Annotated in this window: 54 protein-coding genes and 1 pseudogene (2 of these 55 only partly in view); 46 read left to right on the top strand and 9 right to left on the bottom strand. The window is 46.8% G+C overall.

What is annotated here, in order from left to right; translation table 11 throughout:
* The 18 genes from gdhA to C7U56_RS06285 form a co-directional block, all read left to right on the top strand.
* Positions 1-242, top strand: the final stretch of a protein-coding gene (gene gdhA / locus C7U56_RS06370) for an NADP-specific glutamate dehydrogenase (protein WP_107000640.1). 1,111 nt of this gene lie to the left of the window's left edge; the window shows 242 of its 1,353 coding nt (coding positions 1,112-1,353); its start codon lies beyond the left edge, outside the window; the stop codon is at positions 240-242.
* Between the two features lie 276 nt (positions 243-518).
* The gene (locus C7U56_RS06365; RefSeq protein ID WP_233430208.1) at positions 519-1,667 is read left to right on the top strand and encodes a TAXI family TRAP transporter solute-binding subunit; all 1,149 of its coding nucleotides are present in this window, start codon (positions 519-521) and stop codon (positions 1,665-1,667) included.
* Between the two features lie 41 nt (positions 1,668-1,708).
* Positions 1,709-3,706 (top strand): TRAP transporter permease, encoded by a 1,998-nt coding sequence (locus C7U56_RS06360; protein ID WP_181357190.1) that lies wholly within the window; start codon positions 1,709-1,711, stop codon positions 3,704-3,706.
* Positions 3,707-4,016: 310 nt separating this feature from the next.
* Positions 4,017-4,931, top strand: coding sequence for a S1 RNA-binding domain-containing protein (locus tag C7U56_RS06355; RefSeq protein ID WP_107000639.1), 915 nt, complete (start codon positions 4,017-4,019; stop codon positions 4,929-4,931).
* Between the two features lie 23 nt (positions 4,932-4,954).
* On the top strand, positions 4,955-5,734 hold the full coding sequence (locus C7U56_RS06350; RefSeq protein WP_107000638.1) for a GTP pyrophosphokinase: 780 nt from the start codon (positions 4,955-4,957) through the stop codon (positions 5,732-5,734).
* 12 nt (positions 5,735-5,746) lie between these two features.
* Entirely contained in the window at positions 5,747-7,564 is a 1,818-nt protein-coding gene (locus C7U56_RS06345) for a glycerophosphodiester phosphodiesterase family protein (protein ID WP_107000637.1), read from the top strand.
* A 38-nt stretch (positions 7,565-7,602) separates the two neighbouring features.
* Positions 7,603-8,061 carry a D-aminoacyl-tRNA deacylase gene (dtd, locus tag C7U56_RS06340; RefSeq protein ID WP_022359969.1) on the top strand — a complete coding sequence of 153 codons (459 nt, stop codon included), beginning with the start codon at positions 7,603-7,605 and terminating at the stop codon, positions 8,059-8,061.
* A gap of 20 nt (positions 8,062-8,081) precedes the next feature.
* Entirely contained in the window at positions 8,082-9,476 is a 1,395-nt protein-coding gene (locus tag C7U56_RS06335; protein WP_107000636.1) for an aminopeptidase, read from the top strand.
* A gap of 276 nt (positions 9,477-9,752) precedes the next feature.
* Entirely contained in the window at positions 9,753-10,889 is a 1,137-nt protein-coding gene (gene tig, locus C7U56_RS06330; RefSeq protein WP_107000635.1) for a trigger factor, read from the top strand.
* A gap of 38 nt (positions 10,890-10,927) precedes the next feature.
* Positions 10,928-11,515: a xanthine phosphoribosyltransferase gene (locus tag C7U56_RS06325; protein ID WP_022359972.1), complete on the top strand. Its 588-nt coding sequence runs from the start codon at positions 10,928-10,930 to the stop codon at positions 11,513-11,515.
* A complete protein-coding gene (locus C7U56_RS06320; RefSeq protein ID WP_233430207.1) occupies positions 11,502-12,296 on the top strand; it encodes an HAD-IIB family hydrolase in 795 nt (264 codons plus the stop codon). Before C7U56_RS06325 ends, C7U56_RS06320 begins: the two co-directional genes overlap by 14 nt.
* A 192-nt stretch (positions 12,297-12,488) precedes the next feature.
* A complete protein-coding gene (recQ, locus tag C7U56_RS06315) occupies positions 12,489-14,357 on the top strand; it encodes a DNA helicase RecQ (RefSeq protein WP_107000634.1) in 1,869 nt (622 codons plus the stop codon).
* Between the two features lie 181 nt (positions 14,358-14,538).
* Positions 14,539-14,949: an IS200/IS605 family transposase gene (gene tnpA / locus C7U56_RS06310; protein WP_370823980.1), complete on the top strand. Its 411-nt coding sequence runs from the start codon at positions 14,539-14,541 to the stop codon at positions 14,947-14,949.
* A 54-nt stretch (positions 14,950-15,003) separates the two neighbouring features.
* Complete coding sequence (locus tag C7U56_RS06305; protein ID WP_243022520.1) at positions 15,004-16,260, top strand: RNA-guided endonuclease InsQ/TnpB family protein; 1,257 nt, start codon at positions 15,004-15,006, stop codon at positions 16,258-16,260.
* A gap of 330 nt (positions 16,261-16,590) precedes the next feature.
* On the top strand, positions 16,591-17,232 hold the full coding sequence (locus tag C7U56_RS06300) for a type I phosphoribosyltransferase (RefSeq protein WP_022359975.1): 642 nt from the start codon (positions 16,591-16,593) through the stop codon (positions 17,230-17,232).
* Positions 17,233-17,561: 329 nt separating this feature from the next.
* Positions 17,562-18,452 carry a tetratricopeptide repeat protein gene (locus C7U56_RS06295; RefSeq protein WP_107000632.1) on the top strand — a complete coding sequence of 297 codons (891 nt, stop codon included), beginning with the start codon at positions 17,562-17,564 and terminating at the stop codon, positions 18,450-18,452.
* 218 nt (positions 18,453-18,670) lie between these two features.
* On the top strand, positions 18,671-19,651 hold the full coding sequence (locus tag C7U56_RS06290; RefSeq protein WP_107000631.1) for a DUF4037 domain-containing protein: 981 nt from the start codon (positions 18,671-18,673) through the stop codon (positions 19,649-19,651).
* Between the two features lie 108 nt (positions 19,652-19,759).
* Positions 19,760-20,374, top strand: coding sequence for a DUF4125 family protein (locus C7U56_RS06285; RefSeq protein WP_107000630.1), 615 nt, complete (start codon positions 19,760-19,762; stop codon positions 20,372-20,374).
* Positions 20,375-20,534: 160 nt separating this feature from the next.
* Here C7U56_RS06285 and C7U56_RS06280 read toward each other — a convergent pair.
* Positions 20,535-21,686, bottom strand: a pseudogene (locus C7U56_RS06280) (glycerate kinase family protein).
* Between the two features lie 202 nt (positions 21,687-21,888).
* Here C7U56_RS06280 and C7U56_RS06275 point away from each other — a divergent pair.
* Genes C7U56_RS06275 through C7U56_RS06265 form a run of 3 tightly spaced genes read left to right on the top strand, consistent with a single transcriptional unit; the run spans position 21,889 to position 24,568 of the window.
* Positions 21,889-22,692: an N-acyl homoserine lactonase family protein gene (locus C7U56_RS06275; protein ID WP_107000629.1), complete on the top strand. Its 804-nt coding sequence runs from the start codon at positions 21,889-21,891 to the stop codon at positions 22,690-22,692.
* 44 nt (positions 22,693-22,736) lie between these two features.
* The gene (locus C7U56_RS06270) at positions 22,737-23,981 is read left to right on the top strand and encodes a Tm-1-like ATP-binding domain-containing protein (protein ID WP_107000628.1); all 1,245 of its coding nucleotides are present in this window, start codon (positions 22,737-22,739) and stop codon (positions 23,979-23,981) included.
* Positions 23,978-24,568 (top strand): class II aldolase/adducin family protein, encoded by a 591-nt coding sequence (locus tag C7U56_RS06265; RefSeq protein WP_107000627.1) that lies wholly within the window; start codon positions 23,978-23,980, stop codon positions 24,566-24,568. The genes C7U56_RS06270 and C7U56_RS06265 overlap by 4 nt, the downstream gene beginning before the upstream one ends.
* 104 nt (positions 24,569-24,672) lie before the next feature.
* Here the strand turns inward: C7U56_RS06265 and C7U56_RS06260 are convergent, their stop codons facing one another.
* Positions 24,673-25,332, bottom strand: a complete 660-nt coding sequence (locus tag C7U56_RS06260; protein WP_107000626.1) for a GntR family transcriptional regulator — start codon at positions 25,330-25,332, stop codon at positions 24,673-24,675.
* A 288-nt stretch (positions 25,333-25,620) separates the two neighbouring features.
* Between C7U56_RS06260 and C7U56_RS06255 the strand changes: the two genes are divergently transcribed.
* The 17 genes from C7U56_RS06255 to C7U56_RS06175 all read left to right on the top strand — a co-directional run bounded on the left by C7U56_RS06255 (position 25,621) and on the right by C7U56_RS06175 (position 40,428).
* Positions 25,621-26,745, top strand: a complete 1,125-nt coding sequence (locus C7U56_RS06255) for a C4-dicarboxylate TRAP transporter substrate-binding protein (RefSeq protein ID WP_227589777.1) — start codon at positions 25,621-25,623, stop codon at positions 26,743-26,745.
* 140 nt (positions 26,746-26,885) lie between these two features.
* The gene (locus C7U56_RS06250) at positions 26,886-27,419 is read left to right on the top strand and encodes a TRAP transporter small permease (RefSeq protein WP_107000625.1); all 534 of its coding nucleotides are present in this window, start codon (positions 26,886-26,888) and stop codon (positions 27,417-27,419) included.
* Entirely contained in the window at positions 27,416-28,744 is a 1,329-nt protein-coding gene (locus C7U56_RS06245; protein WP_022359989.1) for a TRAP transporter large permease, read from the top strand. Before C7U56_RS06250 ends, C7U56_RS06245 begins: the two co-directional genes overlap by 4 nt.
* Positions 28,745-28,761: 17 nt before the next feature.
* Positions 28,762-29,406, top strand: coding sequence for a cysteine hydrolase family protein (locus C7U56_RS06240; RefSeq protein ID WP_022359990.1), 645 nt, complete (start codon positions 28,762-28,764; stop codon positions 29,404-29,406).
* Between the two features lie 478 nt (positions 29,407-29,884).
* Positions 29,885-30,838 (top strand): L-lactate dehydrogenase, encoded by a 954-nt coding sequence (locus C7U56_RS06235; protein WP_022359991.1) that lies wholly within the window; start codon positions 29,885-29,887, stop codon positions 30,836-30,838.
* Between the two features lie 87 nt (positions 30,839-30,925).
* The gene (gene sfsA / locus C7U56_RS06230; protein ID WP_107000624.1) at positions 30,926-31,600 is read left to right on the top strand and encodes a DNA/RNA nuclease SfsA; all 675 of its coding nucleotides are present in this window, start codon (positions 30,926-30,928) and stop codon (positions 31,598-31,600) included.
* 29 nt (positions 31,601-31,629) lie between these two features.
* On the top strand, positions 31,630-32,220 hold the full coding sequence (locus tag C7U56_RS06225) for a nitroreductase family protein (protein ID WP_107000623.1): 591 nt from the start codon (positions 31,630-31,632) through the stop codon (positions 32,218-32,220).
* Between the two features lie 55 nt (positions 32,221-32,275).
* Positions 32,276-32,707 (top strand): N-acetyltransferase, encoded by a 432-nt coding sequence (locus C7U56_RS06220; protein WP_107000622.1) that lies wholly within the window; start codon positions 32,276-32,278, stop codon positions 32,705-32,707.
* 138 nt (positions 32,708-32,845) lie between these two features.
* Positions 32,846-33,760, top strand: a complete 915-nt coding sequence (locus C7U56_RS06215) for a hypothetical protein (RefSeq protein ID WP_233430206.1) — start codon at positions 32,846-32,848, stop codon at positions 33,758-33,760.
* 67 nt (positions 33,761-33,827) lie between these two features.
* Positions 33,828-34,328: a flavodoxin family protein BilS gene (gene bilS / locus C7U56_RS06210; protein WP_107000621.1), complete on the top strand. Its 501-nt coding sequence runs from the start codon at positions 33,828-33,830 to the stop codon at positions 34,326-34,328.
* Between the two features lie 24 nt (positions 34,329-34,352).
* Entirely contained in the window at positions 34,353-35,123 is a 771-nt protein-coding gene (locus tag C7U56_RS06205) for a TraX family protein (RefSeq protein ID WP_233430205.1), read from the top strand.
* Positions 35,124-35,178: 55 nt separating this feature from the next.
* Entirely contained in the window at positions 35,179-35,661 is a 483-nt protein-coding gene (locus C7U56_RS06200; protein WP_333493403.1) for a hypothetical protein, read from the top strand.
* On the top strand, positions 35,600-35,932 hold the full coding sequence (locus C7U56_RS06195) for a hypothetical protein (protein WP_333493404.1): 333 nt from the start codon (positions 35,600-35,602) through the stop codon (positions 35,930-35,932). The genes C7U56_RS06200 and C7U56_RS06195 overlap by 62 nt, the downstream gene beginning before the upstream one ends.
* Positions 35,933-36,205: 273 nt before the next feature.
* Positions 36,206-36,916 carry a DUF5058 family protein gene (locus C7U56_RS06190; protein ID WP_181357189.1) on the top strand — a complete coding sequence of 237 codons (711 nt, stop codon included), beginning with the start codon at positions 36,206-36,208 and terminating at the stop codon, positions 36,914-36,916.
* A 21-nt stretch (positions 36,917-36,937) separates the two neighbouring features.
* Positions 36,938-37,591 carry a hypothetical protein gene (locus C7U56_RS06185; RefSeq protein WP_107000619.1) on the top strand — a complete coding sequence of 218 codons (654 nt, stop codon included), beginning with the start codon at positions 36,938-36,940 and terminating at the stop codon, positions 37,589-37,591.
* Between the two features lie 19 nt (positions 37,592-37,610).
* A complete protein-coding gene (locus tag C7U56_RS06180; protein WP_107000618.1) occupies positions 37,611-38,801 on the top strand; it encodes an amidohydrolase family protein in 1,191 nt (396 codons plus the stop codon).
* An 82-nt stretch (positions 38,802-38,883) separates the two neighbouring features.
* On the top strand, positions 38,884-40,428 hold the full coding sequence (locus C7U56_RS06175) for a PucR family transcriptional regulator (protein ID WP_107000617.1): 1,545 nt from the start codon (positions 38,884-38,886) through the stop codon (positions 40,426-40,428).
* Between the two features lie 87 nt (positions 40,429-40,515).
* Here the strand turns inward: C7U56_RS06175 and C7U56_RS06170 are convergent, their stop codons facing one another.
* From C7U56_RS06170 to C7U56_RS06150, 5 genes are all read right to left on the bottom strand, one after another.
* Entirely contained in the window at positions 40,516-41,856 is a 1,341-nt protein-coding gene (locus tag C7U56_RS06170; RefSeq protein ID WP_107000616.1) for an amidohydrolase, read from the bottom strand.
* A 47-nt stretch (positions 41,857-41,903) separates the two neighbouring features.
* A complete protein-coding gene (locus C7U56_RS06165) occupies positions 41,904-42,809 on the bottom strand; it encodes a MetQ/NlpA family ABC transporter substrate-binding protein (RefSeq protein WP_107000615.1) in 906 nt (301 codons plus the stop codon).
* 74 nt (positions 42,810-42,883) lie between these two features.
* Positions 42,884-43,552, bottom strand: a complete 669-nt coding sequence (locus C7U56_RS06160; RefSeq protein ID WP_107000614.1) for a methionine ABC transporter permease — start codon at positions 43,550-43,552, stop codon at positions 42,884-42,886.
* The gene (locus tag C7U56_RS06155; RefSeq protein WP_107000613.1) at positions 43,549-44,574 is read right to left on the bottom strand and encodes a methionine ABC transporter ATP-binding protein; all 1,026 of its coding nucleotides are present in this window, start codon (positions 44,572-44,574) and stop codon (positions 43,549-43,551) included. The genes C7U56_RS06160 and C7U56_RS06155 overlap by 4 nt, the downstream gene beginning before the upstream one ends.
* A 555-nt stretch (positions 44,575-45,129) precedes the next feature.
* The gene (locus tag C7U56_RS06150; RefSeq protein ID WP_107000612.1) at positions 45,130-46,452 is read right to left on the bottom strand and encodes a sodium-dependent transporter; all 1,323 of its coding nucleotides are present in this window, start codon (positions 46,450-46,452) and stop codon (positions 45,130-45,132) included.
* 314 nt (positions 46,453-46,766) lie between these two features.
* Here C7U56_RS06150 and C7U56_RS06145 point away from each other — a divergent pair, with 314 nt between their 5' ends.
* Complete coding sequence (locus C7U56_RS06145) at positions 46,767-47,051, top strand: helix-turn-helix domain-containing protein (protein WP_022360005.1); 285 nt, start codon at positions 46,767-46,769, stop codon at positions 47,049-47,051.
* Between the two features lie 83 nt (positions 47,052-47,134).
* Here C7U56_RS06145 and C7U56_RS06140 read toward each other — a convergent pair whose 3' ends face one another.
* Both C7U56_RS06140 and C7U56_RS06135 read right to left on the bottom strand, forming a co-directional pair.
* On the bottom strand, positions 47,135-48,058 hold the full coding sequence (locus C7U56_RS06140) for a LysR family transcriptional regulator (RefSeq protein ID WP_107000611.1): 924 nt from the start codon (positions 48,056-48,058) through the stop codon (positions 47,135-47,137).
* 58 nt (positions 48,059-48,116) lie between these two features.
* Positions 48,117-49,001: a LysR family transcriptional regulator gene (locus tag C7U56_RS06135; RefSeq protein ID WP_181357188.1), complete on the bottom strand. Its 885-nt coding sequence runs from the start codon at positions 48,999-49,001 to the stop codon at positions 48,117-48,119.
* A 651-nt stretch (positions 49,002-49,652) separates the two neighbouring features.
* On the opposite strand from C7U56_RS06135, the gene C7U56_RS06130 reads away from it, so the two are divergent.
* The 7 genes from C7U56_RS06130 to C7U56_RS06100 form a co-directional block, all read left to right on the top strand.
* Positions 49,653-51,158, top strand: coding sequence for an alanine/glycine:cation symporter family protein (locus C7U56_RS06130; protein ID WP_107000609.1), 1,506 nt, complete (start codon positions 49,653-49,655; stop codon positions 51,156-51,158).
* A gap of 392 nt (positions 51,159-51,550) precedes the next feature.
* Positions 51,551-53,236 (top strand): ABC transporter substrate-binding protein, encoded by a 1,686-nt coding sequence (locus C7U56_RS06125; protein WP_107000608.1) that lies wholly within the window; start codon positions 51,551-51,553, stop codon positions 53,234-53,236.
* Between the two features lie 97 nt (positions 53,237-53,333).
* The gene (locus C7U56_RS06120) at positions 53,334-54,350 is read left to right on the top strand and encodes an ABC transporter permease (protein ID WP_233430204.1); all 1,017 of its coding nucleotides are present in this window, start codon (positions 53,334-53,336) and stop codon (positions 54,348-54,350) included.
* Entirely contained in the window at positions 54,350-55,255 is a 906-nt protein-coding gene (locus C7U56_RS06115) for an ABC transporter permease (RefSeq protein ID WP_107000607.1), read from the top strand. Before C7U56_RS06120 ends, C7U56_RS06115 begins: the two co-directional genes overlap by 1 nt.
* Positions 55,256-55,257: 2 nt before the next feature.
* Complete coding sequence (locus tag C7U56_RS06110; protein WP_107000606.1) at positions 55,258-56,262, top strand: ABC transporter ATP-binding protein; 1,005 nt, start codon at positions 55,258-55,260, stop codon at positions 56,260-56,262.
* Positions 56,262-57,230 (top strand): ABC transporter ATP-binding protein, encoded by a 969-nt coding sequence (locus tag C7U56_RS06105; protein ID WP_107000605.1) that lies wholly within the window; start codon positions 56,262-56,264, stop codon positions 57,228-57,230. Before C7U56_RS06110 ends, C7U56_RS06105 begins: the two co-directional genes overlap by 1 nt.
* A gap of 80 nt (positions 57,231-57,310) precedes the next feature.
* Positions 57,311-57,671, top strand: the 5' end (the start) of a protein-coding gene (locus C7U56_RS06100; RefSeq protein WP_107000987.1) for a 2,5-dihydroxypyridine 5,6-dioxygenase NicX family protein. The gene runs 686 nt beyond the window's last position; 361 of the gene's 1,047 nt are visible here — the first part of the coding sequence; the start codon lies at positions 57,311-57,313; the stop codon falls past the right edge of the window.

Here is a 57,671-nt window from a genome sequence, read left to right as displayed (position 1 = left end):
AGGCTGTTAACGCAGGTGGCGTTCTTGTATCTGGTCTTGAGATGAGCCAGAACAGCGAGAGATACAGCTGGACAGCAGAGGAAGTTGATTCCAAACTTCATCAGATCATGACTGGTATCCATGATGGTTCCGCAGCAGCAGCTGAGAAATACGGCTTAGGCTACAACCTGGTAGCTGGTGCTAACATCGTTGGTTTCCAGAAAGTTGCTGACGCTATGATGGCTCAGGGTATCTGCTGGTAGTCAGTAGTTCCCCATACCATATGGAGTGAATGTATAAGTAATATAATTGCATAACGCAGTTACATAAAGAGACTGCTGATTCGGACAACCTGGCGACAGGAAGTCCGGCTCAGCGGTCTTTTTTGCGTAATAGGAAATTCCTTGGAATTCCCTATTACGCAAAAAGGCACTAACGTGTCAAGGAATAATTCTTCCCTCCCACACATAAAATAGTAATGGTAATTTTTGACAGTCTATCTAAGACGTAAATGTTCAAGCAGGGAGGAGAATGAGAGAATGAGAAGAACAAAAAAGACGAAAAAAACGAGAATGCAGGGACACATGGCAGTAGCAATTTCCATGGCGATGGCGGCAGGGCTGGCGCTGACGGGATGCGGCAGTACCGGAACGACAGGAGTATCGGCAGAGACATCTGCGGGAGGTAAAAATGAAGCCGGGAGGAATACTGCCGGTAACACAGCAGGCGGACAGGAAGAAAGTCAGAGTGGGGCTGGCGCTGCGCAGGTGACAGACACGAAAAAGGGCGGAAAGGATGGCGGAACCAGCCTCATTTTCACGACGGGAGGCGATCAGGGTACATATTATGGATTTGGCGGCGTGCTTGCAGGAAAGATAGGGGAATCGACCAGCACTTCGGTGACGGCGATCACATCGGGCGGTTCGCAGGCAAATATCGAGGCGCTGGATGCACATGATGCGGATTTGGGATTTGTGCAGTCGGATGTCATGGCATATGCCTACAATGGTACGAATCTCTTTGAAGAATATGGAAAAGTTGCTGATTTCTCGACCGTGGCGGCGCTCTATATGGAGCAGGTGCAGATTGTTACGCTGGATCCGTCGATTCAGTCGGTAGCCGATCTGGAAGGCAAAAATGTTTCGGTCGGCGCGGCGGGGTCAGGCGTCTATTATAATGCGGTGGATGTGCTGGGAGCATATGGATTGGATATCGAAAAAGATATAAATCCGACGTATCAATCCTTTGGGGACAGCGCAGAGGCGCTGCAGGATGGCAAGATTGATGCGGCATTTGTCGTAGCGGGTGCACCGACGACCGCAATCACCTCCCTGGCAGCGACGAAGGATGTGTATCTCGTCAGCCTGGACGATGAGCATATGGATCAGCTGATTAAAGAATCGCCATATTACAGCAAAAACACGATCCCAGCGTCCGCGTATGGAACGGATGAGGATATCAGGACGGTGGCTGTCGGTGCGGTAGTAGTGGCGCGCGATGACGTTCCGGCAGAGGATATCTATAACTTCTGCTATGGCGTCTTTGAAAATATGGATTCCATCAAGGCGGCGCATGCGAAGGGAGCGGAGCTGAACCTTGAATTTGCCACTTCGGTCACAGCGGTTCCGTATCATCCGGGAGCAGCGGATTATTTCGCAGAGAAAGGGATGGAGGTGCCGGTGAAATAAGGGGGAAACCCAGAAATGAAGTATGAAAGGGGGTTATACGAATGGGTGAATGGAAGGAAAAGAAAAACAGGGCACCAGATCTAAAATACCTGGAACGTGAAAGCCTGAAAAAGGGCGATTCGGACACAGGGACAGCTGCGGATGTTGAGTTAGTCATGAAAAAATATGACCGCGAGTCCAACACGCGCGTCTGGCAGGGGAAACCAGCATCGATCATCCGGTGGCTGTCGGTATTATTTTCCGTTTACAGCATTTATGTGACGCTTTTCAGTACCGCCTTGCCGGAAATCCGGTTGTCGATGTTTCTGGGAATGATTCTGATTCTCGGGTATCTGCATTATCCGATTCAGAAGGGAGACGGACGCATCAACCATATGCCGTGGTACGACTGGGTTCTGATGGCAGTGGGGGCGGTTCCATTTTTCTATTTTGCGGCGAACGCGCATGCGATCATTAAGCTGGCGACGCGGGTCACGAAGAATCCGGTTATGGTGCTGATGGCGATTCTGGCGGTGCTCTCGCTGATGGAACTTTGCAGGCGTTGTGTGGGAATCCCGATTCTCTGTGTGGTCGGTGCACTGCTTGTATATACATTTGCGACGGTGCGTTTTGGAAAGGTTATTTATGATTTATTTTACACGACGAGCGGAGTTATGAATACGCCGATCAATGTCTGTGCAAAATATATTGTGGTCTTTATCATTTTCGGGGCGTTTCTGGAACGGACGGGGATCTCGAATTTTTTTATCGACCTGGCGAACTGTCTCTGCGGTTCCTCGGCGGGCGGTCCGGCGAAGGTGGCGGTTATCTCCTCGGCGCTCTGCGGGATGGTATCGGGATCTTCGGTTGGAAATACTGTCACAACGGGTTCGGTCACGATCCCGATGATGAAAAAATGTGGTTACCGCCCGGAATTTGCCGGAGCAGTGGAGGCGGCTGCTTCGACCGGCGGGCAGATCATGCCGCCAATCATGGGCGCGGCAGCATTCCTGATGGCAGAATATATGGGCGTGCCGTATGCGACGGTGGCGCTGAAAGCGATTCTTCCGGCAGTGCTGTATTTTGCGGGTATTTATATCGCAGTGCATCTGGAGGCACAGAAACTGGGACTTCGTGGAATTCCGCGGGAGGAACTGCCGCAGATGCGGGTGCTGATGAAACAGATCTATCTGCTGGCACCGTTGATTGTGCTGGTGGTGCTGGTATCGACAAATACATTTACGATGCAGTTTTCTGCGTCGGTAGCGATCTTTGCCGCGATTGCGGTCGGTGCTCTGAACCGGAATAACCGGATCACGCTGAAAAAGATTGTGGATGCGCTGGAGGCAGGCGGACGCGGCACGATCACGGTGGCGGTTGCCTGTGCGATGGCGGGGCTGGTGGCTGGATGTATCACATCGACCGGTCTGGCATCGAAGCTGATCACGGCAATTGTGGCAGTTTCCCAGGGAAAACCGCTGATCGCGCTGTTCCTGACGATGTTATGCTGTATCGTGCTTGGCATGGGCGTTCCGACGACGGCAAATTACTGTATTATGGCGGCGACCTGTGCGCCGATTCTGATTGCACCGGAGATCGGGATCAATCTGGTCTGCGCGCATTTCTTTGTTTTCTATTTCGGAATCGTGGCGGATATCACACCGCCGGTGGCATTGGCAGCTTATGCGGGTTCCGCGATCGCGAAAGCGCCTCCGATGAAAACGGCGCTCAATGCGACGCGGCTGGCGGTTGCCGCTTTTATCGTGCCGTATATTCTGGCATTTAACCCGGCGATGGTATTCATCGACACGAATGCACTGCAGGTTGTGCAGATCTGCATCACCTCGCTGCTCGGTATCTTCGGGATTGCGGCGGCGCTTAACGGTTTTCTGTTTGGATGGCTGTCCGTTGTAGAGCGGCTGGTTTTGATCGTGGGCGGTCTGTGCATGATGGATCCGGGCGCATGGACGGATCTTCTGGGACTTGTGTTGTTTGGCGGTGTGACATTCTGGCAGAAGAACCATGGATTGGAGAAAGATGCGGAGACGGGTGTTGGATGAATGAATTTGCATTGCAGTTTACATAACGTGTAAACTGTGATGTGAAGTGTGTGTAAACGTAGACCGCACAGGCGCAGGCATGTGCGGTCTTTTGTGGCATAGGAAACTTCGGGCGGTTTCAGCAAGGTATGTTTTTTGTTTCCGGTGGGATGTTTGCAAACCAGAGGCTGTGAATCGGGCGGTAGCGAATCGATTTTAAGATAATTTTCACAAATTCACTCTGGAAATATCGGGTGGAATATGGTTAAATAGTCAATAGAGTTTTGCCACCCAAAAGAGTGTAGAAGGAACGGAAAGGAGAAATACCAGGATGGATGAGAATAAAGAGTTGGTAGAGACAATGGAGGACTATGCCGAGGAGCTGGAGGCGTCTTTCAAGCGTCTGCATGAGGGCGATATTGTGACTGGCACGGTTGTTGCAGTGACGGACGACCAGGTGCTGGTGGATTTGAAATATTTTGCTCAGGGCGTGATTGACCGTGAGAATCTGAGCAATGATCCGGATTTTAATATGAAAGAAGAGATTCAGCCGGGCGACCTGCTCACGGCAACGGTAATTCAGACCGACGACGGCGAGGGCAATGTCGTTTTATCCCGCAAGGAGGCGAATGACAGGATGACGTGGGAACATTTCCGTCAGCTGCTCGATGAGCGCACACCGCTTGAGGTTACTATTTCCGAGGTCGTAAACGGCGGTGCGGTTGCGATGGTGGAAGGCGTGCGCGGCTTTATACCGGCGTCGAGACTGGATGCAGCGTATGTCGAGGATCTGGACAGCTGGAATGGAAAGAAGATTCCGGTGCTGGTGATTGAGGCGGATGAGGAGAAGAAACGTCTCGTCCTGTCCGGCAGAGAGTTGGCGAGAGAAAAACAGGATGCGGAGAAGAAGAGCCGGATTGCGCGTTGTGAGACCGGCGCGATCATGGAAGGAACGGTCGAGACAATCAAGCCATACGGCGCGTTTGTTCTGCTGGAAAATGGCTTAAGCGGACTGGTACACGTTTCCCAGATGAGTAAAAAGCGCGTGGAGAATCCGGGTGCAGTCGTAAAGGTGGGACAGAAAGTGACGGTGAAAATCCTGTCTACCGCAAATGGCAAACTAAGCCTTAGCATGAAAGAGGTAGAGCCGGACGAAGCGCCGGAAGAGGAAGTATTTAATTATCATGAGTCAGGCGAGGCGACAACCGGGTTTGCTGAGCTGTTAAAGGGCTTTAAATTTGACTAAATAGCAGTAAAGGAGAGGGAAAATTGAATATCCCTGAGACGTATAATCAGCTTGACCAGTGGACGACAGTCATGTTTCTGTACAATTCTGCCCTGAAAGCGATTAACACGAAAATTGAAATTCTAAATAACGAGTTTATTCATTTATATAATTACAATCCGATTGAGCACATCAAATCGCGCCTGAAAACACCGGAGAGTATCGTCAAGAAGCTTAAACGCGGTGGACATGAGGTGACGATCCCGAACATGATTGAGCATCTGAGCGATATTGCGGGCATCCGTATTATCTGCTCGTTCAGCCCGGATATTTACCGAATCGCGGAGATGATCGCGCGTCAGTCGGATGTGACAGTGCTGGTGGTGAAGGATTATATCAAGAATCCGAAGCCGAACGGCTACAAGAGTTACCATATGGTTGTGACGATCCCGATTTATCTAAGCGATGGTCCGGTGGATACGAAGGTGGAGATCCAGATACGGACGATAGCGATGGATTTCTGGGCAAGTCTGGAACACAAGATTTATTATAAATTTGAAGGAAATGCGCCGGATTATCTGGAGCAGGAACTGAAAGCCTGCGCGGATATGGCGGATATGCTGGATAATAAGATGTTTTCCCTGAATCAGGCGATCACGAAGATTGCGGAGGAACAGGCGAAGGAGAAGGAAGCTGCGAAAGTGGCGGAGGAAATGAAGAAAGCAGAGCGGGAGGATGTGCCCGCGGGGAACGAGCAGGAGCCGAAAGACGGGAAACGGAGCGGGGAATCTGCGTCCGGGAACCGGAAAGAAGCCGGAGAGTAAGAGACGAAGAAAATGAAGATACGCAGGCGGATGGGTGAGACAAAGCAGATTGTTCAGGTAAATGGGGGGAATATTCTGCTGTTTGAGCTGGCTTTCCGTTTGCTCACGCTGCCGCTTCTTTTGCAGGCAGTGGCGGCGCTGTTCCGGCTGTCGGTGCGCGCGTCTGGCTACAGTTATGTGACGGTCAGCAATCTGGTTTCCTACCTGCTGCGGCCGGTTACGATCGCGATTCTGGTTTTGATGGCAGCGATCCTACTGGTGGGAGTTTCCATCGAGGCGGCGGGACTTCTGGCGGCATATCAGGCGGCGGCACTCTCGCGGAAAATGAGCGCTTTTTCGATGTTTGCGGCAGGCATCCGTCTGACGGTATCAGAGATCCGAAAGCGGAATCTGAGGTTGTTTCTGGTGCTGGCGGTTCACGGCCTGGTGCTTCATTCATTTTTGATTTACCGGATGTTATGTCATGTGAAGGCGGTCAAATTTATCCTTCCAGCGCTTCTGGCGGAGAACTGGGGGCGGCTTTTACTGGTTGGCGTGATTGTTGGCGCGGTTGTGATTTCACTTCCGACGATTTTTATCTGTTTTGGCTGTATGCTGGAGCAGCGGTCGTTTCGGGGCGGATTTCTGCGAAGCAGGGAGCTGCTGCGCGGTAATCGGGTACAGGTAGTTGGGACGCTTGTTTTGTGCAATCTGGCAGTTACGGCGGTAACGGTGGTGCTCTATCTGATTGCGGTTGTGATTGTGGCGGTGTTTGCTGTCTGGTTTGCGGACCGGCGTCTGGAATTGATTCTGGTTTTAGAGGCGCGCGACCGGATCGAGATGGTTTTGATGCCGCTCATGAGCATCGCGCTGATGTCGGTCAATTATGGCGCATTGACGGTGTTATATGTGCAGCTGGACCGGAAACGTCAGAACAAAGAGCGCTGGAAGTTTGAAGCTGGCGAACATGCGGGTCTTCCGTGGATGAGCCGCCGCAATCGGATGGCGGCGCTGGCACTTCTGACGGCATTGAGCGCCGGAGCAATGTACGACGCTTTTTACCGGGGCAATGTGCTGGCGGCGGATCAGCTGAGGGAAGTGCAGCTCACAGCGCATCGGGGCGCATCGACGAGCGCACCGGAGAACACGATGCCTGCGATGGAGGCAGCGGTCGATCAGATGGCGGATTTTGCAGAGCTGGATGTGCAGGAGACGCGGGATGGTGTGCTGGTATTGTTCCATGACAGCACTCTGGAGCGGATCGACGGGACGCGGCGGACGATCCGATCGCTTTCCTGGGATGAGCTGCAGCAGGTAGATGCCGGTGGCTGGTATTCGGAGCAGTACAGCGGGACGCGGATTCCGAAGCTGGAGGACGTTATCGAATATGTCAGGGGACGGATGATGCTGAACATCGAGATCAAATATGCCGGCGCGTCCAGCGATCTGCCGGAAAAGGTCGTGGACTGTATCCGGGAGAATGATTTCGTGGAACAGTGCGTCGTGACATCGACGAGTCTTTCTTATTTAAAGCGGGTGAAGGCGGCGGATTCGGATATTTATACGGGCTATATCCTGTCGGCAGCATATGGAAGCTATTACGAGGATGATGCGATCGATTTTATCAGCCTGATCTCCAGTTCAGCGAACCGGAAGCTGGTCGAGCGCGTCCATGCCTGTGGTAAGGAGGTTCATGTCTGGACGGTCAATAAAAAGAGTGAACTGGAGCGAATGAAGATGATCGGCGTCGATAACATCATCACCGACCGGCCGATCCTGGCGCGGGAGGTCATTCTGGGCGAGGAAAATGCGGAGAATCTGCTGGCGCGGCTGAGGGCGCTGCTGCGGTAAAGAAAGATTACAGGAAAAATAAAAATCAGGAGAAAAACATGAGATTTGTACTACAGAGAGTCAAACACGCGAGTGTAAAGGTAGACGGCGAGCTGATCGGCTCGATCGGCCGTGGATATATGGTGCTGATGGGCGTCAGCGACACCGACACGGAGGAAATCACCGACAAAATGGTGGATAAAATGTGCAAGCTGCGTATTTTTGAGGATGAGAACGGCAAGACAAACTGTTCGCTGGCGGATGTGGATGGCGAGATCCTGCTGATCAGCCAGTTTACTTTGTACGCGGACTGCAGCCACGGAAACCGCCCGGGCTTTACGGGTGCGGGAAATCCAGAACTGGCGAACCATCTCTACGAACACGCGCTGGCGCGCTGCGCCGGACAGGTGCGGAAGGTCGAGCACGGTATTTTCGGGGCAGATATGAAGGTCGAGCTTTTAAACGATGGACCATTTACGATTCTGCTGGATAGTGATACGATAGTGAAAAAGAAATGATTTGCAAAAGGAGGAAGGATATGTCAGTAGCGAAAGAACAGAGAGAAAAACTGATCTGGGAATTTCCTAATATTGGAAAGAAAGCCCCGGAGCAGGAGGAAAAGGCATTTGCATATTGCGAGGGATATAAGGAGTTTTTAAATGCGGCAAAGACCGAGCGCGAATTTGTGCGCGAGGCGGTGCTCCGCCTGAAAGAGGCTGGTTATGAGGAGTTCGAAGAAGGAAAAATCTATCAGCCGGGCGACAAGGTATACCAGATCAACCGCAAGAAAGCGCTTCTGATGAGTACGTTCGGAAAACGTCCGCTGGAGGACGGCGTCCGCATTAACGTGGCTCACATCGATTCCCCGCGCCTGGATCTGAAACCGAACCCGCTGTATGAGAAGGCAGAGGCGGCATATTTCAAGACCCATTATTACGGCGGCATCCGCAAATACCAGTGGGCGACGATCCCGCTGGCGATGCACGGCGTTGTGATTTTAAAGGACGGTACCTCGGTGGATATTTGCATCGGCGAAAAAGAGGGCGATCCAGTCTTCTGCGTGACCGATCTGCTTCCGCATCTTGCCGCACAGCAGAATGAGCGGAAACTGAAAGACGGCATCAAGGGCGAAGAATTAAATATCATTGTTGGATCCCTGCCGTACCCGTGCGAGGAAGAAGACTCGATCAAGGAGCCGGTCAAGCTGCTGGCGCTGTCGATCTTAAATGAGCGTTTCGGCATGACGGAGAAGGATTTCCTGCGTGCAGAGATCGAGTTTGTGCCGGCAGTAAAAGCAACGGATGTCGGTCTGGACCGCAGCCTGGTCGGCGCTTACGGACAGGATGACAAGGTGTGCGCGTACACGGCACTGACCGCAGAGATGAAAGCCAAGTCCCCGGAATATACGACGGTTACGATTCTGGCAGATAAAGAGGAGATCGGTTCCGTTGGAAATACTGGCTTAAATTCCGATTTTACCCTGCATTATATCGAGGGACTGTGCAAGGCAGGAAATGTGGATGTCCGCAAAGTGCTGAGGCATTCTCTGTGCCTGTCGGCGGATGTCAATGCGGCGTATGACCCGACGTTTGCGAGTGTATTTGAAGAAAAAAACTCCTGCTATCTGAATAAGGGTGTCGTTTTGACGAAATATACGGGTGCGCGTGGCAAATCCGGCAGCAACGACGCGAGCGCGGAGACGATGGCGAAAGTGATCCAGATCATGGATGAGGCAGGCGTATACTGGCAGATCGGCGAGCTGGGCGCAGTAGACGTCGGCGGCGGCGGCACGGTTGCCCTGTTTGTGGCTGGCATGGATGTAGACGTTGTGGATATGGGTGTTCCGATTTTATCCATGCATGCCCCATTTGAGCTGGCATCGAAACTGGATATCTATAACACATATCTGGCATTTGCAGCATTTTGCAGCTAAAAAATAGCCAGAAAATTCCGTCAGGAAAGACAAAACGTTTTTTTCTGGCGGAATTTTTTATCAAATAATTCATATCCGGTTTCCTTAAATTGGGAAAAGTGATGAACTATGAAAAAAGAGTTGCTGAAAATATAAAATATTGAAAAATCGCTTTTGCGACAGGCTGGTTTGTGGTATGATGATTGGTAAGACATACGTGCAGATATATCATATGTGCGTTTGAAAGCCAGGTGCCGGATGGCGCAGGCAGGAAATTGAGAGATAGAGGACGACTAAATGAAGAGATGGAAAATAGCAGGCATCTGTCTGGCGGTTGCGGTAGCAGCAGCGGCATCTGGATGCGGAAAAAAGACAGGGACTGAGACGACCGCAGCAGAGAGCACGGCAGCAGAGACAGAGGAGTATGTCGCAGAGAGCAGCGTGAAGCTGGGCGAGTACAAAGGCATCGCTGTGACCGTGACCGAGGCATCCGTGACGGACGAGGAAGTAGAAAACCAGATTCAGCAGGTGTTGAATTCAAAGGCCGAGTACCGCGAGGTAGACCGGGCAGCTCAGATGGGCGATCAGGTCAACATTGACTATAAGGGGCTTTTAGACGGCGAGGCATTTAAGGGTGGTACCGCTGAAGGATATGATTTGACGCTTGGATCCGGCAGCTTTATCGATGGATTCGAGGATGGGCTGGTCGGCGCTGTGAAGGGCGATCAGAAAGACTTAAACCTGACCTTCCCGGATTCGTATCCGAACAACCCGGATCTGGCAGGTAAGGAGGTTGTATTTGAGGTAACGGTCAATGCGGTCAAGGAGCGCTCCGTTCCGGAACTGACGGATGAGTTTGTTGCTTCCGTATCACCGGATGATGGAACCGTGGAGAAATACCGTGAATCCACCCGTGAGAACCTCTTAGAGCAGAAACAGCTCTCGATTGACAATCAGAGAGATACGGATATTCTGAATGCGGTTGTGGACAATTCAGAGGTTGTATGCTCGACTGCATCGATCGACGAGGCATATGATACACAGTTAAAGGCATACACCAACATGTTATCCTCCTACGGCGTCGATCTGGCGACCTATGCGGGCATGATTGGAAGCGATGAGGACAGCTTCAAGCAGGAGATCCGCCAGGAAGCCAAGGAAATGGCGAAACAGTCCCTCGTTTTAAATGAGATTGCGAAGCAGGAAAATATCACGATCGACGATTCGGACAAGGAAGCACTGGCGAAACGCTACGGCTACGAGAGCCTGAAGACGATGCTTCAGAATGACAACATCGATCAGAAGATGGTGGACGATACGGCACTGATGCAGAAGACACTTGATTTTCTGGTAGAAAATGCCAAGATCACCGTCAGCACTGAGGAGAACAATGCGGCGCTGAATACAGAAGCAGCCGAGGACGAGGCGGAGTAGAAAGCGTCTCATAAAAATACAGATAAGGGGATAGACATATGCAGATTTTATACGACAGAATCCGTAAAGATGGAATCGTAAGAGCAGGAAATGTATTGAAAGTGGATCGTTTCCTGAATCACCAGATGGATATTCATCTGTTCCAGGAGATCGGCAAGGAGTTTAAACGCCGTTTTGAGGGTGAGGAGATCAACAAGATCCTGACGATCGAGGCGTCGGGTATTGGTATTGCCTGTATCGTAGCCGAATATTTTGATGTTCCGGTTGTATTTGCCAAGAAAACAAAGACGAAAAATATTGCCGGAGAAGTGTATACAACGAAGGTTGAATCGTTTACCCATGGCACTGTATATGATATTATTGTGTCCAAGGAGTTCCTTGGAAAAGGCGATAAGGTTCTGGTTATCGATGATTTTCTGGCAAAGGGCAAGGCATTAGACGGTCTGACCACTTTGATTCAGGATTCGGGAGCAGAATTAGTTGGTGCGGGCATTGTCATTGAAAAAGGTTTTCAGGACGGCGGCAAACGCATCCGTGATAAGGGCATCCGCGTTGAGTCACTGGCGATCGTAGACAGCATGAATGCAGAGACCGGGGAGATCGTATTCAGAAATGAAGATAAATAAAAAAGCATTGTTTTTTGATATTGATGGAACATTGTTTAGTGAAAAATTAAGGCAGGTACCGCAAAGCGCGGTGCTTGCCTTAAAAAAAACAATGGAAAAGGGAAATTTGACATTTATTAATACGGGGCGGACCTGGTGCCAGACGTCCAAAATCCGGGAGGAAGCGCCGGTAAACGGGCTGCTCTGTGGCTGTGGTACCTATATTTCCGTGGATGGAAAGACACTCTATGACCAGAGAATTTCGCCGGAACGGGCGGAGAAACTGAAAGAGGATATTCTGCGGTTCCGGATGGATACAGTGATGGAGGGCGTGGACGCCTGCTTTTTCCGGCCAGATGGGGTGCAGACCGAAACGATGCGGGCGATCCGCTCGATTCTCGACCAGAGCGGCTCGGTTTCGGCGAAGAACTGGTCGGATCCGTCCTTTTCGATCAGTAAATTTTGCGTGGCAGTCGGAGCAGACAGTGATCCGGCGGGATTTTTTGAGACACTTCGGGATTTTGAGGTGATTGACCGGGGCGGCGGCTTCTATGAGTGTGTGCCGATGGGGCATTCTAAGGCGAGTGCGATCGAGTGGATTTTGAAGCAATATGGGATCGCGCTGGAGGACGCGTGGGTCTTTGGAGACAGCATGAACGATCTGTCGATGTTCCAGTATGTGCCGAATGCGGTTGTCATGGGAAAACACGATGCCGGGCTGGAGTCGTATGCGACGTTTACGGCGAAGACCGTGGAGGAAGATGGGATTTACCGGGCGATGGAAGAGCTGGGGCTTTTGTAAGGAAGCAATGGTTTGGTGTTTGATATATATGTATAAAGAGTGAAATTTGTGTGGATGTGTGGAGTTCAGAGAAACATCCTGTGGAGAGAAGTTTAAGGAAAGATTGACCTGGTGGATGTCTGAGACTTGAAATGCTCAAGATTGTGGATAGTTGAGACAGAACTAGAATGAAAGGGCGTTGGATAAAGATATATGAATTATGAGAAATCGGAAAAATATGAAGTTCTCAAGCGGTATTTCGGATATGACAGCTTCCGCGAAGGACAGGAAATACTGATTGACGGGATTCTTGATGGGCGTGATGTGCTGGGAATCATGCCGACGGGCAGCGGAAAATCACTGTGTTATCAGGTTCCGGCATTGATTCTTCCGGGAATCACGCTGGTGGTGTCACCGCTGATTTCTCTGATGAAGGATCAAGTCACGGCACTCAATCAGGCGGGCGTCCACGCGGCGTATCTGAACAGTTCGCTGACGACGGCACAGTATTATAAGGCGCTTGGGTATGCGCGCGAGGGGCGTTATCCAATCATTTACGTGGCGCCGGAGCGTCTGATGACGGAGACATTTCTTGATTTTGCGATGCACGTGGATATTGCGATGCTGGCGATCGATGAGGCGCACTGCATTTCCCAGTGGGGACAGGATTTCAGACCGAGTTATTTGAAGATTGTTGATTTTATCGAGAAGCTGCCGAGGCGTCCGGTGGTCAGTGCTTTTACGGCGACCGCGACCAAGGAGGTCCGGGACGATATCATCGACATTTTGCAGTTACAGAATCCGGTGATGCTGACGACGGGATTTGACCGGAAAAACTTGTATTTTGCAGTGGAGACGCCGAAGGACCGCTATGCGGCAATCCGGGCATATCTGGAGGCGCACCCGGGGCAGGGAGGGATTATTTACTGTCTGACCCGCAGAAATGTTGAGGAGATCTGTGAGAAGCTGATCCGGGATGGATTTTCAGTGACGCGTTACCATGCGGGACTTTCCGATGCAGAGCGGCAGAAGAATCAGGATGATTTTATCTATGACCGGGTTCCGGTGATGGTGGCGACCAATGCGTTCGGCATGGGAATCGACCGGTCGGATGTACGGTTTGTCCTGCACTGCGGGATGCCGAAGAACCTGGAAGCCTACTATCAGGAGGCAGGACGTGCCGGGCGTGACGGCGAACCGGCGGAGTGCATCCTGTATTATAGCGGGCGGGATGTGGTGACGAACCAGCTTTTTATTGAGCGGAACCAGGACAATCAGGAGCTTGACGACTATACGCGGCAGGTGGTGCTGGAACGTGACCGGGAACGCCTGAAAAAGATGACATTTTATTGTTTTACGAATGAGTGCCTGCGTGATTATATCCTGCGGTATTTCGGCGAATATGGAAGTAATTACTGCGGAAACTGTTCGAATTGTATGACGCAATTTGACACGATCGACATTCAGGCGGCGGCAGAGAGTCTCTTAGGCTGTGTGCAGTCGTGCGGACAGCGCTATGGAACAACGGTGATTCTCGACACGGTGCACGGGGCGAATACGGTTAAGATCCGCAATTACCGGATGGATGAGAATCCGCATTATGGGGAGCTGGCGAAGGAGAGCGTCGTGCATCTGCGCCAGATGTTTAACTTCCTCCAGGTGGAGGAGTATCTGTTTGTCACGACGGATGAGTATTCGATTGTCAAATTGACGGAAAAAGGTGCTGCTTTCCTGGAAGCACCGGAACCAATCGAGATGAAGATGGCGAAGGAGCGGGAGAAACAGACAGCTGGAAGCAGCAAAAAGAGCCGCCGGGGCGCGAAACTTCCAGCCGGGGCAGACGAATTTACGGAGAAGGAAGAGACGCTCTTCGAGGCACTCCGCGCGCTGCGCCGCGAGATCGCATCCGAGGAAAAAGTGCCGCCGTATATCGTATTTTCTGATAAGACGCTGACGCATATGTGTATTTTAAAACCGGTCACGAAAGCGGAGATGCTGGAGGTGTCCGGCGTGGGTGCGTATAAGTTTGAAAAATATGGAGAACGGTTTCTGGAATGTGTGCGGAAGTTCTTAGGACAATAAGCGGGAATCCTCGGCAATTCAATTACCGAGATGAAAGCGCAGTAGTGTGCATATCTGCACAATGCAAATAGTATAATAATTCTCATCCTTTGATAGTAATGCCGTAACCGGCATACAATAAAAACGAAAATACGTTCGAATAATGGTTGCGCATTACATTTCGATATGATATACTATATGTATGAAAGAAAATCTTATACATTATAGGACTTGTGTGTGTAATATTAACTACCATATGGTTTGGTCGGTGAAATACAGACGGAAGATATTAACCCCAGAAGTTGAGAAATACCTACAGGAACTCGTGCAGCAGATAGCTGACGATAAAGGTTTTACCGTTCATTTATTTGAATGTAGTGAAGGTGATCATGTTCACTGTTTTGTATCAGCTCCACCAAAGCTGTCAATAACAGCCATTATCAAGTATCTGAAGGGGATCACAGGCAGGAAATTATTCGAACGTTTTCCGGAAATAAGAAACCAGTTGTGGAAGGGAGAACTGTGGAACCATTCCTATTATGTGGAAACGATCGGATCCGTATCTGAGGAAAATATTCGCCGTTATATTGAACATCAGAGCAAGTCGTATTAATTCAATGTGAATTGTAAATATTCATATGCATGGCTGTCTGAAGGGGGGAGGAGAATGCTGTTGTCTCACAGAACATCGGTTAATATCCGGCCGGAATATTCTAATATTATAGGGCATATGTGTTACGCTGCTTCCAAGCTCTGGAATGTCTGCAACTATGAACGTCGTCGATATAAAGAATTGGGGCTGGAGAAGTATCCTGACTGGTATTATCAGAAGAAAGCGCATAAAGGAGATCTGTGGTATAGACAGCTTCCATCCCAGACAGCGCAGGAGACCTGCAAGCAGCTGGATAAAGCCTGGAAATCATTTTATGCCCTTAAAAAGACCGGTGGGATCAAAGATCCAAATCCGCCGCGATTTAAACAGGACAATATACCAATCACTTACATGCAGATGGGAATCCGGCACGAGAAAGGTTCCGACCAATTACGGCTGTCTCTGTCAAAGGATCTGAAAAGCTATATGGAAGAAACTTACGGGATTCATGAAAAATTTCTATATCTTGAAAATAAGATTTTCAGGAACATGGATCACATAAAACAGCTGCGGATCTATCCACCGGAAGATGGAAAATGTGACCTTATCGTTATTTATGAGATCAAAGAGCCAGAACCGCTTTCCCTGAATGGTCATTATTTATCAATTGATCTTGGAATTCATAATCTGATGACCTGTTATGATTCCGGAAATGGAAGGAGTTTTATTCTAGGAAGAAAATATCTTTCGCTGGAAAGATACTTTCACAAAGAAATCAGCAGGGTTCAATCAATATGGTATGCACAGCAGGTGGAAAACGGCATAAAATATCCCCGATCATCGAAACACATCAAAAGGATTTATCGGAAAAAACAGAACGCAGTAAAGGATTACCTTCATAAGGTGACCAGATGGCTTGCAGAATACTGTAAAAAAGAAAGGATAAGCTGTGTAATCATAGGAGATATCCGAAATATCCGTAAAGGAAAAGATATAGGGCACAAGACAAACCAGAAGTTTCACGGACTGCCGTATAATAAACTTTATATCATGTTGGAATATAAACTAAAACTGTATGGAATATCACTGACAAAACAGGAAGAAAGCTATACCAGCCAGTGCAGCCCGTTTTCACCAGAACTATCAAAAAGATATGCAGAAGCATCAAACAGAAAAGAGCGTGGCATGTATATAACGGATGGAGTAAGATATAATGCGGATGCAGTAGGAGCATTTAATATCCTGCGTAAATATCTTTCCGGATCCGGAAAACAGAAAGAACTGTCCGTAACCGGACTAAAGAATCCAGAAATAATAAAAGTAGCTGTATAGCCGAAAGGTAAGCAGTAGTGGTGTCATGGACGCACCCTGAAAAAAGGCGGTATCCCGCCAGATTTCAGATGCTCTGGTAACTTAGTTACCGAGTAGTTCACAGTCTTAGTATCGGGTGTGTGTTCTGTTTGTGAGAAAAAAATGCCTGGAGAAAAGACAGAAAAATAAAAAAATATACATATGATGACAGATTTTATCTTGTTAAACGCCACATTTTCTAGTATAATAAGGGTATCAATCCATGGATGGAAGTGACTGTGAACATGGAACTTTTAGAAGCAGTTTCAAACATTTATGAACACCTATTTAGATGGAGAAGGGGGCGTTTTTATGGAGAAAAGTTATACAAAGATCTACACAACTGGAGCGACAGTACCGTTAAAGATTCGGCCAGGACATTTCGCAACAAACCATGCACATATCAATTATTACATTGATGTGACGACCCTGAAAGCGAGAACGAAAGAGGCGGAGGAAGTTGCACAGGCGCTGGTTGGCATGTATCTGTATGACACCGTGATCGACACGATTGTCTGCATGGAGGGCACGGAAGTTATCGGTGCTTTTCTGGCGGAGGAGCTGGCAAAGGGCGGTTTTCTCTCGACGAACGCGCACAAATCTATCTATGTAATCAGCCCGGAGTTTAACAACAACAGCCAGATCATTTTCCGTGACAACCTGATTCCGATGATCCGCGATAAACATGTGATGATCCTGATGGCATCCGTGACGACGGGACGTACCTTAAATAAGGCAGTTGAGAGCATCCAGTATTACGGTGGTATCTTACAGGGCGCATCGGCGATTTTCAGTGCGATGGATTCGCTGGATGGTGTGCCGATCAAGTCAGTCTTTGGCAAGAAGGATTTACCGGATTATACGTATTCAGATTACCGTGACTGCCCGCTCTGCAAGGCAGGAAAGAAGATTGATGCGCTGGTAAATACGTTTGGATATTCGCCGATGGGGTGATGCGGCGATCGGAAGCTGCTTCGTTTGATGAATACAGGATTTGTAAAAGCCGGATCGTTGAAATGAAACGCGATCCGAATGCGGGTGCTGCATGGCGGCATAGAAAGCATTATTGAGAAAGAGATAGATTTTACAAGGTTTGAGAACAGATAGTGGATACCGCAAAACCACAGAATCCGTGCACTGACCTGTCAGAAATAAGAAGATGGGGAGCAGAGGGATGGGAAAAAGGTTTTGCGGTATCTCTTTTTGTGTCAAAGGTGCCAAGGCACATTAATGAAAAAAATAACAGAAACAAGAATAAAGAAGGGAAAGAAAGAGGGATAAAAATGGATACACAGCAGATGTTTCAGGAACTGGATCGCCTTTATGCGCAGGGAAAACTGGACGAAGCGGAAGAGAAAATGATGGGCTGGATGAAGGAAGGGCTGGATTCAGGGAACAAAAGCCTTTGCCTGATGATGTGCAATGAGATGGAAGGACTCTACCGGAATACCGGACGGGTTGCACAGGCAGTCGATATGGCGGATATGGCGCTGTCCCTGATTGCGGGGATGGGACTGGATGGTTCGATCCACCATGGAACGACACTTTTAAATGCGGCAACCGCGCGCCGGATGGCAGGAGATGTGGAGAAAGCGCTTTCCCAGTACCGGGAGGCGGAAGCGATTTTTAAGAATCTTGGAAAAACGGATGGCTATGAGATGGCGAGTCTCTACAACAATATCAGCCAGATTTATCAGGAACAGGAGGAACATGAAAAGGCGCTGGAATCGCTGGATAAGGCGCTGGAACTGATTAAAAAGATGGAGAACAGCGAGGCGGAGGTGGCAACGACCCATGTCAACCGGGCGCTATCCTTGATGGCGCTGGGACGGCTGGATGAGGCGGACGAAGAGTTAAAGGAAAGCCTGACCTTTTATGCGTCCCCGGAGGGCGTGCAGTCGGGACACTTTGGTTCGGCGCTGGCAGCAGCCGGGGAGCTGGCATGGAGGCGCGGTAATTATGATCAGGCGATCGGGCTGCTGGAAAAAGCGCTGATGGTAACGCAGTCCCGGTTTGGCGAGAGCGATGCGTGCGCGGTGATCCGCCAGAATCTGGAGATGATCAAAAAAGAAAAGGAAGAAAAAGGCATTACCGGTGACGAGGGCAGAACGGAAAGCACAGGCGGAAAACAGAGCCACTGTGCGAGCTGCCAGTTCAAGGATGCGAAATTCTGAGATGGAAATTTTCTGGTTACTGTTCATGGGTAGGCACTTTTGGAACCGAAAGTGCCGTAAGAAAACGTGGTGGCAGCAGGAATTTGCCGTATTTAAATGCGAAGCCACGGCAAATTCCGTTACTGGGCACGTATGCGTGAACAGTAACATTTTCTGAAATAGATTCAGAAAGCGGAGAAAGGACAAGAAAAAGCCATAAAATCAGGTAGGGGGATCAGATGCAGGGACTGGAACTGGCAAAACGATATTATGAAGAAGTTGGGCGTCCGATGCTGGAGCGGGAATTTCCAGAGCTTCTGCCGCGGCTGGCGGCGGGGCTGGTGGGCGAAGGTTCGGAATGCCTGGGATTTGACGATGCGATATCGCAGGATCACGATTTCGGGGCAGGTTTTGACCTCTGGCTTTCGGCGGAAGATTATAACCAGTACGGGAAGGCGCTTCAGGATGCTTACGACCGTTTGCCGGGGGAGTTTGCGGGCATTCCGGCACGGCTTACAAGTGCGCGGGGCGGCGGACGTGTCGGTGTGTTTGAGATAGAGGCATTTTACAGCCGTTTTATCGGGATGGAACAGCCGCCAAGGAGCTTGATGCGCTGGCTGCATCTGCCGGAGGATAAGCTGGCGGCAGTTACAGGCGGGGCAGTTTTTGAGGACGGACTGGGAGAATTTTCCGCGGTCCGCGAGGAGCTTCGGAAGTATTATCCAGAGGATGTCCGGATCAAGAAGATCGCGGCGCGGGCAGCGAAAATGGCGCAGTCGGGACAGTATAATTATGGCCGCTGTATGCGGCGGGGGGATACGGTTGCGGCGATGCTGGCGCTCGATGAATTTGTGCGGCAGGCGATTTCGATGGTCTATTTACTAAACCGGACGTATATGCCTTACTATAAGTGGATGTTCCGGGGAATGGAAAACTTTCAGATTCTGCCGGAGGTGGCGGAAAAAATCCGGGAGCTTTCGGTGATGGGAGATACGAGCGAGATGTGGAAGCCGCCGTTTCCCCCGGGATGGAATCCTTATGTAAACCAGTTAGATCCGCGTGTGGGCCGGATCGAGGAAATCTGTCAGGCGGTGGTTGGGGAACTGCGAAAACAGGGACTGACTGACAGCCGGGATGCATTTCTGGAAGCGCATACGTGGGAGATCATGAAACGGATTCAGGATCCGGAGCTGAAAAAATGTCATGTGATGGAAGGATAAGCCGCGGATAGACACATCAAAATGGGAACGCGCATGGACTGTAACTGAAAGAAAAGATGCAGGAAATTGATTTGGAAGGGATCTGGCAAGCGAAAGGGAGGACAGCGTATGACGAAACAGGAGAAAATAGAGAAACTGATTCAGATGGAGTGGGAAGATTTTCAGAAAGTCAATAACGAGGGCGGACGTGCTTCTTGTCAGGACGATCCGGAGACATTTTTTATCATGCGACGAAGCCATTTTGCACCGTGGACAGAGGAACTCATCGACTGCGTGCAGGCGGATATGGACCGCGCCCATGAGCAGGGGCGCAATCTGGTGATGGAGAAATATGCGTGGATGATGGCGAGCACCGTACCGGAGCAGTTTAAGAAACTGCATCATTTTCTGATTGATCCGACGCTGGCGGGCGAACAGTGGAGTGATGCGATCGTGAAACAGCAGCTTGCCTGGATGGAAGAGTACCAGGCGAAATATCCGGTGCTGGCGTCTGGAAACAGGCTTCTCTACAGTTCTGAAGATACGCCGTATGATACTTCCTTCCAGACGTACCTGCTTGGAGAACTGCGGACTTACTCGGACAGCACTCTGCATACGTACTGGCAGTTTATCAATGAACTGAAAAAGGAAGGAAAGAGTCTGGCACTTCTGACGATGGAGGAGGAAGTGAAGGCATATGGATATGAGGGGCTGGATGCGGCGGAGAAGGCGCTCTCTAAATAAAAATTAGAAGGATGTATATTCGAAAATTTATGGCAATGATTTCGAAAAAGTGAATGTATAATAGCTAATATACAAGGTAAGTTGAAAAAAATCGGAGAGAATGAATGATCAAAGTTCCTCTCCGATTTTCTTATATCAGCACATTCTTTGTTTCCAATTTTTACGAAAACCGCCGAACCACCCGCATCACCTGTTCCACCGTATCGCTCAGATTCTTCCGGGCGGATGCCGGTTCCATTGCTTCTTCCAGCGAGCAGATGGAGCGGAGAATTGGGAAAAAGGCGTCGATTCCGGCATCGTTACACTGGATGGCATCTGGGGTGACGCAGCCGGAGAAGGCGAAGACGGGCTTGCCCTATTTTTTAGCCAGTCTGGCGACGGCGATGGGGGCTTTTCCCATAGCAGTCTGTCCGTCGAGACGACCCTCACCGGTGATGACGATATCGCTGTCCTGGATGAACGATTCCAGAGAAGTTTCTTCCAGCACGATCGAGGCGCCCGGTTCCAGGACAGCGTTCATATAGCTTAAAAAGGCAAATCCGAGACCTCCGGCGGCACCCGTGCCGGGAACCGTTGGATCGGCGTGTGGAAATTGCCGGGCAGTAAGGACGGCGTATGCCTGCATCCAGCGATCCATATTTACGATATCTTCCCTGGAAGCGCCCTTTTGCGGACCATAGACGGCACTGCAGCCATTTGGACCGCAGAGCGGATTGGTGACATCGCAGGCGATCCGGAAGCTGCACGCGGACAGTTCGGGAAGAACGGAGCCGATACGGATGGAAGAAAGCTCTGACAGTCCGGCGGCACCCGGGGAGACGGGCGTTCCGTCTTCTTTGAGAAATTGATATCCCAGCGCGGAGAGCATGCCGAGTCCGCCATCGTTGGTGGCGCTGCCGCCGATGCCAATCAGGAAACGCCGGCAGCCTTGGCGGATGGCGTCAAGGATCAGTTCTCCGACACCGTAGGTGGTAGTGCGGAGTGGATTGCGTTCCGCAGCAGCCAGGAGCGGAAGTCCGGAGGCAGCAGCCATCTCGATCACCGCAAGCGGTTCGCCCTGTCCCGGTGAGGTGAGAATCCCGTAGTCGGCTTGAAGGGGGCGTCCGAGCGGATCGGAGACGGAGATGGTGCGGATCCTGCCGCCCAGTCCTTCCGTCAGGGCATCCACGGTTCCCTCGCCGCCATCTGCCAGAGGGCTCACGAAGACCTCTGCCTCGGGATAGACGCGGAGAATGCCGCCTTTGGCGGCGTTTCCGGCTTCCATCGAGGCCAGACTTCCTTTCAGGGAATCGATTGCAACCGTAATTTTCATATGAGGTTCCTCCTTTTTGGTGTTTTGGATCCGATTCATTGTTACTTTCAGATGGAAATTGAAACTTTTCTTGACAGCTATGCTTCTTTTTATTATAATACTATTGGACACTGGATACAATATTGGATGCTCCATTTTAAGAAACAAATTTGGCATTTATCTCATGTTTGAGATAGCCAGACGAGCGACAGGAGGTACCGATATGAGTAACTTAACAATCAGACCAATCAACACTGGTTTCGTGACGATGATTCCGAAACAGTATCTTTACCACCATTCTACGGTGGCATATTATCCCGATGCTTCCGATCGGGAGGAAGAATACCCAGTTTTTACGTATCTGGTAGAGGGCGGAGACAAACTGCTGCTTGTGGATACAGGCATGGCATACACAGAGCGCGCCGATAAATACCACCATCATGGATCATATCAGCCGGAGGGCATGGCGATCGCGGATCAGCTTGCAAAGATCGGATATAAACCGGAGGATATTGATATTGTAGTGTTTACCCATCTGCACTGGGATCATTGCTTCTATATGGATAAATTCACGAATGCGAAATTTTATGTAAACAAGAAGGAATACGAATTTGCGATGGATCCAATCCCGCTCTATTACAAATCATACGAGGCGCCGCAGCTTGGCATTACCCGCCCATTTGAGGGAATCAAGATGGAACTGCTAGAAGGCGAGGCAGAGGTCATGCCGGGAGTGCGCGTATTTGAGACGCCGGGACATTCCATCGGGCATCAGTCGGTTGAGATCGACACGGCAGCGGGCAGATATATTTGCTGCGGTGATGCAATTTTCATTATGGATAATACGAAACCGATCGAAGAGATTCATTATGATATTACGCCTCCGAACCGGTTTTCAGATATTGTCTCCGCCTGGAAGAGCATCGAGCTTATCAAAGCCCGGGCAGAGAGTCTGGATAAGATTCTGACCTGTCATGACCGCGAGATGTTAGATCGGGTTTCGAAAACACCGATCCTTGGTCTTTAAGACGAAAGGCAGGTGAAAGAAGAAGTTCGTGAGACTTCGAGAAAATGGCAGTGGTTGGGGTAATTGCAAGCTGTGACACGAAATATCATGAAGTACAGTTTGTACAGAAAAAAATAAAAATGAGCGGAAACAGTCCGCTGATACTCGATGTCAGCACGGGACCGCATATTCCGATGCGCGCAGATGTCAGCCGGGAGGAGATTCTGGCAATGGGTGGTTATACCTGGGAGCAGGTGCACGCGATGGACAAGAGCGGTGCGATCGCAGCGATGACGGAGAGTATTTCCAAGATGCTGTTAAAACTCGTCGGGGAGAAAAAGATTGACGGCGTGATGGGAATGGGCGGACTGCAGAATACGGTTATGTGTTCTGCGGCGCTGCGCCTGCTTCCGATCGGATTTCCGAAGATTATCTGTTCCACGATCGCCAGCGGATACCGGTATTTTGACACGGTTGTGGGCGACAAAGATATCATGGTGGTTCCGTCGATCGTTGATTTTGCCGGTATGAACCCCGTTAATGAGGCTGTGTTGGGAAATACAGTCAGCGCCCTGATTGGCATGGTGACATATGGGGGAAAACGGATCGATACACATGGGGAAAAATATATCGCGACAACGCTTATGGGGATTACGAATGATACCGTGATGCGGGCATCCGACGAGCTGACGGCGCTCGGCAGGAAGATGATCAGCTTCCATTCGACCGGAATCGGCGGCCGGGTGATGGAGTCGATGATCCGCGAGGGCGTTATTTCAGCCGTTATGGATCTCTCACTGCATGAGATGACAGCGGAATATTTGGGTGATTACGGATACAGCAAGGGTGCGGATAACCGCCTGTGTGCAGCAGCGGAGATGGGGATCCCGGCGCTGATCTGCCCGGGTGGCATTGATTTTGCGTGTCTGAGGAAAGAGGAACTTTTAAAAGATGAGGAAGATCGGGGGTACGTATGGCATAATCAGGATTTAACACATACGCGCCTGTATGAGAGCGAAATTCTGGATATTACACACACGATCGTGGAACGACTGAATCGTTCCAAGGGAAAAACGGAGGTCATTCTCCCGATGGGAGGACTGCGGACAATGAGTTATCCGGGTGAATTTTTCTATAAACCGGAGACAATTCAGAAGATGCGTCAGATTTTCGAGGCGGATCTGAAGCCGGAGATTGTGTTTAAAGCGTATGATCTGAATTTCTGTGATCCTGAATTTGCGGATATCTGCGCACAGGAGATGGAAGTGCTGCTGAATGAAGCAGAGGGCAGCAGAAAGGAGAGCGCATGAAATATCAGGAATACAAAGAGCTGAGCGATGCGATGGAACAGGCGGCGCACAAATTTTATCAGCTCCGCTATCAGATGAGCAACGGCGGAAATCTGAGTATGCGTGCGCCAGGGCATGACTGGATGCTTGTGAAGGCGACGGATGTGGCGTTTGACGAGGTGTGCGCGGACACAATTGTTGTGACGGATTTTGACGGAAACTTGATTGAGGGCAATCGGAAACCATCCAAAGAAGCTCTTTTGCACGGTGCGATCTACCGGGAGCTCCCGGAGGTGTGCGCGATCATGCACTGCCATTCCCCATATGCGACTGCATGGGCGGATAAGCATGAGACGCTTGATTTTTCGACGCGCCATTCGGAAATGAAGCTGGGCGGAAATGTGCCGGTGTTTGACACCCATTCGTATGCCGTTCCGAAGGAATATTTCCCGATGATTCTGGAAGAGTTCCGGAAAAATAAAGAGATGAATGCATTCCTTCTGCGCGGTCACGGTCAGGTGACGGTGGCTGGGACGATGCGCGAGGCAGCTTATCTGGCGGAACTTGTCGAGGAGACGGCGCAGATTTCGCTGTTGGCGGGTAGATAAGAAAAGCAGAAAAAAGTAATAGGCGGTGAACGCAGAGAGACAGGAACTGCGATCATCGCCTTTTGTAATTATACGGCTGTCGATGCTTGGTAGGTGTTTTGTCTTTAAGAAAAATTGGCTTGGCGTCCAACACATTCGACAACATCTTTCAGATGACCGTAGATCGCCTGTTTGGTGGCGTCGATATCGCGGTTTTTCAGTCCCTGGATGATCTTTGCATGCTCGGACAGAGTATCGTTGATGCGTCCCTCCAGAGAGTAGTAGATGGATTTGAAGGAATCACATTTATTCCAGAGTCCCTGCAGGATCTCAACGGTGTCGTCGCAGCCGGAGAGCTCACAGAACCGGGTGTGAAACTGGCGGTCCAGCTGCATAAATTCCTTCGAATTATTGGAAAAATCGAGCATTTTTAAACTAATCTCTTCCAATTGGCGGATATCGTCATCACTTGCCCTGATACAGGTTCTGGCGGCGCAGTACTGCTCCATCAGGATACGGATGTCGTAGATTTCCGTCAGACGTTCCTTGGAGAGCTGGAATACGACTGCCCCACAGTGCGGTTTCGTGATCAAAAGTCCCTCTGCTTCCAGACGTTTGATTGCGTCGCGGACCGGGGTGCGGCTGACTCCAAGTGTTTTGGTGAGGCGTTCCTGGGCGATATGTTCGCCTGGCTTAAACTCACCTTGAATAATTGCATTTTTGACCCAGAGATAGACTGAGTCGGAAACGGTTGTATATTGAATAATTGGTTGTGTCTGATCCATAAACCATGGCTCCTTTTAAATTTCTTTATGATTATTATAACCGAAAAGAAAAGGAATAGCAATAAAATTGGATAATGTATCCAATCTGAAACTAAAATATTGTTTAAACTGTACAGAATGATGTTTATATAAGAAAGTTTATTGACAAAACAGACAGGTGGTGTTAGAGTAATAGTATCAAATTGTATCCAATATCCGGTGTCCAACGGAGAGGCGAAACAAAAAAGAAACGCAGAACGTGAAAAAGAGAAAAAGAAAGGAAGAAGGAACATGAGGAGAAGACGATTTGTGGCATTAGGTTTAGCAGCGATAATGGCAATGACGGCAATGACGGGATGCGGTGGAAGTTCATCCGCGAAAACAGACAGTACAACAGGCGGCGATAAAAAACAGGCAGAAGCAACCAGCGGAAAAGAAAAGATTACACTTCGAATTGGATCCGGACATTCGGAATCCAACCCATGGATCACAGCGCTGGAAGATTATTTTGTGAAAAATGTATCGGAGAGAGTCAGTGAAGAGACAAATTATGAGATCGACTGGGTTAAATCCTACGGCGGTTCTGTTATCTCCCTGGGAAATGAGTTGCAGGGCGTGCAGGATGGTCTGGTCGATATCGGATGTACGATTCTTGTATTTGAGGCATCCAGACTTCCGTTACAGGATATGGTTTACAGTATGCCGTTCTCCTGCTCCGATCCGCTGATTGTGGCAGAGACGATCAAACAGATGTATGAGAAATATCCGGAATTCACTTCGATTTATGAAGACAGCTACAACCAGAAGTTCGTCGGAATCGGTGTATCGGATCCGTATGGATTCTTCAGCACGAAAGAAGTTAAGTCTCTGGAAGATGTAAACGGAATGAAGATCGGCGCGGCAGGCATCAACCTCTCCTGGATCGAGGGCTCTGGTGCAGTCGGCGTCCAGACTTCCTTAAATGATACCTATCAGAACTTACAGACGAATGTATGTCAGGCGACGATTCAGCCGACCCATTCCTGTGTCAACTTAAAGGTATATGAGGTAGCGCCGTATTATCTGGACGCAAACTTCAACGTAGTTCCGTTCAATGCAATTACTGTCAATATGGATACCTGGAATGACCTGCCGGAGGATGTACAGAACATCATTTCCGAGGTTGGCGAGGGCTATCTGGACTATGAGTCTGAGTATATCAATACGATTCACGAAGAAGATATCAAAGCACTGGAAGAGCAGGGCTGTACCGTTACAACTCTGAGCCGTGAAGAGCAGGAAAAATGGGCAGCAAGTCTTCCGGATGTTGTCAATGGTCTGGTAAAGAGCCTTGACGACGCTGGGTACAATGGTTCCGAGATCGTGGAAGATTATTATGAGATTCTGGAATCTCAGGGTGTAGAGAGAGTACGCGACTGGAAGATCAGCGAGTAAGAAAATTGAAGGGAGCGGCTTGTCGCAGAGGAGAGTGTGAGCCGTGTGAAAAGTGCATCGGGACATACAGCGAAGGTATGTCCCGATGTGTTCAGAAAGACAGAGAAAGAACAGACAGAAGAGAGAAAAGGTGGGATGATATGTCAGTCCTTAGAAAATTAGATCGGTGTCTGGAACGTTTTTTGAGTATTATGGATGGAATTGCAGCGATCTCAGTATTTGGAATCATGATTCTGATTACAGCGGACGTTCTAAGCCGATTGATATTAAATAAACCGTTCGCGGGAACGGCGGAAATTGTCAGCAGCATTATCATTATCGTATGTTTTCTGGAGATTCCGTATGTAGCAGTTAAGGGAGCCCATGTCCGGACAACTATGCTGTATGATAAGGTCGGTGTAAAGGGAAAACATGTGATCGATATTGTAGCAGCGCTGATTGGTGTTTTGGTGTATGCATTTATTATCCGGGCAAGCTGGGGAAATCTGTTAAATGCAATTTCGATTCATGAAGCGGAGATAGCCGGATCGGTCCGTATCACAACGGTTCCGGGGCGTTTTTCCATTATATTCGGTTCCGCGCTGATGATTCTGGAATTTATCAACCAGATTATAAAGTATACGTATGAATTAGTTACAGGAAAAAGCTTTGCAGAAGGGGGGAAGGCAGAATGAGTACAGGAGCAGTAGCAGCACTTTCACTGATTCTTTTGCTGGCGCTGATTTTCTTTGGTGTTCATCTGAGCACATCCCTGATGTTTACCAGTGTGCTCAGTGTATTCCTTTTCACGGGACGTTTTTCAACAGCGATGAACGTGCTAAGCCAGTCGGCGTGGGGCGCGGTCCGGCAGTATATGTTCGGCGTTATTCCGCTGTTTGTCTTGATGGGACTTCTGGCGAACTTATCCGGCGCCAGCCAGGATTTGTATGATTCAGCCAGCCTTTTATTAAAGAAAGTCCGGGGCGGCGTCGGAATCGCGACGGTTATCGCCAATGCGATTTTCGCAGCTATCACAGGTGTTACGGTTGCGTCAGCGGCTGTTTTTACGAAAATTGCACTTCCGCAGATGCTTCGTCTGAAATATAACCGTAAGATCGCGCTGGGAACGATCTCTGGCTCTGCGATCTTAGGTATGTTGATTCCTCCGAGTCTTCTGATGATTGTCTACGGCTCGCAGGCGGACGTATCGATCGGCAAGTTGTTTGTGGCGGCGGTTATGCCGGGTATTCTGATGACGATCGCATTTATCATCGTCATTTTGACGGTCGCACATATCAAACCGGATTATATTCCGGAGGTAGAGGAGCTGACTGAGTATGAAAAAGAAAATTTCTGGAAAATTGTGCTGCGTCCGTGGCCGATTGTTCTTCTGATTATCATCTCCCTCGGAGGTATCTGGTGTGGATTCTTCACTCCGACGGAAGCAGGCGGAGTCGGTGCGTTCGGCGCTTTCCTGATTGTGATTTTCCGGAAGCGATTCAACCGCAAGGAGTTCTGGGAGACACTTTTATCGGCAGGTTCAACCTCCGGCAGCGTCCTGATTCTTCTGGTATCGGCATCCACATATTCCAAGACGTTGTCCATGTGCGGTGTCATCAATGTACTCCGGGATCTGGTAGAAGGTTTCAGCATCCCGCCGATCGGAATCGTTTTATTATTTATCCTGATTCTGATGGTACTGGGATGTATCCTGGATTCTACTTCGATTCTGCTTTTAACGACGCCTCTGATGTGCCCGATTATGGCAGATTTAGGCTATGACTTAGTATGGTTCGGTCTGGTTATGATCATTGCGATTGAAACCGGTATGATTACGCCTCCGTTTGGCATGAACGTATTTACCGTTAAATCGTCCCTGTACGGAATGGATGGCATGGAGGGGATCACAGTCAACGAGATTTTCGCCGGTTCGATGTGGTTCTTGGCAGCGATCATTATTGTCGATTTGATTTGTATTTTCATTCCGCAGATTGTATTATTCCTGCCGAATGCGATGTAATAGGAAAGGAGAAGTGTATGGCACAGATTAAGATTCCGAAAGAGAAAGTTGCGATTGTTTTGATTGAACCGCAGAATGACTTCTTGTCCGAGGGCGGAACGATGTACGCCCACATCAAGGAGCAGCTCGCCGAGCGTCATGTCATCGCCAATCTTCAGGATTTACTGGAGAAGGCGCGAGGTCAGGTGGCAAAAATCTTTTATTGCCCGTTCCATCCGTTTGATCCGGGATTTCCAGAGCTGAAAAAGGGTGGTCCGGCGTGTGAGGGTCTGCGTGGAATCGAGATGGATATGGAAGCAGACTGGGGAACCGGCGCATGGCTGCGCGGCACACCGGGACCGGAGATTATCAAAGAATTGACTCCGCAGCCGGGTGATGTGGTGGTTGAAGGCAAGAAAACGCTAGACGCGTTCCATTCGACTGGTTTGGACTATTATCTGCGGGCAAATGAGATCGAGTATGTAGCATTTACTGGTTTCCATACCGACTGGTGTGTAGAGTCATCGGCGCGTTCGGCGTATGATAAGGGCTACCGTGTCATCGTCATCAACGACTGCACCGCGACCGATACGCAGGAAGAGCAGGATTTCTGTGAAAAATGGATTTTCCCGAAGATTGGAAAAGTCATGAACCATGAGGAATTTCTGGAGGCGCTGGAGTAGCCAGAATGTGAGCGTGGCAGAGCTTTGAAATAAAAAAACGAAAACATCCCACGGGATTGCCGGAAGTAGCAGTTTCGTGGGACTTTTTTGTCTATCGATGAAAATGTTGATTTTACATGTTTTTATTCAATTTTACATAAATAAGATAGTTACGAAGAACTCTGCCTGCTGTGATGCAAAGTGAAAATAGATTTCGGCAGAATCGAAGCAGCGGGACTGTACGGAAAAATACATGATGGAAACGCCTCTTTGTTGGTAGATCACATTGTCATCGGATGATCAGAAAGTGTTGTAGTTTCTATTTTCGTTGTTTAAACAACTGAAAAAATGTCCCAAAGCATGTATACTCCTTCTTGTAAGCGGCACAATACATATGAATGGCAGGAGAGACTAGAGGCATGCTTGTCCATATGCAGAGAGTGGATGCTAGAAATATGGACATGCAGTATAAGCCGGAGAAAAAAGGAGAAATGAGCGTATGAGCAGAGAGGTAAATCCAAGAAAAGCGGCAGTCATCGGGTGCGGATTTGTGGGTTCAGCAACGGCATTTACACTGATGCAGAGCCGGTTATTTTCCGAGCTGGTTCTGTTAGATGTGAATATGGAAAAGGCGGACGGCGAGGCGAAGGATATCGCGCACGGGATTCCGTTTGCAGGGCAGATGAAGATCTACGCGGGCACGTATGACGACGCGGCGGACGCGGCGATCATCATTATCACAGCGGGGGCGAACCAGAAGCCGGGGGAGACGCGGCTTGACCTGGTGCAGAAGAATACGGCAATTTATCAGAGTATCATCCCGGAGATTGTAAAACGCGATTTTGGCGGGATTCTGCTGATCGTATCGAATCCGGTAGATATTTTGACGTATGTGGCATTGAAACTGAGCGGGCTGCCGGAGAACCGGGTGCTCGGTTCAGGGACGGTGCTTGACACGGCACGGCTTAAATATGCGCTGGGCGAACACCTGGGCGTGGACAGCCGGAGTGTTCATTCATTTATTATCGGTGAGCACGGGGATAGCGAGATCGCGGCATGGAGCAGTACGAATGTATCGGGAATTCCTCTGAATGATTTCTGCGAGATGCGCGGACATTTTAACCACGATGCGGCGATGGACGCGATCGCGGAGAAGGTCAAAAACAGTGCGTACGAAATTATTTCGAAAAAACAGGCGACGTATTACGGAATTGCAATGTCGGTAAAACGCATCTGCGAGTGTATCGTCCGCAATGAGCGCTCGATTCTGCCAGTGTCCGCGATGATGCATGGGGAATATGGCATCGAGGATATCACGCTGAGTATGCCGGCGATCGTGGGAATCGGGGGTGTGGAGACGCATGTGCCGATTGCATTGAGTGAGGAAGAGGCGGAGAAGTTGGTGGAATCGGCTAAGAAACTGAAAGAGGTAGCGAAAGGGCTGATAGAATGATGCCAGATGGGCTGCCGTACATTGGCACGGCAGCCCATCTGAACCAATCGGTTTTACTATAAAATTTTTTTCTATAGGAAACGTCACATGAAATATGATAAGATAGTGAAAGCAATTTTCATAGAACGTCCCAATCGTTTTATTGCGCGGGTAAAGATTGATGGCTCGGAAGAGGTAGAATCGGTTCATGTAAAGAATACGGGACGTTGTCGTGAATTACTGCTGCGGGGGGCGGAAGTGATTTTGGAAGATTGCATAGAAAAGAATCCAAATCGAAAGACTCGCTATGATTTGATTGCAGTTAAGAAGAATATGATATGGGTTAACATTGATTCTCAGGCACCGAATAAAGTGGTAAAAGAATGGCTGATGACACAGGGGTATGATTGTATTAAACCAGAGTATACCTTTGGAAATAGCCGGATGGATTTCTATATGGAAAAAGGAAAGCAAAAATATCTAATGGAAGTCAAAGGCTGCACCCTTGAGATAGACGGAGTTGGATATTTTCCAGATGCCCCGACGGAAAGAGGAGTTAAGCATTTAAGGGAACTTGCAGCTGCGTGCGGACAAGGATATAAATGTTTGATAGCATTTGTGATTCAAATGGAAGGCATCAGTGAAGTCAGGCCGAATACGGAAACGCATCCCGAATTTGGCGCTGCACTTCACGAGGCAAAGGCAGCAGGTGTTGAGGTGCTTTTCCTGAAATGTCATGTTGGGATGGATAGGTTGGAAATCATAGGAGAAGATGAGTCTTGAGGGCAAGGTTCTAAAGGAGAGAGAAATCTATGATACGTGAAATTGAGAATAGAAGAAGTATAAGAAAATATAAGCCAGATGAGATCGAAAGGAAGTTAATTGACGAGATCATATACAGTGCTTCCCTTGCACCATCTGCTAAAAACAGGCAGCCTTGGAAATTTATTGTATATCAGGGGAAAGAAAAAGATAAACTGGTTGATGTCATGCGTCATGGTATAAATTCAGAAAAAATGACCCATGAACTTATGCCGGAATGGGCATTTGCCATACCGGATGCTGAGAATACCGTTAGAATCATGCAGGAGGCCCCATGCCTTATAGCAGTGCTTAATACCAACCAGCATACTCCATTTGCAAGCATTGAAAATGAAAAGCGAATTGTTGAAATATGTGATTCACTGTCCATAGGTGCGGCGATTGAAAATATGATTCTGACAGCAACGGGATATGGATTGGGCACCTTATGGATTGCCAATACTTGTTTTGCCTATAATGAGCTGATGGATTTTATCGGAACAGACAGCCAATTGACAGGAATTGTTGCGATTGGATTTGCCAATGAAGCTCCGGCTAAAAGACCAAGGAAACCTTTCGAAGAAATTGTTGAGTACAGATAGGTAAATCGTAATGAGTTAATCGTGTTATAATCAGGTTGGATGGAGAATAATCGTTATGATTAGAAAGTTGCAGAAGGTAGATATAAATAGAGTCGCTGATATATGGTTGAAAACTAATCTGAAAGCACATTTTTTTATTCCTGAACAATACTGGATAAGTAATTATGAATTCGTGAAGGAAATGCTGCCACAGGCGGAAGTTTATGTGTATGAAGATGATAAAATGATTCAAGGCTTTATAGGAATAAATGATGAATACATAGAAGGTATTTTTGTTTCTGACGAAATGCAGTCACGTGGCATCGGTAAAATGTTGTTGGATTACATCAAGGATAAAAAAGACAGATTACAGTTAAAGGTATATCAGAAGAATGTCAGGGCAATGTCTTTTTATCAACGAGAAGGATTTACTATTCAGAGTGAAGAGATGGACGAATTCACAGGAGAAAAAGAATATGTGATGAATTGGGAATCGTCTGGAATTTGAATACCCATGGCAGGAGGGGATGAACCGCCTGTTTGTTTACAAGATGGAAGATGATTCCCATCGGATGTAGTATTTTGCAGCAAGAATGCCGATGAGATTCTTTACCAGAATAAAAATATCTGAAGGGAGGCTTTTGGTATGAAAAATAGAAAATACAGTCCTGTTTTTATGATGTTTCTATGCATGATAATGGTAGTTTTATTGTTTCCGATGACAGTCAATGCCGATATGGGACCAAAGGCCTCTGTTCGGATTCAGTTTGAGCATATGGGGGATGAGCTCTGTTATGGAACTTTGCTGTCGAAGGAGAAATCTACTGGTCCGGCAAGTGCCTGGGATGGAAGAACGGAGAGTGCCCAGAAAGAGTACATGGATCCTGGTATCTGGAAGATCTTTGTGAATTACAAGGATCCGGATGGATACTATTTTCTGCAGCGGAGCTGGAAGGTAAGTGAAAGCAAAGAGCTTGCATGGACCTATTATCCGCCGGGTGATTTTAAGATTCTTCTGTATTATCCGGAAACGGAAACCTTTGTATCCAGTGGAATTTATGCTCGTTATGCATTTGATACGTATTATACAGTGGATATGGATGGTGTGGATATCGGTTCGGTGGAATACAATGATGATTTGAGTACCAATGAGCGGATTGAGGCCTACCGTTCGTATAATTACCGGCAGGAGATGCTGGCTCTTGGGGCAAGGATCGTCCTTACTATTTTAATCGAAATGCTGGTGGCGCTGCTGTTTGGTTTCAGACAGAAAAAACAGCTGTTGATTCTGGCTGTTGTCAACATTATTACGCAAATTATCTTAAATGTGCTGCTCAATGTGATTAATTATAATTCCGGCCCTCTTGCATTTACATTTTTCTATGTACTTTTTGAGCTGATTGTATTTGCTCTGGAGGCAGTGTTGTATTGCACAATTCTTAAGAGGCTATCAGAAAAGAAAAAGGAGGATGCATATTATATCCTGTATTCCTTTGTGGCCAATCTGATCTCATTTGGTGCTGGATTATTCCTGGCGGCGAAACTGCCGGGCATGTTTTGATATAAAGATAGGGTAAGGTAACTCCTTAACGTGGTGAAATAGAAATACATACGGCAGGAGACAAGATATGGAAAAAAGATATTCAATTATATTCAGCAGTTTAACTGGAAATACAAGAAAGCTGGCCGATCAGATTCACGAGGTGCTGCCAGCGGAAACATGTGATTATTTTGGAGAAGCGAAGGGGGAGGAACCATCTTCGGAGGTTCTTTATGTTGGCTTCTGGACCGATAAGGGAAATGCAGACGGAGATTCCCTTAAACTCCTTGCGTCCTTGAGAAATAAAAAGATTTTCCTGTTTGGAACTGCTGGTTTTGGTGTCGATGAGGCCTATTACCGGAGGATCCTTACAAATGTGAAACAGTCGATAGATTCCAGTAACACGGTAATTGGTGAATATATGTGCCAGGGTAAAATGCCGATGGCAGTGAGAGATCACTATGTAAAGCTGAAGGAACAGCCGGAGTATCCGGCGAATCTGGATGTTCTGATTGAAAATTTTGAACGGGCGCTTTCACATCCGGATAAGGATGACTTAGATAAGCTTAGAAATATCGTTTTATCATAAAAATAGACCCAAAGGAGTAAATTTGTGTTGACAAACAGAATCAATGAATCCACCTTGAAACGTTTTGATATCAGTGCGGCGGCACTGCATATCATCGCCATGACGCTTATGCTGATGGATCACCTTTGGGCGACGCTTCTTCCTGCTAGGGAGTGGCTTACCTGTGCCGGAAGAGTGGCATTTCCTATCTTCGCTTTTATGGCGGTGGAGGGGTACTTCCACACCAGAAGCTTTAAAAAGTACATCCTTCGGATGCTGCTGTTTGCAGTGCTTTCAGAAATTCCCTTTGATTTGATGTACGGCGGTACCTGGTTTTATCCGGTTCACCAGAATGTCCTCTGGACATTCCTGTTGGGCCTTTTAGGTGTCTGGCTTATGGAACAGGTACGGAAAAAAGGAAAAACCTGGATGTATCTGCTGGTGTGCGTTTTGGTTGTGCTGGCAGGTCTGGTACTGGGAACTCTTTGCATGGTGGATTACTACGGAGTCGGTGTTCTGACGGTATTTGTGTTCTATTTCCTCCATGGGCGGAAATGGTGGTGCTTCTTGGGACAGCTGGCTGCCCTATACTGGCTGAATGTGGAACTGCTGGGCGGTCTGATGTATCCGGTTCAGCTCTTTGGCATGGAATTTGAACTGTGCCAGCAGGGGCTTGCGCTTCTGGCATTGATCCCCATCTGGCTGTACCGCGGCAGACAGGGCTACCACAGTAAACCATTCCAGTATCTCTGTTATGCATTTTATCCAGTTCATATGCTGCTGCTTGTGGTGGTACTGAATTTCATCAACCGATGATAAAATTTTACAATCCCCGCCATTCATGGTATCATAACAGGTAGTAAAATTGCCTGTGAATACCTTGAATGGCGGTGATTTACGTCAGTCGGTTTACCGGGCTATCCGTCATGGCCTGATGCAGGCACATTCGATGCTTTTGGAGCCATTTTATGCATTTCATCTGACGATACCGGACAAGATGGTAGGACGTGCAATGACGGATCTGGAACGCCGGTTTGCGGTTTTTGAAGGACCGGTTCTGGAGGATGGACAGGCGATACTTACCGGCCGTGCACCGGCTTCATCCTTGGATGGATATCAGACAGAAGTAACGGTTTATACCAGCGGCTTAGGACAGCTTGTCTGTACCCTGGATGGATATGGACCCTGCCATAATGAGGAAGAGGTCATCGAAGCAGCCGGTTATGATCCGGATGCGGATTTGGCAAACCCAAGCGGCTCGGTCTTCTGTTTCCACGGAGCCGGTGTCTACGGTGAGACTGCCGCACACCGGAAGTCCGGAGGATGTAATATCCGCAGCTCTGATTATCGCTGATAAGACGGATGTACGAAGAAGCCGTGTTCGTGAAAAAGAGAGAGCCACTTTTGATATCCACGACCGTGTGAATTATGCGGTAACAGAGTCCAAACTTAAGATTGAAAAGGATCGTTCAGTTATTGCCCTGAATCTTCAGGTAGATGAAAAGATATGTTCCATGTATGATTATTTTGAGATTTTCCTGGGAAGAATGATGCTTTGCCGGAAGTCGGCGGAGATACTGGGAACGACCTTTAAGCTGACAGTAAATGGACGGAAGGTGCTGTAAAAATCAACGGTGAATGAATGGAAAAATGCTTAAGGTGTTTTTGAATATACAATTGTAAATGAGGCGAGAAGTGCAGTGACGAGAAGCACTTCTCGCCTTATTTTAGTCATATGATGCCGGAAAAGACTGAAAATCTTGTTAAAAACGACAAATACATTAAACATACAGACAAAAATGCGATTATAGATTTGTACACTGAGCACAATGAAAAATAAGACAAGGTTTTATAAAATAATTGCAACAAGAAAATATTTACAGCAAGGAGGAATGGGAATGGATTATCAGAAATTTGTAAACAATGCTAGTTTTACAATCTTTGTTGCCGTTGTTTTGGTTTTAGTTACCATTGTCTGTATCATTTTTTTGAAAAATGGTTGGAAAGAAGCAGAAAGGTTGGGAGTAAGCAAGGAAGAGCTAAAAAAAATTGTTATTAATTGCATTGGAATCAGTTTGGTTCCATCTATCCCGATTGTGCTTAGCGTAATCGTAATGGTTCCAGTTCTTGGTGTAGCATTGCCATGGCTTAGGACTTCTGTTATAGGCTCAGCAAATAATGAATTAATTTCAGCAACAATGGCAGCAGAAGCAATGGGAGTTGAGTTTACATCGACGACAATGACGATCGAGGCATGGATTAATGCTGCATGGTCGATGACATTAGGATGTTCAGTTGCATTGCCAATTGTCTTAGTGGTTTTAAAACCAGTTTGTAAAACCTATGATGTTTTCCGAAAAAAGGATAGCCGTTGGATTGGTATTTTCAGTCTTTGTGCATTAGTTACAGTAATTGCTGCGTTTGCAATTAATAGTGGAAAAAAAGGAATTGTTCCGAGTCTGGTTATTATTGGATGTTTTCTGTTTTCATATGTATGTAATTTGGCAGCGAAAAATCCAGCACTAAAATGGTTGAAAGATTATGCTTTTCCGTTAACAATTTTATTTGGATTAGTATTATCAATGATTATAACACCGCTCTTAGCATAATTAGGAAAGGAGTGAAGTCTAATGACTGATTTTGAAAAGAAAATGCATCATGATGGAAGATTATATGGATGGGCAATGTTGATTGCAATCTGCGCATTTCCGTTTTTTGCTTCAGTACGTTCTGGAATATGGCCGGATTTTAAAATAATATGGCCAGGAGTTTTAACAATGTGGATTTTGATGGCTTCGTATGTTTTAAGTGAAATGATTGCTTTTCCACCTATTTTAGGACCAGGAAGCCTTTATTTGACTTATATTACCGGAAATCTGCAGAATCAGAAAATTCCTTGTGCGTTGTCAGCAATGAGTATAGCTGGTATAGAAGCTGGAAGTGAAAAAGCAAATGCTGTATCAGTTGTGGCAGTGGCAGTATCCAGTATCACGACAACGGTAATTATTGCATTGGGAATCGTTTTGATGCAGCCATTGACCCCAGTGTTAAATTCTGCAGTTCTTGCTCCGGCATTTAGTAATGTCGTTCCTGCAATATTTGGTGCTTTAGCTGGACTGTGGCTTTTAAAAGAATTCAAGGTTTCAGTTGTTTCAGTTGTTCTTTGTTTATTAGGAATACTAGTATTAAAAATTGATCTTCAGTGGGTATTGTTAGGAGGAATAGCGCTTACAATTATTATTGCCAGATTCATGTATAAAACAGGTATTATAAAACAGGAATAAAAATGGAGGTGAAGGATTTATGAGCACTTTATTATTTAAACATGTGAATGTAGTTGATGTTCGAAATCAGCAGATACTTTCAGATGTGGATGTTTGGATCAAAAATGAAAGAATAGAGAAAATAGGAAGAGATATTAAGAGTTCTGCGGATCAGGTGGTAGACGGTGAAGGAAAATATTTATCACCAGGAATTATTGATATGCATGTACATAGTACATGGGACGGAAGCGCTATTTCAGAAGATATGGATGAAATGTACGGTCCATATCAAGCTTTTTTGAGAAGTGTACATAATGTTGAAAATTCTTTAAAAAAGGGAGTTACAACCATACGAGAAGTAGGAAGTCCTAAGGATTTATCAATTGAAACGGCGTTTGCAGTTGAAAAGGGATGGATTAAAGGTTCGAGAGTTATTCCATGCGGTTCTGCAATTCAGAGTATATATGGACATGTTCCATCAATTGGAACGATTGCAAATACGAAAGATGAACTTTTGTATGCAATACGGGAAAAAAAGACTTTGTTTGTAAAAAAAGGAATCCGTTGCCAGTGGATTAAAATTATGGATACTGGTGGTGCAGCTGGACTGGAAGATGTTGGACCAAGCATGTACGATTTAGATCAGCTTAAATTTATTGTTCATGAAGCACATCGTCTTCATATGAAGGTTGCTGTTCATGCAGTTTCGCAGGAAGGAATTATTGAATGTATCAAGGCAGGAATTGATACGATTGAACATGGACCGGACATTCCGGATGAGTATTTAGACATGATGAAAGAAAAAGGACTAACTTTGGTTCCAACATTGGCTATTTATAAAATATTATCGGAAAACAAGGGTGTGTTAAGTGATTTTATGGTGGAACGTTCTGCTCTTGTAACAAGACAGCAGAAAAGCACTTTTGCGAGAGCAATGGAAAAAGGGGTGAAGATTGCATTAGGAACGGATGCGGGTTCTCCGTGTTTTGGTTCACAGCCATCTGCATTTAAGGAAATGCTAGTTATGCAGGATTATGGAATGCCTCCAGAAAAGATTATTTCTTCTGCAACGTTAACATCGGCAGAAGTATTAGGGATGTCAGAAGAAATTGGGACGATTGAACCAGGTAAGATTGCTGATTTAGTGCTTTTGGGAGAAAATCCATATACTAATTTGAAAGCATATACGGATTGCTTGATTGGGGTATACAAATCTGGAGAAATGGTTTAATATAAAGACAATTAAAACTGGAACTAGAGAGGTGCTGCGCTTGTAGTGCCTCTTTGCTAATTGTAGAAGTAGGTGAGAAAATATGAAGCTTTCCGTTTTGACAGAGGCATTATCAGCTGAGAATATAGAAGAAATTCACATAAAAGATATGTCTCAGAACATTTGCCAAGTCTGTAATCTTTCATTGACGTCTGTAGCATTCACAAAAAATATTATTTATGTGGTAACAGCTCCGGTATTGTTAGAGGTAGGAGATGGCTGTCTGGAAGCCCCATCTATATTTATTCTTTTAGGAAATTTGAATGATTTTATTGATATGCAGAAACCAGAGAATTATATAATATATCAGAGTGATGCTCCGGGAGAAGTGTTTACAGCACTTTTATCGAAATTAAATTTGGAAAGTCGTATCTTGGAGGCAGAATTGGCGATCAGTCGTGCTTTGTTTGATTGTACGTCTATAAAGGATTTATTGGATGTTGCTGCTAGTATCCTTGGAAATCCTATTTTATTACAAGATTTTACAACAAGATTATTGGTACATTCGGCAAATGAAGTAATGGCTGCAGATGACGAGATATTAAATAGTGTATTTCGAATGGGATATGTGACAAGTGAACTATTTCAGAAATACGATTACGCTAACGTTCTGGAGCAAATAAAAAATACACCGCAGACGTTTCTTTTGAAATCACCCAAAAAAAGAGAACGTTTAATTTGCCGATTGATTGTAAATCGAAGATATTTTGGCTGGTTTTTAACGGTGGCTTATAATCATCCGTTCAAAGATAGTGATATCGAAATTATGAATTTTTTGTGTGGAGCACTTCAACTATTTCTTGAAAAAGAAAATATTTTACCTAATACAACACGAAGTGAAAATCTATTGCAAGAATTAATTCAGGATGCAAAATACTCAGAAGCAGAGTTCAAAAAACGGGCAGAAGGTTTTTCGTGGATGCTTCATGATCATTACTATATAATTGCTATTTCTGATAAAACCAGAAAGGCAGAGTCACGAATGATGATGTCATATAGAAATCATTTGTCGCTGATTTTCCCTGAAGCCATTATTCTTGAAGTCAATAGAAAACTGATTTTATTTTTTGATACAAAAGAGGTTGGAATATGCTTGAATGTGTTGGAAGCATTTCTGGAAAAATATGATTTGCTAGCAGTATGCAGCAATCAATTCCATAAAATTACAGATTTTGCATATATTCTTAATCAACTATTAATGGTTATAGGACTTGAAAAAAGTCTGCATTTTAATAAAAGCCTGATTCATTATCAAGATTATATTATGTATTGTGCTATAAAGAAGATTGGAAGGGAAGGACATATCCAATACTTTTGTATGCCTGAATTACTAGAGGTATTTAGATATGACCACAAATATGGTACTTCATTCGCATATTCTAAAAGAATTGCTTTAGAACTTGCTAGTGTAACAGCAGCTGCACAGAAATTGGGAATTCATCGAAATACAATGGAATATAGATTAAGAAAATTTAATGACTTATCAGGAATTTCAAACTATACGGCAGATATTGTAGAAAGGTTGCTATTTACATATAAAATATTGGATTTATATCCAGAAATACTAGAAGAAAAGGATATTTTGTGAGGGAGGAAAAGACAGGACGTGTTGCAATAAACAATATCTCCTGTCTTTTCTATAAAATATTAGAAATTTAGCAAATAATGAAATCCATTATGAATACGTTTCCGTCTTGATAAAGGAATCCATATATTTGATATACTCCTCTTTGGTAAAGATGGGCTGATAATTCGCCACAATTTCTTTTGCTTTCACAGCCCCGTCCCGAAGCAGGCGGTAAGCGGAGAGGGCGAAGATTTTTGCAGTGACCACATAGGCAAGTTCCTCGTCTACGATATCGAAATCAACGGAGTGGAGGCCGCTTACCTTACCGCCGGTGTTGAAGGTAAGGACCGGCTGCAGATGCTGTACATCCCCCACATCGGTGGAACCGCCGCTGTAGGCGTGGGTATCTTCCTGGACGATCTGGTAATCGTTTTCACTGGTTTGTGCGGCAATCTCAGCGGCTGCCAGAACTGATTCATCGGCTTTTTCACTCAGAGCCGGAAGATATCCGGGCATAGTGGTGATTTCGCAGGAAGCACCGACGGCGATGGCACCGGCTTTGAAGGCACGGTCGGTTTTGGCGGCAGCATCTGCGATGGCATCTTTGTTGGCGGCACGTACCAGAGTTTCGATTACCACCTCATCCGGTACTACATTGACGAGATTACCGCCTTTTGTGATAATGGGATGAATCCGGACATGGTCATCATCCCGGAAGGTTTCGCGCTGGTAAGCCAGGGCGGAAAGTCCGAGGGAGGCTGCATTTAATGCATTGACTCCCAGATGCGGGGCACCGGCTGCGTGGGCAGCCAGTCCCTTATAACGAATGACCTTGGAGACGAAACCGTTGTTGGAGTGGGAACCGACACTGATATCTTTATCACCGGTGTGGTGGACGATATCCAGGTCGATGTCATCAAAAGCACCGATGCGGATGAGTTCACATTTTCCGCCACCGTATTTGATTTTGCCCTGTGCGGTCAGGGAGTTTTTAAATTCAATCTCACCATATTCCTCTGCCGGTACGGCGAAGAATACAACCTGTCCGTCCAGCTCTTTTTTTACATCTTCATTGGTCAGAGCCAGGGCTGCACCGATGACACCGGCCAGCTGGGCATGATGTCCGCAGCAGTGAGCTCCCTGAGTCTCCGGATTGGAATATTTATGTTCCGGGATGCGGAGCGCATCCAGTTCCCCGATGAGAGCCAGACTTACATTCGTTTTCTCTTCTTCATTTAAGTAGGCTTTGACACCGGTGACAGCCAGTCCTTCCTTTGTCTCAAGACCCAGATTTTTCATGAAAGAAGCAAATTTTTCTGCAGTTCTGTATTCTTTATAACCCAGCTCTGCATGGGTGTAGATATCTTTGGCGAATGCGATGATCTCGTCGCGGTGTGCGTCGATGATATCGACAATTTTCTGTTCGGTTTTATCTAAAATGAGAGCCATGTGAAATCCCCCTGTTTCCTGCTGGTGTATTCCGATGCTGTTTCCTATTAGTTAAACAGTTCCTCCGGAACAAACCATAAACCATTGTTATTCTTGTCTAAATATTCTTTGAATTCATCGGAGTGGTAAGCAGCAACGATATCTTTTGCCCACTGAGCATCTTTATTTTCCTCTTTTACAACGACCTGCAGAATCAGATGCGGCAGGATGTCTTCCTGAAGAAGGGCAGTGGATGGATCGATTCCTGCATTGTATACAATACTTCCGGTGATAACCGCATAATCAAAGTCATCTAAAACAGCTGGAATATTGGTGGAGTTCATTTCGGTAAATTCGATGTTGTAAGGGTTTTCCGTGATGTCTGCCTGGGTGACAGTGGAGAGATCCACATCCGGGTTTAAGGTGATCCATCCGGCTTTCTGTAAGAGTACATAAGCGCGGGCTGTGTTGGCGGCATCGTCTGGAACGGCTACTTTGGCACCGTCTTGAATGGCGTCCAGAGAGGTTTCGGTGGCAGAAAAGATGGCAGCCGGAACGGTAGGAATCGGGGAAATCGGGACCAGGTTACCCTTCTGGGCTTCGTCGAAATTTTCGGCATAAGCGGTATGCTGCTCTACATTGAAATCGATTTCGCCGTCATTTAAAGCAAGGTCATTCTGGAGAAGGTCAGAGAAATCAACCTCGGTGAGTGTATAGCCCTCTTTTTCCAGAATTGGTTTGATGGCATCCTCAAATAAGACAGTGTACGGACCGGCAGCTTTTCCGTATTTGAGCTCCTTCTTATTAGAATTGGAAGCATCGGCGGAAGCAGCAGATTCGGTGCCGGAAGAAGCAGCGGCAGTATCAGCAGCGGAGCTTCCAGCATCACTCTTTGAGCAGCCTCCCAGAACAGCAGCTGCGAGGATCAGACCGGCGGTCAGGGTGGTTCTTACATAGGCTTTTACGTTTTTCATAATGGGGTTCTCCTTTTTTCGTTTTATTATTTTGTATATAAAATAATTTAATAGCTTTTATGATATAATTTGGTTTACTGATGTGTCCGTCTCTTCTGTGACAGTCGGTTTCCCAGACTCTGGATGATCCAGACAAATGCAATCAGGATGAAAACGGTCGCAAACATCAGCGGGAAGTTAAAGGTCTGATAGCCGTAGGTCAGGGCGATGTTTCCGATGCCGCCGCCTCCGATGTAGCCAGCCATCGCAGTTGCTCCGATGAGGGCGATGGTGCCGGTTGTCAGAGCCAGGATAACCGAAGCAAATGCTTCCGGAAGCACAAAATGAACGATAATCTGGAACGTGGTCGCTCCCATCGACTGGGCTGCCTCGATGATGCCACCGCCGACTTCCAGAAGCGATGTCTCAAGAAGTCTTGCTAAAAATGGGGCGGTATAGATAACTAACGGCACGATGGCCGCCTTGGTACCGATCCGGGTGCCGACGATGATTTTCGTAAAGGGCATTACACATACCAGAAGGATGATAAACGGTGTGCTTCGGATGATGTTGATGAAACCGTTTAAAATCGTGTAAAGCAGTGGATTTTCTTTGAGCCCGCCTTTGCGGGTCAGCCATAAGACAATGGCGATGAAAAATCCGACGATGGAACCGATAATCAGGGAAAAACCGACCATATACAGGGTTTCCCAACCGGCCTTGATGAGTTTGTCCGGCGAAATGCCTAAATACTGCTGAATCATGGTAATACAACCTCCTTATATTCTTCGTTTGATTCGAGAATGTAGCGCTCGGCTTTTTTGATTTCCTCGTCGCTTCCGATGAAGAGAACGAGCATGATGCCGACGACGATGCCCTGAATAACGTTGATGGTGGAGTAGAGAATGTTGGTTTCCACCTCAAACCGCCGGTTAATATCCCACAGAAGCGGTTCCGTGCTGTCTGTATTTTCCAGCTTGATGCGGAGAAGGCGGCTGTTCCGCGTTTCTCGGCGGATGCTCTCGACGAGCGGTTCCGGAATAACGTCGTGGATGAGATTGCCGACAAACCGTTTGGCGATATCGGACTGCGGGTCTGAGAAAACCTGGATGACAGAGCCCGTTTCTACGACTTTACCGAAATCCATGACGGCGACTTTATTACAGATTTTCTGGATGACATTCATCTCATGTGTGATAATCACAATTGTAATATGAAGAGTTTCATTAATCTTCTTTAGCAAATCGAGAATGGAATCGGTCGTTTTCGGGTCGAGGGCGCTGGTCGCCTCATCGCAGAGAAGAATCGACGGATTATTTGCAAGTGCCCTTGCGATACCGACGCGCTGTTTCTGTCCGCCGGAGAGCTGTCCCGGATAGTAGGACTTCTTATCGGAAAGTTCGACGAACTCCAGCAGCTCATTCACACGCGCTTCGATGTCTTTTTTGGGGGTGCCGTTTAGTTTCAGGGCAATCGCGACGTTGTCGTAAATTGTCTTGGATTCCAGGAGGTTGAACTGCTGGAAAATCATTCCGATTCCCTTTCGGAGGCTGCGAAGCTCTTTTGCACTCAGGCTTCCAATGTCCTTATCTTCGACAAAAATCTTTCCGGAAGTCGGTCTTTCCAGGGCGTTTACCATTCGGATCAGGGTGGATTTTCCGGCACCGCTGTAACCGATGACGCCGTAGATATCGCCCTTTTCGATTTCGAAGGACACATCCTTCAGTGCTTCAAATGCACCGTCTTTCGTCTGGAATGTTTTACTTAAATGTTCAAATCGAATCATTTCTGGTCTCCTTTAACTTTGTTTATCTGGGGAAGCACATTTTTAAGGGATAATTCCTGAAAAATGACTTCTGTATGTGTCGCGTTTTTTATACGAATGATATATCTGAATGCAATATAAATATTTAATTTTGCATACTGAAATATAAATGGGTACAAAAAAGGAGGTCTGGTTGTCCAGACCTCCTAAATTGGATTGTATCTATCACTTTCCAGTGAAAGCAAGATGAGAAAAACCTCATGAAGATATCATCCAGTTATCTGCCTGCACAACAAAAGTAAGAGTGTCACAGCAACAGCAGAACATACACTCCATACAACAACACATAGCAGACATAACTGAATAAGATGTTCTCATGATGGTTTCCTCCTTTCCTTAAAATTCATAAACGATTATAAAAATATATTTCCTACTTGTTTTGTGGGTTTTAAATGATAGCTCTTATTATAGCGCGGAAATGAGATTTGTCAATCATTTTTTTATTTCATAGGAAATTGTGTCCTATGAAATAAAAAACGCTCCGCGAGAATGTGCCAAGGCACATTCTTTTTCATATCATCCAATACCGCCCAATGCGATGCCTAATATTAATACCAGCGCACATACCGGAATATAAATATAGCGGCACACCGGTACAAACCATTTTGTAAAATTCTTTTCGCGACCTTTGTTGACCTGCGTTTCTGCATAGTCTTTTCCGAATACCCAGAAGAACATGATTCCGGCGAGTCCGGCACCGAGAGGGCAGATGTAGATGGAGAGAACGTCCATCCAGTCGGAGACGATGCCCTGGATTAACAGGGAGACGGCAGCTCCGATGATACCGATAACTGCGCAGGCAGGGACGCGGCCGAGGTGGAGTTTTTCCTGGACGGTGGCGATCGGTGCTTCGTAGAGATTGAGCAGGGAGGTCATCCCGGCGAAGAGAACGGCTACGAAGAAAATAATCGCGATCAACGTACCGCCCGGCATTGAGCGGATGAGGTTCGGGAGGTAGATGAAGAGAAGTCCCGGACCACCCTGATCAAGTTTTGCGCCGGTGGTTGCCATTGCCGGGATGATGACGAGGGCGGCGAGAATCGCGGCGATCGTATCAAACAGGGCAACCCGCGCGGCGGATGCCGGGATGTTTTCCTCATCGGAGAGGTAGGAACCGTAGATTAAGGTTCCATTTCCGGCGACGGACAGGGAGAAAAATGCCTGCCCCAGTGCGAAAATCCATGTTTTTGGGTCTGCGAGGATCTCAGGATCGATGCGGAAAATGTAGCGGTAACCCTGCATCGCACCCGGCTGGAATGCTACGTAGATGCCTAAAAAGACAAACAGGATGAAGAATACCGGCATCATCAGCTTGTTGGCGTTCTCGATTCCGCTTCCGACGCCGAACATCAGAATCAGAATGCAGAAGAAGAGGGCGGCAAGCTGCCAGCCATTGTTTCCAAATGCGGACGCCATCGAGCCGAAAGCAGAGGCAAAACCGTCTGTGTCGGCCGGGGCAAGCGTGGCACCGGTAAAGGCTCCGATGGCATATTTTAGGATCCAGCCCATGACGACGGTATAGCCGATCGCCATCGCGAGGGAACCGGCTGCCGGGATGAAACCGAGCGCGTCACCCAGTTTGCGCCTGCCGCGTGTCTCGCAGGCAGCGCCGAACGCGTCGATTGGACCGGAGCGGGTGCCGCGTCCCAGGCACATTTCCCCGATGACACCCGTGGAGCCGATCAGGGCGACGAAGATAAAGTACGGGATCAGGAACGAGCCACCGCCGTACAGGGAGACGCGGGTGGGAAACATCCAGAGATTTCCCATACCGACCGCTGAGCCGATACAGGCGAGGATGAAGCCCCACTTACTGTTGAAAGATTCTCTTTTTTCCATGAAATTGTAACTCCTCAAACATTATATAAGATTTGCCGCAAATATCTAGAAGTCCGCCGATTGGAAGCGGTCAGGCAGATGTTTGCATAAGTCCATCTATTATACCAGAAGAGAGGCATTGCTTTCAAGTGGCAGAGCGCGCGAATCGTATGTTTTAGGGGAAAAGGCGATCTAAAGTAACTGCCGGTGAACCGTTACAGGGAAATACCTTGATTTATAGGGTGGAAAGATGGTATTCTATAGAGGACGGCAGCGGCGGGCTTTGGGAGGGTGGCGCCGCGGCAGAGCAGATTCGAAAAGGAGAAGGTAGCACAATGAAAAACGCAAACAGGATTCCGGAGACGTTTCAGACGGATGCGGAATACAGACAGTGGATGGAGCGCTGGCAGCAGGAGGCGCGGGAGGCGACGATCGAGGGATTTAAGCAGAATCGTAAGTTAAACGGCATGACACAGACGGAGCTTGGCAGAAAGGCGGGGATTTCCCAGCCGAATATCACCCGCTTCGAGAGCGGCAGCTACAATCCGTCGCTGGATTTTATGGTAAAGATCGCAGCGGCGATGGGGAAACGGGTACAGATTACATTGGTAGATGAATAAGAGGCGTGCGCCGGGGCGCACAGGGACCATTTGGGGAATAAACAGGGGAGACAGCGGTGTGTGTGAGGCTGTCTCCCCTGTTTTTAATGAGTGCATTTCAGCGACGATTCAATAAACCGTGAAATCATATTCCACTCATAGCTCTGTTTCAGCCACGCAAATTTGATCGGGTACCGCGCTTCTTCCCCGAGCGTAAAGACATGGAGTGTATCCAGCTGTTCCTTGCTGAGAATAGAAAATGCGAGGTTTTTTGGGCTGATGCAGGCACCTTTTCCCATCGCGCAGAGGGCAAGCAGGGTAGCGATGTTGTCAGAGCAGGCATGAACCGAGGGGACGAAGTTGTCTGTCGCGAGGATATTCCGCCCGATGCGTCCGACTAGATCATGTTCACGGTTTAGGAGAAACGGACATGGAGCCAGAAGGGAGTAGCGGTGATGGCGGCTGACTTCCTGGATAATGGCTTCGGTCTGTTTGCCGTAAATGTTCTGCAGCAGGGCAGTGGAGACGATGAGAACCATCTCTTCCTCATAGAAATCCCGCAGAATGATGCCGGGAATGCGAACTGAAAAATTGGCGATCGCCAGATCAATTGTGCCGTCCAGCAGGTATTTTTGCAGCACATCGTTGGAAGATTCGACGAGTTCCACATCCACGCCGGGATATTCCTTTTGAAAGGCGGCGATCAGCTCCGGCATGATGGCGTGTCCGCGCGTGAATGCGATGCCGATCCGCAGTTTTCCTGTCTGGTTATTTAAAATATCGCCAAATTCGTGAAGCATACAGTCATATTTTGTATTAAATTCCGTTGCATAGCGCAGAAATACCTCCCCCGCATAGGTAAGCTCCAGCGGGATGTGACGGATTAGGAGCGGACATCCAAGCTCCCGCTCGATTCCGGCGATATGGGCGCTTAATGTCTGCTGGGTAATATGCAGCGCATCGGCGGCCCTAGTGAAGCTGCGGTTTTTCGCAACCGCGGCAAAATATTCCATTGATTGAAAATTCATATTCGAATGACTCCTCTTTTCCCAAAACTTTCATCTTAAGTTTCTAAAAAGCATCTGACTATAAAAGTGGCCCTTCTAACTCAAACACCGTCCGCTGCAGCTGCGCGATCAGCAGGCTGGCAGCTGGGGACGCTTTTTTTGCTGACGGAATCCGGACACCGAGCACGCGCTCCATCGGCGGATTGAGCGGCAGCCGGACAACATTTTTAGAAATATCACGGACAACCAGCTCCGGCAGGATGCAGACGCCCAGGTTGTGGCTGACCATCGCCAGCATGGAGTAGGTGTTCTGCGAGGTAAACGACGGCTTTGGCGGTGTGATGCCGAGCTGCTGGAACTGGCGCAGCAGGTCATTTTCACCTTTTTCTTCTATATAAGAAACCTTGGGGAGATCCTTTAAGTCAAAGCGCTCATATTCAGCATAAGGGGAATCGTTCGCGCAGACAGCCAGGTAGGGTTCTTTTTTCAGGGGAAGCCAGTCCATCTTTCCGTCCGGGTGGGGGCCGACGATGCCAAAATCGATGGAGCTATTTTCCAGCCATCCTTCAATCTCCTGTGAACACCCCTCCAGCACTTCAACGGTCATATCCGGGTAATCGGTAAGAAACTTTTTGAGGGCGGGCGGCAGCCATTGGACGGAAGCGCTTAAGTAAGCGCCGATCCGGATGTGCCCGGTCTGGACACCCCGGATGGAGGCAGCTGTCTGATCAAAATATTCCGCCGCCGCCAGCGTCCGCCGGATCGGGGAAAGCAGTGCCTCGCCGTTCCGCGTCAGGGCAAGTCCTCTCTGGGAACGCGAAAACAGGGAAAACCCGAGTTCTGTTTCAATATTTCGCAGCATATGGCTTGCCGCCGACTGCGTGTAACCGTTTTTCTGGGCGGCACGCGTCAGGTTATTTTCTTCTGCAATGGCTAAAAAAAGCCGCATATCTTTGAGATCCAAAAAATACTCCCTCCATTTTCGTAATAAGCGTTCGGTCTGATTCATAAAATGTACAGAGCTGACAGATACCAAAGGAGGATGAGAAGATTTGTAAGAATTATGTAGAATACGAATCTGATTCATACGGAATATCCGGGCGGATTACATGGGTGCGTGTGCGGCGGACATTCATTCCGATGGCTCTGCCAAGTGTCCCTAGTATATCATATTCGTGAAAGAAATGGGAGAAAAAGATAGAAATATGCCTACGATCTCAAATACAACATAAAAAATTCATCTAAATGAAACACACAAAAAGTTAAAAAATAAACAAATGGTAAACAAAATTCATGAAACTCCGAAAGAAAATGGACAAAATTCTGAACGGGAGTCTAACGGAAAATGGCGCAGTTGTAGACAAAATATCATGATATCTTGTGCATTTATACTAATTGACGCTCGAAAAAGTGCAATTTATTTCATGAAAAAAACAGAGGGATTCATGATTCTATGCTATATCATGAAAACTCTGCATAATAAATTCAAATAATTTTGTTGAACAAATTTCACTTTAGTGATATAATTTTTTCAAAAGCAAGAAGTTTTTTGAGCGAATTGAAAAACTTGCTTAGCCAGCGCGCGGCACTACATCAAATAAAGGGGGAACTTTATATGGAAGCAATTAACAACATCGTCAGTATGTTGAACGGACCCATTTGGGGCGTTGGAATGTTAGTTCTGATTGTTGGTAGTGGTTTATACTTTACAATCCGTCTCGGCTTTTTCCAGTTTGTTCATTTTAAAGATATGTGGAGCCGAATCATTGACAAGTCGGAGTCTGAATCCGGTATTTCTTCATTCGCATCCTTCTGTACAACCATGGCGATGCGTGTTGGTACCGGTAACGTAGCCGGTGTAGCCGTAGCTCTTTACATGGGCGGACCTGGCGCACTCTTCTGGATGATCATCGCTGGTATGACAAACTCTGCTGTTTGCTTTACTGAGTGTACATTATCCGTACTTTATAAGAACCGTATCGATGGTCAGTATCGAAGCGGCGGCGCTTACTGTGCTGAGAGAGGTCTTGGCTGGAAAGCTTATGGTACCTTCTATGCAGCATTCTTCGGACTGGGCGTTGTATTATTCATGCCGGCAGCAGCTACCTTTACAATCTGCGATGGATTTAAGAACGCTTTAGGTATTCCGATGTGGATTTCGGCTCTGGTTATCGCACTGGCTATGGCAGTTGTAGTTATGGGTGGTGTTAAACGAATCAGTTCTGTAGCATCTATGCTGGTTCCGCCGATGGTAGGCATTTACCTGATTGCAACCGTTGTTATCTTAATCGCAAACGCAGGTCAGATTCCGAGCGTTATCGCTCAGGTTGTATCCTGTGCATTTGGTTCCAAAGAAGCTCTTCTGGGCGGCGGCGTTGGTATCGCTATCCAGCAGGGTGTTAAACGAGGCACATTCTCATCTGCATCTGGTATGGGTGAGTCCATGCCGACCGCAGCAGCAGCAGAGACCAGCCACCCGATTAAACAGGGTATGGCAAATGCAGCTGGTGTTTGGCTGGATACCGTTATCGTATGTACCGCTTCTGGTCTGATGATGCTCTTAAGCGGATGCTACAATACACAGTTTGGTTACATCGGTGGTACCGGTGCAATGCACGATCAGATGGCTCAGTTAGCAGCAGATGGAACATATGGCGTTATTTTCGTTCAGAATGCTTGCAGCACCGTTATGGGAAGTATTGCTCCTCTGTTCATTGCTATCATGCTGGCTCTGTTCTCCTTTACATGCTTAATCAGCTACTATTATGAGGGCGAGACTTCGGTTCTTTACCTGTTCCAGGGCGATGATAAAGCAGCTACCCGTAAAGTGGTTATCAGAATTATGCAGATTGTTATGCCTATCCTTATCTTCATCTGGGGCAATATCGATTCCGGTCTGGCTTGGAATCTTTCCGACCTTGCACTTGGTGGATCTACATGGATCAACATGTTAGTTGTACTGCTTCTGTCTCCGAAGGTATTTGCACTGTACAAAGACTACGAAGAGCAGATGAAAGCAAAGAAAGACCCGTACTACAACCCGGATAAGCTTTGCTGGAAGGGCGTAGACGTTGAGATGTGGAAAGACATCAACAAAAAACGTATCGCAGAAGATAAATAATCGAATGTGAATCGTTACATATTATTAGATATAGAGCTTAACTCTTAGAGTCTAATATAAAAGGCAGTCCCTGTCGTGTGGCAGGGGCTGTTTTTTTGTTTCATAGGATGTTCCTATGAAACAAAACGCTCCGCTTCACGTGTACAAGTGCTAAAACTGTCCGCCATTGACGGAAACTGTCCTCCCAGTAAAGGCGGGCTGTTTGTTGGAAACAAAAAAAATGAGAAGAATTTGTGGTTGAACACAATTGAAAGAGGAAGGGGTGAATTGCTATAATAATCACATATCAATGAGCGAATCTGAAAATAAACACAAAAAAGAAGAAAATGCCATGAGATGTACGTCTCTTTGGCGGGATAAACCGAAAGGTTTCAGCAGTAAAGGAGGACCAAATGAAAAAAAGACGTGTTTTGAGTGTTGTATTGGCAGCGTCGATGTTTGCTATGCTTTTAACTGGATGTGGCGGTGGGAATCAAGGTAGTGCAGAAGGAAGCCAGGCGGCAGCAATCGGACAGGGGGTAGCGGAAGCGGAAAGCTGCATCAAGATTGGTGTGTCCGGTACACCGGATCTGGATCCGGCCATTGTAAATACTGGTTCTAGCTTAATTGCAGCGATCAATATTTATGATACACTGATATTCCCGTCAAATGAAGCGGATGAAGGCGTTATCCCGAGAGTGGCAGAAGATTGGACAATCAGTGAGGATGGTCTTACATATACTTTCAACCTGAAGAAAGGAATTAAATTCCATAATGGGGATGAATTAACAGCTTCGGATGTTGTGTATTCGATGGATCGTCTGTTAACGATTGGTGAGGGATATGCTTATATTTTTACAAGCTATGTTGAGCCGGGAACGACAGTAGCCGTCGATGATTATACAGTTGAGTTTCATCTGAAACAGGCATATGGACCATTTATTAACGCTCTGGTTCGTTTGTATATCCTGAATGAAGATGAAGTAAAGGCAAATACACAGTCAGCCGGAAATTACGGTGAGAATGGTGACTACGGAAGAACCTATCTCCTGACACATGATGCAGGTTCGGGTGCGTATAAAGCAGTTGAACTGGTACAGCAGGATTATTTCTATGCTGAGCAGAATCCGGATTGGTTTATGGGATGGGAGAATGAGAAAGCTCCGAAAGCTTTCAAACAGATGGCTATCACCGAAGCAACCACAGTTCGAACGATGATCAACAATAAAGAGATGGATATCACAGATACCTGGCAGAGTGTTGAGACATTGTCTGCATTAAGCAAGATAGATGGTATTTCGATTGCTAAATACAGCAATGGTCTGGAATATAATGTATACATGAACACACAGGCAGCTCCGATGGATGATATTAATTTCCGTCGTGCGATGAACTGCGTAATTGATTACGATACGATCCTTAATTCTATTTTCCCAGATTCCGTTAAGGCAATCGGTCCGGTTCCAGCAGGTGTTATGGGTCATGTAGATACAAAGGCTTTTAAATTTGATATTGAGCAGGCTAAGAAATACATCGCAGCATCTAAATATGCAAATGATTATGCAAACTATCCGATCGAAATTGTTGTTAACTCGGATGTATCTGACCTTGAAAAGATTGCACTGATGATGCAGTCAGCAGCAAAAGAAATTGGAGTGACAATTACAATTGCAAAAGCTCCGTGGGTTTCTCTGATTGATCAGATGGGTTCAGTAGAAACTTCTCCGCAGATTACAATTATCAACTCTGCTCCGCCGTTCGATGATGCAGGTATCTATTTACAGAGCCGTTATGGAGATGAGACAAAAGGAACCTGGGAGAATGGTGAGTGGTTAGCTGATTCAACCGTTAACGATATGATTGAAGATGCACTTGGAACTACAGATACGGATGAGCGTCTTGCAAAATACGCAGATATCCAGAACTATATTGTTGATGAAGTCTGTCCGAGCGCTTGGCTCTGTGACCTTTCAGAGAGATGTGCTTACCAGAGCTCTTATGTTACCTGGCCGTTTGTAGAGCAGGGTGGCGTTCCACAGTGTGTAAATGGTTATAGTCAGGTTTACTCTGAATTTGAGTATAATCTGGATCAAAAGTAAGATTTGTGAAAGGCTCTGCTGCAAAATAAAACATGTTTATAATCTAAATATATGATTTTGCAGCATCCTTTTTGCAGACAGTAAGAGGTGAAGCGTAGTGATTAAATACATAATAAAACGGCTATTGATGGGAATCCTGGTATTGTTTGGAACATCATTATTGATATTTACCATTGCCAGAGTTGTTCCCGGTGATGTAGCTACCATCGCTCTGGGAGCCAGAGCCACTGAGGCAGCAAAAGAAGCGCTTCGCATGGAGATGAATCTCTATGATCCGTTCCCGGTTCAATATGTAAAATGGCTCACTAGTGCAGTAACAGGAAATTTTGGAAACTCTTTTGTAACTAAGAGACCTGTAGCCATGGACGTGGCACAGTTTCTTCCAGCAACATTGGAATTGATTATCATGGCTGGTGTATTTATGGTAATCGGAACATTTATTCTTGGACTTCTGGCTGGTAAATACAAGAATACATGGGTAGATGGTTTGATTCGAGTTCTGTCTTATATCGGAGTAGCACTTCCGGCATTCGTAATCGGAATTCTGCTTTTGCTTCTGTTTGGATATAAATTACAGGCAATTCCGGTTTTGGGACGGTTAAGCACAACACTGGTAGCTCCGAAAACGGTAACTGGATTTTTTGTGCTGGATGCGTTGCTGGCAGGTGATTTCACAGTGGCCTGGGATGCATTTTTACACTTGCTTCTTCCGGCACTTGCACTTGCCGTACCGCCGATGGTTCAGGATGCCAGAATCCTTCGCTCTTCTCTGGTTGATAACTCAGCCAAAGAATATATGGCAGTTTCTACGGGACATGGACTTCCTCCGAACCTGTTGATCCGGAAGTATCTTCTGAAACCGTCAGCAACCTCGGCAATTACGACCATGGGTATGGATTTTGCGTCTTTGATGGGAAATGCATTCCTGGTAGAGCGTATTTTCAACTGGCCTGGTATTTCCAGATATGGAATTAATGCAATGTTGTTTAAGGATTTAAATGCTATATGTGCGGTTGTTTTGATTATCGGTATTACATTTTTTGTAGTGAATCTGGTGGTAGACCTGATTGTGGCTGCTCTGGATCCTAGAATGCGGAAGGGAGGAAGTAAGTAATGAGTACGCAAGGTGAAACAAAAGCGGCTCGTAAACCGCTTCTATCTCCATCCACAAGAGAGAATCTTCGAATTTATAAATACAAATTCAGTCGCAATAAACTGTCAGTATTTGGACTTGTGCTTGTATTACTTTCGTTTTTTTTCGCAATTTTTGCAGAAGTAATTGTTCCGCATCCGGAAAGCATCGGTAGTTTTGTTGACTACGCAAATGCCAGCCTTCCGCCTTGTAAGGACTACTTATTTGGAACTGATCAGATGGGACGTGACGTTTTTTCGCGAGTTATCTTCAGTTTCCGCGGTGCACTGATTATGAGTATCGTTGTTCTGGCTATTTCTGTTCCGGTAGGAACGGTACTTGGACTTTTGGCCGGATATTATCATGGAACTAAGATAGATGCAGTTATCATGAGAATCTCGGACGTATTCCTTTCTGTACCGTCTCTGATTCTGGCACTGTGTGTAGCTTCGATTCTGGAACCGAACATGATGAACTCCATGCTCGCAGTAACAATTATGTGGTGGCCGTGGTATACACGACTTGTATACAGCCAGGCATCATCTATTTCGGAAGAATACTTTGTTAAAAATGCAGAATTAATAGGAGCTTCCAAGGCGCACATTCTCTTTAGAGAAATTCTTCCTAATTGTTTGTCTCCTATTTTTACAAAAATGGCGCTGGATGTAGGCTGGGTTATTCTGATGGGAGCGTCCTTGAGTTTCGTTGGTCTGGGTGAACAGCCTCCTACACCGGCATTTGGACAGATGATTTCTGACGGTGCTGCATTAATGCCGGATATCTGGTGGCTGACAATATTCCCAGCTGCTGGTATTGCATTTATGATTTTAGGCTTTAACTTCCTGGGAGACGGTATCCGCGACATGTTTGATAAGGGAGGGCACTAAGGATGAGAGAAAACATTTTAAATATTGAAGACCTCTCTATTTGGTATCGTACCTATCGCGGTTATTCTAAAGTGGTTGATCATATCAATCTGCAGGTAGGAAAAGGAGAGAAAATAGGTCTGGTTGGTGAGTCTGGCTGTGGCAAGACAACAACAATGAAAACAGTAATGGGAGTTCTGGGAAAGGATTTAATCCATGTTCCAGATGGCAAGATAGATTTTGCAGGAAAAAATGTTCTGGAAATGAAGCAATCAGAACTTTTACAGTTACGACGAACCGGAATATCCATGATTTCTCAGTCCCCTATGTCAGCGTTGAATCCAGTATTTACAATTGGTCAGCAGCTGACAGATATTATCAAGTATTCCGGTCTTTATAAAAAGAATGATAAAAAAGCCATCACGGAGGCAGCACATCAGGCACTTACCAGTGTTATGTTGTCGGATCCGGATCGTATTATGGCAAGTTATCCACATCAGTTATCAGGAGGCATGAGGCAGCGCGTCTGTATTGCATCAGCGTTGGTTACACCGAAGGAACTCTTGATTGCGGATGAACCGTGTACAGCACTGGATGTTACAATTCAGGATCAGATTCATCATCTTTTACGAGTGCTTGTAGAAGAAAAGAAACGTTCATTGATTATGATTACTCATTCTCTTGGCGTGGCCAGAGAACTGGTAGACCGAATCTATATCATGTATGGTGGAAATATTGTGGAGACATGTCGGACAGAAGACTTGTTTAAATCGCCGTCTCATCCATATACGCAGGGACTTCTTTCCTGTGTACCGAGGCTTTCAGGCGGCGGATTATCAGCAGGAATTTACGGTTATGTACCAGATTATGTAAATCCTCCGGAAGGATGTCGATTTGCACCTAGATGTCCATACGCAACGGAAATATGTAAGAAAAAACGTCCGCCAGTAGTGGAGATTGAACCGGAACATAAAGTTGCCTGTTTCCGCTATGCAGATGGAAAAACGGAAAAGGAGGGGGCGGAGTAATGGGAAAAGAATTATTGATTGCAAAAGATTTAAAGCAGTATTTCCCCATTGGAAAGGATCGCTTTGTCCGTGCCGTTGACGGAGTTAATTTTTCCATCAATGAAGGAGAGGTTATGGGACTGGTAGGCGAGTCCGGTTCCGGAAAGAGTACGATTGCCTATACAGTTATGGGAATGTACCGTCAGACGGATGGAGAGATTATTTTTAACGGGCAGACCATTACGAATAAGACAAAGGGACGAAGCAAAGATTTTCGCCGGGATGCACAGATTGTATTTCAGGATCCGGGTTCATCCCTGAATCCGTATCAAGATGTTCGTCAGATTTTAAGTCTTCCTCTTCGTGTACACAATGTAGTTTCAAAAGACGGGATAGATGACAAAATTCGTGAAATTCTTCAGATGGTAGAATTGCCGCCGGATTTCATGTATAAGACGCCGAACTCCATCGGAGGCGGCGAGCGTCAGCTGGTATCGATTGCCAGAGCTCTTTGCAGCAATCCGAAATTTATTATTTTGGATGAGCCAACTTCTTCTCTGGATGTTTCTATTCAGGCGAAGATTCTGAATATGCTGATGAAGCTGAAGGAAGAGCAGAAGTTGACATATATGTTTATTACACATGATATGGGTGTTATGAGAAACGTATCCACAAAGATTGCTATTATGTACTTGGGCAAGATTTGTGAGATTGCTCCAACAAAAACATTCTATGAAGCACCAATGCACCCATATACACAGATGCTGCTTTCGGCGATTCCGGTTGTTACACCGGAAGAAGAAGCATTGAAACCAAAGAAAGTGAAGAGTGAAGGGGAAATTCCATCTCCTGTTAATATTCCAAGTGGTTGTAGTTTCCACACCAGATGTGCCTTTAAGCAGAAAATCTGTATGGAAGTGGATCCTGAAATGCAGGAAGTAGAACCTGGTCACTTTGTCCGATGCCATTTGTGTGGAAAATGTAAATAGTGATTCAGAGATTCCCGAATGCCGGGAATTAAGAATAAAAAAGACACATTGTCCCAAGAGACAATAGAATGGAGGGTGTTATGTTAGAATATGAAGTTCTCGATGCTTGTTTGAAGCTGCTTCGCGACATGTTCATGTTGAAACCTGGAGAGACAATTGCGATTACAACTGATACAATGTCCAGTGATGAGATTGTAGAAGCAACTGCACAAGCAGCAGTGATTCTCGGAGCTAAGCCACTTATCTTTAAGATCGCTGCACCGGAAGGCGCAAAAGCTGGCGATAAAGATATGCCGATGAAAGCACTGATTGATGGTATTAAAGCTTGTGATGCCTGGGTAGAATTCAACTATAAGCTGATCTTCTATTCCACCGTTTATGACAAGATTACAGAAGATCCGAACAATCGTCCGAGATATATGAATCAGAACGGTGTTCATC

The sequence above is a fragment of the Clostridium fessum genome, from assembly GCF_003024715.1.
GTDB classification, from domain to species: Bacteria; Bacillota; Clostridia; order Lachnospirales; family Lachnospiraceae; genus Otoolea; species Otoolea fessa.
The sequence above is the reverse complement of the archived record's forward strand: the minus strand, read 5'-3'. Positions and strand labels throughout refer to the sequence as shown.

Coding starts and splice junctions, on each gene's coding strand:
- C7U56_RS06170 (WP_107000616.1), bottom strand. CDS start 41,856: ATGGCTCTCATTTTAGATAAAACCGAACAGAAAATTGTCGATATCATC.
- C7U56_RS06125 (WP_107000608.1), top strand. CDS start 51,551: ATGAAAAAAAGACGTGTTTTGAGTGTTGTATTGGCAGCGTCGATGTTT.
- C7U56_RS06140 (WP_107000611.1), bottom strand. CDS start 48,058: ATGAATTTTCAATCAATGGAATATTTTGCCGCGGTTGCGAAAAACCGC.
- C7U56_RS06240 (WP_022359990.1), top strand. CDS start 28,762: ATGGCACAGATTAAGATTCCGAAAGAGAAAGTTGCGATTGTTTTGATT.
- recQ (WP_107000634.1), top strand. CDS start 12,489: ATGAATTATGAGAAATCGGAAAAATATGAAGTTCTCAAGCGGTATTTC.
- C7U56_RS06220 (WP_107000622.1), top strand. CDS start 32,276: ATGATTAGAAAGTTGCAGAAGGTAGATATAAATAGAGTCGCTGATATA.
- C7U56_RS06325 (WP_022359972.1), top strand. CDS start 10,928: ATGCAGATTTTATACGACAGAATCCGTAAAGATGGAATCGTAAGAGCA.
- C7U56_RS06270 (WP_107000628.1), top strand. CDS start 22,737: ATGGCAGTGGTTGGGGTAATTGCAAGCTGTGACACGAAATATCATGAA.
- C7U56_RS06360 (WP_181357190.1), top strand. CDS start 1,709: ATGGGTGAATGGAAGGAAAAGAAAAACAGGGCACCAGATCTAAAATAC.
- C7U56_RS06345 (WP_107000637.1), top strand. CDS start 5,747: ATGAAGATACGCAGGCGGATGGGTGAGACAAAGCAGATTGTTCAGGTA.
- C7U56_RS06285 (WP_107000630.1), top strand. CDS start 19,760: ATGACGAAACAGGAGAAAATAGAGAAACTGATTCAGATGGAGTGGGAA.
- C7U56_RS06335 (WP_107000636.1), top strand. CDS start 8,082: ATGTCAGTAGCGAAAGAACAGAGAGAAAAACTGATCTGGGAATTTCCT.
- C7U56_RS06150 (WP_107000612.1), bottom strand. CDS start 46,452: ATGGAAAAAAGAGAATCTTTCAACAGTAAGTGGGGCTTCATCCTCGCC.
- C7U56_RS06215 (WP_233430206.1), top strand. CDS start 32,846: ATGAAAAATAGAAAATACAGTCCTGTTTTTATGATGTTTCTATGCATG.
- C7U56_RS06305 (WP_243022520.1), top strand. CDS start 15,004: ATGCTGTTGTCTCACAGAACATCGGTTAATATCCGGCCGGAATATTCT.
- C7U56_RS06275 (WP_107000629.1), top strand. CDS start 21,889: ATGAGTAACTTAACAATCAGACCAATCAACACTGGTTTCGTGACGATG.
- C7U56_RS06365 (WP_233430208.1), top strand. CDS start 519: ATGAGAAGAACAAAAAAGACGAAAAAAACGAGAATGCAGGGACACATG.
- C7U56_RS06355 (WP_107000639.1), top strand. CDS start 4,017: ATGGATGAGAATAAAGAGTTGGTAGAGACAATGGAGGACTATGCCGAG.
- bilS (WP_107000621.1), top strand. CDS start 33,828: ATGGAAAAAAGATATTCAATTATATTCAGCAGTTTAACTGGAAATACA.
- C7U56_RS06180 (WP_107000618.1), top strand. CDS start 37,611: ATGAGCACTTTATTATTTAAACATGTGAATGTAGTTGATGTTCGAAAT.
- C7U56_RS06110 (WP_107000606.1), top strand. CDS start 55,258: ATGAGAGAAAACATTTTAAATATTGAAGACCTCTCTATTTGGTATCGT.
- C7U56_RS06130 (WP_107000609.1), top strand. CDS start 49,653: ATGGAAGCAATTAACAACATCGTCAGTATGTTGAACGGACCCATTTGG.
- C7U56_RS06265 (WP_107000627.1), top strand. CDS start 23,978: ATGAAATATCAGGAATACAAAGAGCTGAGCGATGCGATGGAACAGGCG.
- C7U56_RS06245 (WP_022359989.1), top strand. CDS start 27,416: ATGAGTACAGGAGCAGTAGCAGCACTTTCACTGATTCTTTTGCTGGCG.
- tnpA (WP_370823980.1), top strand. CDS start 14,539: ATGAAAGAAAATCTTATACATTATAGGACTTGTGTGTGTAATATTAAC.
- tig (WP_107000635.1), top strand. CDS start 9,753: ATGAAGAGATGGAAAATAGCAGGCATCTGTCTGGCGGTTGCGGTAGCA.
- sfsA (WP_107000624.1), top strand. CDS start 30,926: ATGAAATATGATAAGATAGTGAAAGCAATTTTCATAGAACGTCCCAAT.
- C7U56_RS06320 (WP_233430207.1), top strand. CDS start 11,502: ATGAAGATAAATAAAAAAGCATTGTTTTTTGATATTGATGGAACATTG.
- C7U56_RS06225 (WP_107000623.1), top strand. CDS start 31,630: ATGATACGTGAAATTGAGAATAGAAGAAGTATAAGAAAATATAAGCCA.
- C7U56_RS06260 (WP_107000626.1), bottom strand. CDS start 25,332: ATGGATCAGACACAACCAATTATTCAATATACAACCGTTTCCGACTCA.
- C7U56_RS06155 (WP_107000613.1), bottom strand. CDS start 44,574: ATGATTCGATTTGAACATTTAAGTAAAACATTCCAGACGAAAGACGGT.
- C7U56_RS06290 (WP_107000631.1), top strand. CDS start 18,671: ATGCAGGGACTGGAACTGGCAAAACGATATTATGAAGAAGTTGGGCGT.
- C7U56_RS06160 (WP_107000614.1), bottom strand. CDS start 43,552: ATGATTCAGCAGTATTTAGGCATTTCGCCGGACAAACTCATCAAGGCC.
- C7U56_RS06190 (WP_181357189.1), top strand. CDS start 36,206: ATGGATTATCAGAAATTTGTAAACAATGCTAGTTTTACAATCTTTGTT.
- C7U56_RS06115 (WP_107000607.1), top strand. CDS start 54,350: ATGAGTACGCAAGGTGAAACAAAAGCGGCTCGTAAACCGCTTCTATCT.
- dtd (WP_022359969.1), top strand. CDS start 7,603: ATGAGATTTGTACTACAGAGAGTCAAACACGCGAGTGTAAAGGTAGAC.
- C7U56_RS06185 (WP_107000619.1), top strand. CDS start 36,938: ATGACTGATTTTGAAAAGAAAATGCATCATGATGGAAGATTATATGGA.
- C7U56_RS06235 (WP_022359991.1), top strand. CDS start 29,885: ATGAGCAGAGAGGTAAATCCAAGAAAAGCGGCAGTCATCGGGTGCGGA.
- C7U56_RS06165 (WP_107000615.1), bottom strand. CDS start 42,809: ATGAAAAACGTAAAAGCCTATGTAAGAACCACCCTGACCGCCGGTCTG.
- C7U56_RS06250 (WP_107000625.1), top strand. CDS start 26,886: ATGTCAGTCCTTAGAAAATTAGATCGGTGTCTGGAACGTTTTTTGAGT.
- C7U56_RS06175 (WP_107000617.1), top strand. CDS start 38,884: ATGAAGCTTTCCGTTTTGACAGAGGCATTATCAGCTGAGAATATAGAA.
- C7U56_RS06295 (WP_107000632.1), top strand. CDS start 17,562: ATGGATACACAGCAGATGTTTCAGGAACTGGATCGCCTTTATGCGCAG.
- C7U56_RS06300 (WP_022359975.1), top strand. CDS start 16,591: ATGGAGAAAAGTTATACAAAGATCTACACAACTGGAGCGACAGTACCG.
- C7U56_RS06105 (WP_107000605.1), top strand. CDS start 56,262: ATGGGAAAAGAATTATTGATTGCAAAAGATTTAAAGCAGTATTTCCCC.
- C7U56_RS06145 (WP_022360005.1), top strand. CDS start 46,767: ATGAAAAACGCAAACAGGATTCCGGAGACGTTTCAGACGGATGCGGAA.